This window comes from bacterium, assembly GCA_016716565.1.
GTDB lineage: Bacteria > Bacteroidota > Ignavibacteria > Ignavibacteriales > Ignavibacteriaceae > IGN2.
The window spans coordinates 115,343-173,013 of sequence record JADJWC010000003.1 but is presented as its reverse complement, the minus strand read 5'-3'; the positions used below and the strand labels follow the sequence as shown (position 1 = coordinate 173,013).

Here is a 57,671-nt window from a genome sequence, read left to right as displayed (position 1 = left end):
CATCAAAAAGTATCTCAACCTCTTTTCCATTTACATCATATATTTTTAAAGATTGCCGACTGCTTATTGTAGACTGCCAACTGATTCTTGTAGTTGGATTAAAAGGATTCGGATAATTCTGATGCAAAACAAATTCATTTGGTGAAGTAGTATTTTCATCAACATCTGTAACCGCTAAAATTTTTACGGGGAACTTCGCTCCAAAATTCCATCTGTCTCTGAAATCAGGAATTGAATCCCACACAAGACTTAATCCGCAGGAATAAATTGTATCCCATTCGATTGCGGATTCGAGTGCTTTATATCCGAACTCCCAGTAGATTGTATCCTGTGTTGTAGGAAAAGGAAGAGAGAATGCCTGTGTAAGCTCATTTAATGTCATTGGATGCTGAGTTGAGAAAGTATCAACTAAAACCATTTCGCCGAATCTTCCTGCAACATTGTAGCCGCCTGCTTGTGCCGGACCGCCAGCCATAAACATTTTATATAAACCGGTTTGACCAACAATTAAGGAATCCGGACCTTCCACCCAAACTTTTACAAGCGTATCACGTTCTGTTGTATGACAAACGCATCCGCTGCCGTTAAGCTCCGTGCAGCCGATCAGAGTTGTTTCATCTTTGTTTGCAATTACAACTACTGAAACGAATGCAAGAAAAAATATTGCTAAAAAGTAGTTTATTTTCATCCTGAATGAATTTTAATTGGTGGCAAAGATATGAAAAAAAGATAATAAAAAGCGACTCAGTTAATACTGAGCCGCAATAATTTTACTTCAATAGTATCATCTTTTTTGTTTCAGTATAACCGCCGGATTTTAACTGATAGAAGTAGATTCCTGATACCAGATTCCGGACGAAACCGGAATGACTGTCAAACTCAACTTCAAAACTCCCTGCAGGCTTTTCTTCGTTAATAAGTGTTGCTATCTCGTTGCCGAGAACGTCATAGACTTTTATTGTAACAAAACTTTGCTCAGGAATTTCATACAGGATAGTCGTTGAGGGATTGAAGGGGTTGGGATAGTTTTGGTGAAGTAAATACATCTGCGGTTGAATAGGATCATTATCAGTATCAATAAATGTTGCTCCACCAGTTGTTGTTTTTAGAATAGCTCCTTCGGAACCGACCACGTATCCTGTTTGATTATCTAAAAAACTAATTTCAGTTAGATGGTTATCCGTTCTGCTAATTTGCACTGCCCAATTATCCCCACTGTCTGTAGTTAAAAGTACTTTCCCATAATTGCCACAAATGTATCCCTTTGTATTGTTTACAAAGTGAACTGAGGTTAACCATAAATCCAAGTATGGTGATTGGTTAGTCCAGGTTTCTCCGCCATCATCAGTTTTTAGAATGACGGAATTGAAATTATCAAAATTATATCCGACAATCCAACCGAAATTAGAATCAATAAAATGAACTGAATTTAGCTCATGACCATCACTCGTCCTTCGACTAACCCAATTTATACCGCCATCTGTAGTTTTCAGTATAACACCATATTTCTCAGAACCATTTATGAAAGTCCCAACTATCCAACCAAGGGTTTGATCAATGAAAAATATTTTATTTAGCAAAACAAATGGAACAGTTTGTTGTATAAACCAGTTTTCACCAGAATCAGTTGTCCTTAATATAACTCCGGAAGCAAGTAGATAATCGAAACCTGCAATTATTCCATTCGTATTATTGTGAAAATAAACTGAGCCTAAAGGAGTATAATCACCTAAATTACTAATATTCCAATTTGCTCCTCCATCACTTGTCTTGATAATTATTCCGGAGTCACCAACAGCATATCCAGTAAGATCATCAATAAAAAAAACTGAACTAAGATATTTTTTAGAACCACTTGATAGTGTGTCCCAGGTAATACCAGCATCTGAAGTTTTCAGAATTCTTTCCTTATTCGGTTCATTTGATGAACCGTAACCACCAACCACATAACCAACATTTGTACTGGGAAAATGAAAGCTCGAAAGATTATCTATTACTCCACGTTTTAGATTATTCCAATTTACTCCTTCAGTTGTTGTTTTTAATATATTTCCGTCTTCACAGACAATGTAGCCAATATTGAGACCATAAAAACGAACTGAATAAAATATTTTATTTAAAGCAATAGAATTAATGACCCAAGTAGTTCCTGCATTAGTCGTTTTTAGTACTATTCCCCGACCTGTTGCATATCCGACTATACTATTTACAAAAAAAATTGAATGAAGACTAGCATTTGTGTTGGTATTTAATTCAGTCCAGTCCTGCCCGGCGTTTGTTGTTTTTAATAATGTTCCTCCACCTCCACTGGCATAACCAGTATCTTCATCAGTAAAAAATATTGAGTATAAAGTGCTATTTGTGCCGCTAGTTAAAGCAGTCCAGTTTAATCCGCCATTCGATGTCTTCAGTATAACCCCACCAAATCGAACTGTATAACCCGTACTATCATTTGTAAAGAAAACAGAATAAAGAGAGTAATTTGAGCCGCTAACCTGATTTGTCCATGTTTCACCTGCATCTGTTGTTTTAATAATAGTGCCCCAATCACCCACTGCAAACCCAATTTGACTAGAAGGAAAATAAATTGACCGTAAGAAACGATTGCTATTACTGGTCAGCGGTAACCATGACTCACATTGATTAATAGTTTTTAAAACCAACCCTGAATCTCCAACAGCATAACCAGTAGAACTATCTGTAAAATAAATTGATGCTAAATGGTTAGTTGTAGTACTTTCTTTATAAATCCATTTAATCCCTGCATCGGTAGTTTTTAAAATTGTTCCCCAATCGCCTACCGTAATAGCAGTATTCGAATCAAGTAGATAAATGTCGTGGAGATCATTTCCTGTAGGAACAGGATTCAACCAAAGCCATCCAATTTGGGCTACGGCCGGCAAATTTAATATCAAAAGAGAAATAACTAGTACTTTCATTATTAACCTCTCTTTTCTATTTCATTAATACCATTTTTTTGGTCTGCACAAAATTACCTGCTTGCAATTTGTAGAAATAAATTCCACTTGGCAAGGACAAGTCACGACTTGTCCCTACAGCATTGAATTCAACCTCATAACTACCTGTTGGTTTTTCTTCATTAACGAGTGTTGCGATTTCGTTACCGAGAATGTCGTATACCTTTAGCGTGACAAGTTGAGATTGCTTCACTTCGTTCGCAATGACATTTGGGACAGTGTATTTTATTTTCGTTGATGGATTAAATGGATTTGGATAATTCTGCTCGAGTGAAAATACATTTGGTGCCGCTACATCGACTACTACAATATCTGAATAAGTAAATGAACCATCAAAATCGATTTGCTTGAGTCGGTATTGATAATACCCTGGCTCAACATTTTCGTCAAAGAAAGAATAACTTATCGGTTCGGTTGTTGTTCCATTACCTTCAACCCAGCCAACATTTATCCAATCTTGCAATTTTGTATTCCTGAAATTTTTCAATCGCTCGATTTCATAACCTTTGTTGTTTGTTTCTGTTACTGTTTGCCAATTTAATTGAACTTCCTGACCAACTACGTTAGCAGCGAACGAAATTAGTTCAACAGGAATTAGATTCGGAATAAGTTCAACATTTAAAATCGTCGTCTGAAAATTATTGACAGCGATATTATTTATTGTTTGAGGGAAATATCCTTCGGCAGTAAACCGAAATGAATAAAATCCCGGTGCGAGCATCCTGTGATAATTTCCATTAATCGAATCAGTTCGGATTTCTGAATGAATTGTATCGTGATTCAGAACAGTTATAATAGCATTCAGCGGATGATCTGCAGTATCAGTTACAATCCCTCTCACACCATAAAAAATACTTTCTATGTAATTGAGGAAAGATCGTTTGTTGTATTCCCAGTGAGCAGGTAGCTGAGATGGCGGAAGTAGTTTTGTATCAGAAATTTCAATCGTCACCTCCCTGCTTTTCATATACCAGTTCATATAATCCTGTCTTCCGTGATTGATCACGTACCAGGCACCGCCGTTTGTAATTCCATCGTCATAGCCATTCATATAATTTGAAGGACTGTATTCCTGACAGGTATCAGCATAAAGATGAGAGATAAATTGATACCAGTTGTCATCAGCGTGAGAAACATAGTCAGGATAACCACTCGTCCAGGTATCCCACGGATAATTAACGACTTCTGTCCCGCCATGGAAGTTTGCACAAAGCACAAAATTATTTTGTTCAGCAAGATTTCTAAAGACAGCAGTTTCCTGCTGTTGATTCGCGTTAACTCCATAAATAGGATCAGGAAAATTCCTGTTGAGATCATAACCGTTTGCATTATATCTTGTTGCACCGTTTACAGTGTTATTACCGCCGTGATAAGTTCCATCCGGATTTGCAAGAGGATTTATCCATATCTCAGCATTATTGATCATATTGGTTATTCTTACATTGCTGCCGTATGATGTGAGAAGCGAATCAATAAGACGAAGCATCAAAACATAACCAGTAGTTTCATCACCATGAATAGATGAAGTGTAAAGAAACTGTGGTTCAGCTTCACGGACATTCACATTATCTGATATTTTTACTAAAAGAATTTTTCTTCCTTGAACAGTGTTTCCTGCATCAATCAATTTACAAATTGATGGATGGTTAGCAGCAAATTGCATCATCATATTTACATAAGCATCATAGGTTGGATATACATTCCAGTCTGTAATTTCATCAATGTTGCCACTCATTTCAGGAATTATTAGCTCACCTGGCTTTAGTAGAATTTGATGAGGAATATTGTATGCAAGAAATTTATTGTATTCATTTTCGTTAGCGTACGCATAGACAGTATTACCTTTTACATTATCAATCGAAATAGTACTTGTTAATTGTCTTATCAAATCAACTGAAGGGACTTCGAAAGAAAAGTAAACTTCAATGTTGTTCTGAAAATAATCCTGCGGCAATTCCTGAGCTTTAAGATTAATTTGTGAAAACAGGATAAGCGAGAAGAGAATTGTTAGAGAGTGTTTCATAGATATTCCCCGGTGAATAATTAAATATCTTCACTTCAAAAATAGGGATTATTTTCAAAGTTCCACCAATAAAAAAGGGAACCGAAGTCCCCTTTATAATCAAATATCTTAATTAGTGATTTATTTTGTAAGCATCAGCTTCTTTGTTGAAGTTAAATCTCCGGTTGTCAGCTGATAATAATAAACTCCGCTGGCAAGGTTTGAACCATCGAATACTACATCAAACGTTCCTGCCTGCTGATATTCATTTACTAATGTACTCACTTCTTTTCCGAGTATGTCGTACATCTTCAATGTTACATTTCCATCTGCCGGAATTGAATACTTGATGTTCGTTGATGGATTGAAAGGATTTGGATAATTCTGACCAAGCACAAAAACATTTGGCTGATCGATCTCTACTTCAACTTCATCTGAATAAGCGAATGATCCATCAAAGTCCATCTGCTTTAACCTGTAAGTATAAGTTCCTGAAAGAAGATTTTTATCTCTGAAGAAATAGTTTTGAACTTCAGTTGTTGTTCCTTTTCCTTCAACGAATCCAACCCGCTCAAATTCTCCGGAGGTCTTTCTCTGGATTTCGAATCCCTGATTGTTCACTTCAGTTGCCGTGTTCCAGGTGAGTATAACATCGTTCTTATCAGTATTTGCAGTAAACGATGTTAGTTCAACGGGTACAATTACATCAAGAGAAATTGTCCTGCGATGCACTGGTGGTGCGCCACCTGGACCGGTACCTTGAACAGTAATTGTATAACTCCCTAAAGTTACATTACCACTTGTTTGTATACTAAGTGGAATATCACCCGGGAACGAGCTGATCGTGTTGCCGCTTGGAAATAGCAAATCAATAGTTCCACTTGCAGGAGTTGAGCTTACAGATGCAGTAAATACAGCATCTTCTTCATATAATTTCACACCGGGAACGCTTACAGTTACAGTTTCCTGTCCTCCGGAATTTGGAATAATTACTGAATTTGTTGATAAAGTCATTGCAAAATCAGGGAAGTATCCGACAAAGCTGCCAAAGTTTCCGCTGCGGAAATCTGTCCACATCGCTAATGCCTGATTGTTGTGAGAAATAATAGCATCATAGTCACCTTGATAGCGTGGAGTTCCGCCACCCGGGCAAGTTGTGCAATTAATTCTCATTTTCTGATTTGATACTCTTTGATTAGTAGCCCATGTAACTCCACCATCATCAGAATAGCTCGCATAGATGTAAGCGCTATCGCTTGTCGGAGTGTCACGTGTATCCATCCACTTAACAAATAATCTTCCAGTTCCAACGTCACTCCAAATTGATGGATGCCACTGATTATGATTTGTTGTATTTGCATCATCGTTAACTTTTACCGCAGAAGACCAAGTTGTTCCCTGATCTGTTGAATATCTGCAATAAATATCGGGTTTAAAGCCATTGCCTACCGGGTCATTAGAAGCATATACTAAATATAATCTGCCTCTGTAAGTGCCGTTACTTTGATCTGCAGTTATAAATGGATAAGGCCGGGTTCTCATATTCTGAACAGAATTTCTTCCACCAACGTTGGTTCCAACATAATTAGAAAAATTCTGTGCTGATTTCAAAGTAAAAGTTTGTCCGCCATTAGTCGAAGCGTAAAATGTATATGTTGAAGCGAACGCACTGCCCGAATTTGTTACTACAAAAACATTACCGCCATCAGTTGTTCCGTTAGGACCAATACAAATCATAAAACCTGGCAGTGATTGTGTTCCAAAAGTGTTTGTGGTAGTCCAACTAGCACCAAGATTTGTTGAACGTGCAAAATTTCCGGGAGTCATACCAGTATATATATTTCCAGAGTATGGACCAGTAGTTTGATCTGCAACCATCCAGTTTTTATCATTTCCTGCAACTGCAATGACTCCTGCTGTCCAGGTAGCTCCGTTATCTGTTGAACGGATTACTCTGCAACCAGTAACACTTCCATACATGGTTTCATAGTACAAATTTCCTTGACCATCATAGGTTGTTATGGGATCTCCGTTGGGAGATGCGCCAAAATTGGGGGCTGAAGAAGTCCAGTTTTGACCATCGTAAGTTCTCCATGCTCCGTTAATGTTATACGCACCAAAATACTGTAATGGATTTAACGGATTTTGAGAAACGTGCGGCTCAGCAAAATCAATACCCAAGTTGAAATCGTCATAACCGTTTATGGTTATTACATCTTCTTCAGAATCTGTATAATAATTTGCTGGTATCCACTCTTGCGGAACTGCATCAACAAGCGGATTATCTCCCTGGGCAAAAACACTAGCCGAATAAATCAGGACCGTGCTAATTACAACCAGAGGTAAAAAAAGAATTGGTTTTAGTAGTTTGTTTTCCACTAAACCTCCTGAATTAATTGATGGATGAATGTGAGTTGAGTTAAAAATTGTGAGTGGCTTTTCTGTTAAATGATGATTGTAATTTCTGATATTTAGAACTGGATAAAGGAAGACGCGGATAACGATGGTATTCTAACTTTTTTTCATTCAAAAAATTTACCAGTAAAATTAAGTTTATTTTATTTATAATCAAAAAAATCATTTGTCTGATGTAGCAATCCCAAAAAGTTTTTTGAACTCCTCAACATCCGTATCCGCACCTGATTTAATTCTCTCCTCAATGTCTGTATTCGATTGTTTAATATGTTTAACAAACTCTTCACTTTTAATTACTTTCGAGCTGCATACCCTGCCAAACTCCATCAAATTAGTATCGGAAGTAATGAGAATAATATTACGGGGATTTTTACTTTTTTCAATTTCACGCTTAATATTGTCATCGGCTGAATAATTACCCGAATAAATTATTTTGATGTTTGAAACTTTTATAGCTTCTCTTTCATGACCATCAAAATGCAAGCTTACGGCTGCTTTTTTCTTAGCAAAAAATCTTGAGAGGATGAAGGCTAGCTTCTCCCTGCTTTGCTGTTTATTTTTTTTCTGCAGTTGACTTAATGATCTTTCTTTCCCCAGCAGATTATTTCCATCAATTATATAATGCTTCACTTATTCCAATTTAATAATTTTCAATTTGAAATTTTTAATTCAGACGTTACTACCGGGTATTGAAAAATTGATCCTGCTTCGTAAGTTTCAAATCCTGCAACTGCGGTGCTTTAACCCTGATTTCAAATCTGAATCCTGTGTAAGTGCCGATAGGATTCCAGACGAAATTCATCAGCCAGCAATGCAGATCTCTCGAAATCCTGACCTGCGGAGCTGCAAATTCTTTGCTCTGAAAATCATAGCTGCCCGTTAAATCGATTTTCCAGAGTGGAGTAAGGCTGAAACTGAAGCTGCCGCTAAGGTTTGAATAAACAGTGGACCGCTCAGGAGTTGGACGGTCGAGATTATAATTGTAACTGAGTGAAATACTCCATGGAATTGTAAAATCCGGATCATCATTATTATAAATTCCCCGGTAGACACTTTTACTTTCCTGATCAACAAGACCAAATTCATCTTCATCTTCTCTATCTTCGTCCTTGGAAGAAGCGAATTTCTCTCCAGAAATACTTGATGAAATGGAAAAATTAAGCCCGGTTAATCTCAATAATCCTTTTCCGGCATCAACAAGGTAACGATTTATTTTGGATATGTTTCCACTGTAATCGTACGGTGTAAAACGTGAAGAACCTGAAAGATCAAAAAGTTCTCCTACTTGTGTTCGATAAGTTAGACTCACGTCAGCAAAGTTCAGAGAATCTGCGGCGAAATTGTAACCTGAACCAGCCGTAAGATTTAAAAGCTGAATCTTGCTTTCTTTTGATGTTGTATCAGTAGGATCCACGATGGTTTTCATTTCAAAATTGTTTCCAATAGAAAAATTAATATTCTGCTGTTCACCAGAACCGGAGCCACCATATACTTCATTCCGATATCTATCATACCTTTCGGTACTTCCATCTAATTTTGTATACTGACCGTAATATCCCCATCCTGAAGAAGAGAAGTCTGGACGATAATTGTAAGATATATTTGGTGTAACCGTATGACGGATGGCATTAATACCAATAGAATTAATATTGAACATTCCATAAAATTTCGTTGAAGCATTAATTCCTACGTCGAATGTATTTACAGCACTGAGCTTTTTAATTTCATTTGTAACGATTGAATCCTGCCCGGTTGATGAAGCTACAGAGAATTGTTCAATCTGTTCATTATACCATTTTGAATCGAACCTGATCCTAGGAGAAATGGAGAAGTATCCGATTTTGGGTGACATATCAGAAGTAATGCTGTGCTGCAAACCTAATCGCTCATCAAGAACACCACCGGTTTTATTTCTTTGATTTTGAAACTGACCACTGTAAGAATAACCAAGCAGTTCATACCATTGCCTGTCTGCTTCGCTCGAAGATGATCTGAAAGGATAGCTTTGCGCTAATTTAAATAATGCACTCGGGAGAATCTCGAAAATATCGTTCGTCTCAAGAACCTGTCTTCTGTTGTAATTTATTGAAGCACTGTTCCCTGATTCATCCCAGGTTTTTGATAAGGTAGCATTAGAAATAATTTCGTTTCTCAACAGATCATTCAGATCGCCTGTACCATTCTGTAGAAAATCTTTGGAGGCAAATTCAAGATTTGCATCAAGCCGCAGAGTTGGTGTGAAAGTCTGAGCGTGGAATAATCTCATACGCCAGTCAATCTGCTTGTTATAATTCGGATCGGTTGGTTCTCCTTCAGAAAAGTCTCTGTAAGAACCTTCAACATAGCCGTTATAGTTGTAACGGTTGGCGTATCTGAAGCGTGAACCAAAACCAAAACTTCCACGAGTGTAGTAATCCATTGTTGCATTGATATCCATGTAATCACTTATAGCCCAGAAATATCCAAATCTACTTATGTACGTTCCATATCGTGCATCACTACCAAAAACCGGAGGAATAATTCCAGACCTTCTGCCTGACTGTAATGGAACAACAATAAAAGGAAGAGGTATCGGGAATGGCACTCCACCAAAGTTTAGCCAGATCCATTCGGCAGCAAGTTCTTCGCCCTGAATCATTTTCATTTTTGGTGATGAAAAATAAAAATGCGGCTCTTCAGCATCGCAGGTTGTATAAACTCCATCTTCAATAAAGTAAGTGTCTTGCGTTACTTTTTTAATTTTCGCTCCGTGATAGAATGCACCTTCCAACTCAGTGTCGGCTGCGGAAAGAGAACCTTGCCCCGTTTTAAAATTATACTTCATCCGTTTCCCTTCATATACTTCACCTGCTTCTTTTAAAATCGGCGTACCGATTAATTCATTTTCGGAAGTATCTGAAGGAACTCCAATTGCTTCAATTTCAAACTTGTTGAAATCGAGAAAAATATTGGCACTTTTAATTTCGGATTGTCTGTAATTGATTTGGCCTTCACCGTAAATCGACATTTTCTTTTCTTTTACAAAGAAGAATAACGAATCAGTTCCGCTGGCGTACACAACTGTGTCTATATCTGATTTTTTTTGTCTGGAAGCTAAAGTATCTGTAATTGGTACGAGAAGACTATCAGTTGCAATTTCGGTTTGAAGAGAGTCAGTGTTACTATTTTGAAGTAAATCATCCTGCTGTGCAAAAGCACTAAAATGAAAGACAGAGGCGAAGGCCAAGGCACAAACTAAAGACAAGATGATTTTCATACCTGAAAGATAAAAATATGGAATGATTATGGGTAATCCATAATCATAAGACGAAACGAATTGTAGAAATGATTATGAAATACAATTTTATTTATGATGAAAAACCAAGGCTGATGCGCCTTTGATACCAGCATCATTTTTAAGCTTTGCTGGAAGAACTCTGACTCTTGGTCTTATCGGTGCCATAACTCTGACTGCAATCGTTTTTTTAATTGAATCGAATAGCGGTTTTCCGAAGCCTGCAATTCCTCCACCGATAATAAAAACACTCACATCAAGCACATTAACCAAAGAAGCGAAGGCAGAGCCCAGGTAAACTCCAAGCTCGTCAATTACCGATTTAGAAAACTTATCCCCTTGTTCAGCAGCATCCTGTATATTACGCGGCGAAACTTTGCTCAAGTCATTGCCAATTATTTTCCAGAGTTTTGATTCAGGATGTTTCTTAAGCTGCTGGCGAACTCTGTTTCTTAAGTATTGATTCCCTGCATAAGCTTCGATGCAGCCGTACGATCCGCAATTACATTTTGGTCCCTTATAATCAATGGAGATATGTCCTATTTCTCCGGCAGCTCCGAAATCACCGTGATAGATTTTTTTGTCAATCACTATTCCCCCGCCAACTCCGGTACCGAGAGTAATCATTATAAAAGATTTGTATTTCCTCCCGCTTCCGAATGTCAGCTCACCGATTGCTGCTGCGTTTGCATCGTTATCAACGAATACACGTTTATTAAATTTTTGTGAGATAACTTTAGCGATGTCTACTTTTTTCCATCCGGGAAAATTTGGTGGATTTTCGACAATACCTTTGCCGGGAGTTACAACTCCGGGACATCCAATCCCTATTCCTGAAATTTTGTAATTTGAGGAAGCAGTAAGTTCATTTATTCCTGCACTGATATTATCAATTACTTTTTTAGGACCTTTTTCCGCTTCCGTTCGAATTGATATTTTTTTTAAAATTTTCCCGGTATTGGTTACGATACCAAGCTTTATGCTTGTACCACCGAGATCAATACCTATTGCGTATTTGGATTTAATATTCATAAGTTATTTTCAGACAATGTCATCACGAACGTAGTGAAGTGATCTCAAAGATTGCTTCTCCCGACTAAAGTCGGCATCGCAATGACATTCATTTTGTTAATTTGTAAAACTTTGATCTACAATTTTCAATTCACCCTGATATTTTATGTCTCCAATTGGTGATGATACAGTTGGTGTTGCAAACAAAGATAATTTTGCAGATGAACCTTGTTGACCGCCTAAAGCCAAAGCAAGGTTTAATAAATTATCGAAGCCTTTGTTTCCAAAGAATTCTATCAGATCGATATTCATTGTCAAAGGAATATTTGTTACCTCACCTGTACCGGGCACGGTAACCGGAGTTCCTATACTTCCAGAAATTGTCTCTACATCATCTATTTCCAGCCGCCATGGAAATGCTTTTAATGTTGCATCAGTTTTGGGATAACCGCCAGTTCCGTCATTAGGATTTTTTGCCTCAACATTTAGTGTGAATGATGCCGGCAGCTTGCCCGACGCTATAGCCGTGGTAAGGTTTACAACTTCCAACGGATTAAAATCCTGCAAAGAACTTTTATTGGAGATATTGACACCTCCAACAATAAAATTATTCACTGCTCCAAGTTTAAACTTTAATCTCGATAAGTTTACCATTGACTGATAAACACTGCAGCTTGAGGTTGTAAGTAATAATGCCACTGATAGTAAAAGTAATTTTTTCATCGTTGTTCTATTGATTAATTGTTGAATTGTTCTATCGTTATTTTCTTAATTTATTTTAGATAAATTATCAAGCAATCCTCTGACCCTCTATCTTCTGTATAATTATCTGCGCAACTTTTAAAGCTCTCAATCCATCAACTCCGGAAACTACCGGTCTGGTTTTATTTAAAACTGAATTGACGAATAACTGCAGTTCATACTGAAGCGCATTTAATTCTTTCTGTTCTGGCTGTTCATAGACTAATTTCTTTCTTTTATCTCCAACACCAATTTCTCCGAAGGAAATTAAATTTGCATCAACCGGTGCATCAGGTGCGAGCAAGCGATAAGCTTCCGCAACTCCGGTTACGAAATCAAGCGCAACATAACTGTCACGCTGAAATATTCTCATCTTCCTTAATTTCTTTTGAGAAATACGACTTGCAGTTACATTTGCTACAGCACCGTTTTCAAACTGAAGTCGTGCATTTGCAATATCGAGATGATCCGAAACGACTGCTACTCCGTTTGCCTGAACATCAACAACATCACTTTTGACCAAACTTAAAATAATATCAATGTCGTGAATCATTAAATCGAGAACAACCGCAACATCAGTTCCTCTTGGATTGAATTGAGCCAACCTGTCAGTTTGAATAAACTTTGGTTCGGAAATATATTTTTCCATTGCTACCAAAGCCGGATTGAATCTTTCAATATGTCCAACCTGCAGGTTGAGATTCTTTCTTTCAGATATTTCTACAAGCTCTTCTGCTTCTTTTATTGTCGCAGTAATTGGTTTTTCGATGAAGACGTGAACACCAGATTCGAAACATTTTTTTGCGAGTTCGTGATGTGCAGTAGTTGTTGCTGCAATAGAAACTGCGTCAACTTTTTTCAATAAATCTTCAACTGATGATGTGCTTTGAATATTGAGTTCTGAGCTTACTGCTTTTGCTTGTTCCGGATTTGAATCATAGACACCAACAAGTTCACAATTTTCAATTGAATTGAACATTTTAATGTGAAGCTTGCCGAGATGTCCTGTTCCGATTACACCGATTTTTAGTCTACTCATTTCTTGTTTTCTTTTTAAGTTCTTAGTTTGTAGTTGATAGTTATAGTTTTTCAGTTGATTGTTTTAGTTAGTTAGTTCACTTCAACAAATTAACTAAAACCAAATACTAATTAACCAAAACTATTAACCAACCAACTAATGACTAAATCTTTATTTCATATTTCAGATGATTACTGCGTACTGACTCTTTTATACCCGATAATTCTTTCATACCCCCCTTTGTCCTGTTCGTTGTAATAAAGGAAAACATCAAATTCCTTTGAGTTCAGCCAAGTATTACCTTCAAGGATAAGCCAGTCTGCATTTAAGATTTCACCTGCATCAACATCCGCGGCAACGTACTGGTAATCGTAAATTCCACGCTTGAGAGGAATTGTGATAGAATAAACTCCACCACTCTCTTTCATCATGTAATCCGTTGAAAGCCTCCAGTCATTGAATGCACCGACTAAAAATATGTTTTTGAAATTTTCTTCCGGCGGACGAATTGAGAAAGTTACTTTCAGGTAGGTTGAAAATTCATCCCGGTACTCAGAAAAAATTTCCCCTCCATTCAAATCTTTGTTAACAGGGTTAAGAAAGAATCTTGAATATTCTAATCCATCAAGCTGTGCGCGAACATCCTTCGTACTAAAAAGATTATGATCTCTTATGTCCACCTGCCTGAACTCATTACCTGCCGGGATATCTCTTGCTGTAAAAGTAAAACTACGGTTCGCATCCCATTTATAAAATCTAAAAAGTGTATTCGTCTTCCTGTCAATTATTACAGGATCATAGATTCGCTGGTTGTCGATAATCTCAATCCTGTCGACGAATGCAGGATGAAAATCATCTGGTAGATAAAAATCTGTTGTTACATTAATTGCTTTTGCAAGTTCGACCGGCCAGTATGACTGATCTTCAAGCTCATCTCTTTTGAGTCGCACACCAAGCTCTACATTATTCTTCACTACAAAAAATTTCCCCGAAGCATATACAATTGACGTATCCTGGGTATCGGTCAAATAAAATCTCCACTTACCTGAAAACGGGAACTCTACCTGATTTCTGTCATCGGGGTAAGTACTTTTGTGATGATAGCGTGCATCATCAATTACAGTAAGCGGCAGTTCTTCAAAATCAAGAAAATAATATGTACTGTATTGCGAGTTGAGTAGAAATACGTTTTTGGTAGGTGTCCATCCTTTATCACAAAATCTGAATACAATATTCATATTCGGATAATAATCTCCCTGGAAATCGAATTCAATAATCAGCTTGTTGCTGCCATCAAGAACCGGTAATGAAGTAGCACTGTTGGTTGTATACACATTAAGGCTTTTTATCTTAAAATCCTGTGAAAGTAAATTACCAATCGAGAAAAAAAATAAGACAAGAATCACTGCAACAGATTTCATTATTCCCCCGGAATTAAAAATCAAAAATTTCAACACACTTGATTGAAGTGTAAGGTACGAATATCCCAATGCTTTCGCCTTCCCTTTCTGTTTGAAGCAGCAAGCCATCGTCGTACGCGTTCATAAGTCTGCCTGTTTTGAAAACTATTTCGTAAAGAGGCTGGTCAAGTTTGGGATCTTTTATTGCACCGTAGTTTTCGTGCAAAGTGATATTCAAAGTGTGATTGATGTATTCTGACCAGTCGAAGTTCATATTATTTCCTTAGGATGTTTAATTTGATAATGCAATTTAGGTTTTTAAGAAATAAGAGTCATGTGTTATTTATATGCAATAAAAAACCCCTGAGTATTTCCAATCAGGGGTTAATTATTCATTCAACTATCTCTTTTTATAATGCTTTTAATTCATGCACCAGCTTACTCATTGCTTCTTTTGAATCACCAAAATACATCAATGCATTCGGATAAAAGAAGAGCTCATTATCAATACCTGCGTAGCCGACGTTTAGTGAGCGTTTATTTATCACAACTGTTTTTGCATAATCAATATTTAGTATCGGCATTCCGTAAATAGGACTGCTCTGATCGTGTCTTGCAGCAGGATTGACTACGTCGTTAGCTCCAATAACAATTACAACATCTGTATTCGGGAAGTCATCATTTATGTCTTCCATAGCTAGAAGCTTGTCGTACGGAACTTGAGCCTCTGCGAGAAGCACGTTCATATGTCCGGGCATTCTTCCTGCAACAGGATGAATTGCAAATCTTACTTTTACACCTTTCTTTTCAAGAACATTCATTAAGTCGCGAACCGCGTGCTGTGCTTGTCCAACCGCCATTCCATAACCTGGAACGATAATTAAGCTGCTAATACTGTCAAGCAGCATTGCAAGTTCTTCTGCATCAACAGATTTGGCTGTGCCCTTATGCGCTTTACTATCTGCAGCAGGTCCTTCTGTTCCTGCAGAAGCCCAGCCACCCATAACTACATTCAGCAATGAACGGTTCATTGCTTTACACATAATGTTGGTAAGAATAATACCTGATGCACCTACAAGAGCACCAGCAATAATTAATTCATTATTTCCAAGAACAAATCCGGTCATCGATCCTGCTATTCCAGAATAAGAATTCAACAAAGAAATAGCAACCGGCATATCAGCTCCGCCTATCGGTAGAACCAGCAGAACACCAAGTACTAAAGACACTACAGTGATTAATAAAATCACTCCGATTAACGATGGATTTAGTAGAAGATAAACACCGGCCGCAAGTACGAATATTATCATCAAAAGATTCAGAGGATGCTGCAAAGGATATTTTACAACTTTTCCTGTTACAATTCCCTGCAATTTTCCAAAAGCGATCATAGAACCGGTGAAGGTAACACCGCCAATTAATAAGCTGAGCACCATTGCAATACCCGTGTCAATGGGAAGATTAAAAATCATTCCCTGATCAACAGGATAATTGGGGTTAAGCTTAAAATATTCTGAGAGTGCTACTAAAGTTGAGGCACCGCCGCCAAATCCATTTAGCATTCCAACCATTTGCGGCATACCGGTCATAGGAGTTTTTACAGCAAGCAAAACTCCAACCAGTGAACCAGCCAATGCCCCTATGATAATCCACTCAAAGGTAAGCACTTCCTGATCGAGCAATGTTGCAGCAATTGCCATGAACATTCCTATCGACGCAAAAAGATTACCTTTGCGGGCAGTTTTCGGTGAGCCAAGAAACTTAATTCCGAATATGAAAAAGATGGAAGAAACCAGATAAGTTATTTCGATAGCTATTCTCATATTTCCCCCTTACTTTCCGTCAGAGCCGGACCGAGACGGCTTCTTAAACATTTTTAACATTCGATCTGTTACCAGAAATCCACCGACAACGTTTATCATCGCAAAAATTACAGCTACCATTCCAAGTATGGTACTGATAGTAAATTGTTCCATACCTGCACTTAAAATAGCACCAACTATTGTTATACCGGAGATGGCATTTGATCCTGACATAAGCGGAGTGTGAAGTGTTGGCGGCACTTTGGTAATTAACTCAAAGCCTACAAAAATTGCAAGCACAAAAACATATACATGCATCAGAAATAAAAAACTTTCCATATTTATTTCCCTTTAGTTATAAGTTTAAAAATCATTTTATTAATCCCTTAATCCTTTCGTGGACAACTTCACCAGTATGTGTGATAAGAGATCCTTTTACGATTTCATCCTCAAGTTTCAGTTCGATTTTACCTTCTTTGCCTATATGCTGAATTAAAGCAAGGATATTTTTCGAATACATTTCACTCGAGTGTGTAGGTACCAGACTCGGAAGATTTGGTTCACCAATAATAGAAACGCCGTGTTTTTTTACAGTTTTTCCTTTTTCACTCACTTCGCAGTTACCTCCGAACTCAACAGCCATATCAAGAACAACACTTCCGGGACGCATATGTTTAACCATTTCTTCTGTGACAAGTACAGGAGCTTTTTTACCTGGAACCAACGCTGTAGTAATAACAATATCTGCCTCAGTTACATGTTTGAAAATAAGTTCTTTCTGCTTCTTGAGAAATTCTTCTGATGCTTCCTTTGCATAACCACCGGCATCCTGCATATCTTCAGCACCATCAACTTCAATGAACTTTCCGCCAAGACTGAGAACTTCCTCTTTAACCGCAGCCCTGATATCAGAAACTTCTACAACAGCACCAAGTCTTTTGGCTGTTCCAAGTGCTTGTAAACCGGCAACACCTGCACCCATAATCACAACTTTGGCAGGAGAAATTGTTCCTGCCGCTGTCATCATTAATGGAAATATTTTGCCAAGTGTATCAGCACACATAACAACGCTTTTGTAACCCGCAATGTTAGCCTGTGAACTTAGAGCATCCATTTTTTGAGCAAGTGTCGTTCTCGGAATCATATCCATCGAAATTACATTTATCTTTTTTGAAGCACATTTTTGTGCAAGATCCGGATAGTTTAATGGATAAAGAAAAGTAATCAGTAAAGTTCCTTCTTTAATTAAATCTATTTCGTTTTTTCCTGCTGCGAGATGATCGAGAGGACGTTGAACTTTAACAACTACATCTGCTGCTGAATAAAGTTCATTAAGGTTTACGATTTTAGCCCCTGCCTTTTCATACATTTCATTAGTGAAACCGGCATTAAGTCCAGCATCTTTTTCGACGTGAACCTGGAAACCGGATTTAATAAGTTTTGAAGCTACATCAGGGACACACGCTACTCGATTTTCGCCAGGCAGGATTTCCTTAGGAACTGCTATAACCATACCTGTTTCTCCTGTGTGAATTGATTAAAAATGATAAAAATTGATAAACCAAAATTAACTGCGACGTGATGGAATTCCAAAAAATATTGCGAAAATTTGCAATTTTTAGTGGTATTTCGACGATTATAATGCTGGCTGCTCTTTTGTTAAACAGTGAAGCGTCCCTAATCCCCAGACAAGGTCAACTGAATGAATGCCGATAACTTTTCTGTCCGAAAAGAATTCGGATAAAATTCCAAGCGCTATTCTGTCTTTCGGATCGTTGAAGGTTGGAACGAGCACAGCATAATTTGAAATGTAAAAATTTGCATAGCTGGCGGGAAGTCTTTGTCTTTTGAAAATTTGAGGCGAAGGCATAGGCAAATGCACAACATTTAATTTTGAGCCATTTTGAAGGGAGATATTCTGAAGTCGTTCTCTGTTTTCATTTAAGAGAATAAAGTTTTCATCTTTCGGATTTTCTTCCGAAACAAGCACAACTGTATCATCATTCACAAACCTGCAAAGGTCATCAACGTGACCGTGAGTGTCATCGCCAACTATTCCTTTCCCAAGCCAGATGACATTAGTAATACCAAAATATTTTTTGAATACTTCAAAATAATCCTGCTTTGTAAAACCAGGATTTCGTATTTGAATTTTTTCATCAAGCAAACATTCTTCGGTGGTGATCAGAGTTCCTTTACCATTTGTATCGATGGCACCGCCTTCGAGAACAACTTGCTTTCCATTATGTTCTGCAATAATTCTTCTTAAATTTAGTTTGCTTGAAATAAAGGAAGGTATTTTATCATCGAGTTTATAATCATCATACTTTGCCCAGGCATTGAATTTAAAATCGATCGCAATTGTTTCTTTTTCATCCTTAACGAACATTGGTCCTGAATCTCGTAACCAGCCACGATCAGTTTTTTTAATGAAGAATTCAACGTTCGATAAACTCACGTCACAATCTTTTAATACTTTTTCTGCTTTTAATTTGTGCTCATTCGACTGGACAAATATTCTAACCTTTTCTCCACGCGAAATGTATTTGACTATTTCTGCATAAACGTACGGAATCGGAGAGAACTTTCCTGGCCAATCGGATTTGTTATACGGCCAGCCGATCCAGGTCGCTTTGTGCTTTGTCCATTCGGGTGGAAGAGAAAACTTAGTAGGCATTTTTAAATATTTAAAAATTCTTCCGGAGTTATATCGGCTTGCTTGAGAATTGCTCTCAATGTCCCTTCGGGCATATCTCCAGGATGGTTTGGAATGGTAGTAAATCTTTTCTTGCTTTCAGAATACCATATTTCGTGACTGCCTGCTGCTTGTCGATAAAATTCAAAGCCAAATTTTTTCAGCTTTCTTACAATCTCTCTGTACTTAAAACCGGATAATCTTCCCAATGCAGTTAAGCCCAACTTAAATTCCGACTACTATCGGATAATCAAATTTTGATGAAGTATCCACAGAACTGGTCTTAAGTAGTAGGTTATTATCGTCTGATTCAAGCAGCTTCTTTGCTACATCTCTGGCGATTTCAATAGTTTCTGTAATCGTTCTTCCCTGAGCAACCAGTCCCTGAATATCGTCAGAAGTAGCCAGAAAATAACCTTCAGGAAGTTTCTCAATATGGATATTTATAATTCTTTCCATTAATTAACCATTAATTTTTAATTAAAATTACAATTCATAATCACAAACTTCAAGTTCTTCCTAACAGTCATGATAGATAACACGTCTTCACTCAATAAACCGTTTAGTTATATCCTGATAAGAATCAATCCGTCTATCACGTAGGAAAGGCCAGTTATGCCTGATGTACTCAATTCTTTCAGTATCAATTTCAGCAAGAAGGATTTCTTCTTTATCGATAGACGCTTGTGCAATTATCATTCCTTGCGGATCGCAGACAAACGATTGCCCCCAGAATTCAATTCCGGGAGAATCATCATTTACTTTTTCCAATCCAATTCTGTTAACAGCAGCTACATAAACTCCATTTGCAACTGCATGTCCCCGCTGAACTGTCAGCCACGATTCATATTGAGCTCTTCCGTGTTTTTCTTTTTCATATGGATGCCATCCAATTGCAGTCGGATAAAACAATACAGCAGCACCTTGAAGTGCAGTTAATCTTGCAGCTTCAGGATACCATTGATCCCAGCAAATGAGCGTTCCGATTTTACCAAAAAAAGTTTGGAAATTTTTATAACCAAGGTCACCCGGAGCGAAATAATATTTTTCATAGAAACCGGGATCATCAGGGATGTGCATTTTTCTGTATGTACCGAGTATTTTTCCATCATTATCAATTACTACAAGACTATTATGATAAACTCCGGAAGATCTTTTTTCAAATAGCGGAACAACGACACTTACATTATTTTTTTTCGCTGCTTCTGAAATTGCATCTGTTGATGGTCCGGGAATTGTTTCAGCGAGGCTGAAATTGTTAATGTCTTCAGTCTGACAAAAATACTGCGATCTGAAAAGTTCAGGAAGACAAACAACCTGTGCACCTGAATTTGCTGCTTTTTCAATCCAGCTAACAGCCTTCTTCAAATTATTTGATGTGTCTTTGCTGAAGCTTAACTGGATTAAACCTATGGTGAATTTATTGCTCATAAATATCCTGTTTCTTTAATTTAAAATTAAAGAATTATTAGCTGTTGTAAAATGAATATTAAGATTTATAAAAATATTCTGGGACTAATATTTTTTAATAGCCGGAAGAAGAGATGAGGTATCCCTGTTCGTTGAATTCTTTGCTACGAAGGAGTTTTCCGTCCTTATAATATTCTTCTTTTTGAATAAAACCATTCGGATAATAAGTGCGGGTGTATGAATCGAGTTTGCCTTCGTAATAATATTCTACTTTTTGGAAAGGGCCGTTGTCATAGTATGAGTTTTTCTTTCCGTCAATTTCACCGTTGACATAAGTGGCTTCCGATTTTAAAAGACCGTTTTTATGATATTCTTTGTAATCACCTTCGAGTATATCGTCAACATATGTTCCCATTGATTTGAGCGAACCATCTTCATAATAAGTTACAACCAGTCCGTTTTTCTTGCCATCTTTGATGACTGTTTCGAGCTTCAGGTGACCATCCGGATAATATTCTTTTATCATTCCCTTTTGCTCACCATCGATATAATCGACTTTTGATTTTACGATTCCGCTTTCATAATATGTAACGTAGACTCCATTAATAACACCATTAGTATATGGAATTTCTTCTTTGAGAAATCCTGAGTCATAATAAGTTTTAGCAACTTCTTCCTTGACACCATCCTTCACAAAAGTTTCATTCAGCATTGCGCCGGCAACAGAATAGTTTTTGAGCATCTCTTCCTTAGATTCAAACTTTCCCTGGTAATCATATCGTTCACGATTCAAAAGCTCATCGTTAACATATTCATCTTTCACTCTTAAACTTCCAGCCATATCATACAGTTTTACTGTTCCTTCAATTTTATCATCAATAAAATTTGCATCCACAGCTACTGTTTTATTTTCGTGATAGATATAAATTTTACCATTTTGTTTTCCATCGATAAAGGTGCGCTCGACTTCGACTTCACCAGTTTTGTAATAAGTTCTTGAAATTCCCTGAAGAAGTCCATCAACATATCGCCACTCGCCTTGCAGTTCTCCGGTTTTATAATAAGTGTAAGTTATTCCCTCAAGAACTCCGTTTGAGTAATGCTGTTCAGCCCAGAGCTCACCGCTTTCATAATACCATTTTGAAATTCCTTCCTTTATTCCATCAACGTAATTCCATTCAATACTTACTTTACCGTCCTCAAAATACCACGTTGATAATCCGTGCTCTTTTCCATAGCTGAATGTCCAATGCTTCCAGAGTTTTCCGTTCGGATAATATTCTTTATAAAAACCATCTAGTTTATCATACCAGTACTGACCTTCTGTTTTGAGTTCACCGTTTGGGTAGTAAGTTTTAATAACTTTTGTTCCGGGCAGTTCCTGTGACTGTGCAAAAGAGGATTCAGCAATAAAAAATCCAATAAGTATTAAAATCATTAAAATAGTTTTAGTCATTTCTGCAGAGTGTATTATTTATTTTTTGAAGAAAGAAAATAGGCTATTTATTGTTAAGGATAAATTCAAATTGAAGTACCAATTTGTGAGGGATAAGCAAACTTATCAGAAAAATATTAATGAAAATTTTTCTCTCCAGCTTCAATCTCCATATCAATGTAATCTTCCGGTCTGGGAATCGGACATGTGAACATTGCAGAGTAAGCACAATATGGATTGTACGCTCTATTGAAGTCAATAGTATAGATAAAATCAGGCTTTTCATTCAACTCAAAATCAAGATACCTGCCAACACCGTAGGTTTCATCGCCGGTTGTCTTGTCAGTAAACCAGATGCTGTAATATAGCTCTCCCGTTCTGCTGAAACTTTTGTAAACGTTAATCTTGTGAACTTTACTATCTTTTTTTAATTCCAGAAAACCGAGAAGAATTGCAGGTCTCGTTTCACCTTTGGTACCTAAAATTGCAACTGTATCCTGAACATCAAACTGAATCAATTTTGACTTAAAGATGAAATCCGGATTCGGTTCAAAGTACTTGAGCGGATTGAAAGTAATTGTGGTATCTCTGTTAAATGGTGAGTCAGTATCAAACTGAAAGCTATAATCTTTTTCCTTTCTTTCATTCATTAATTCGTCAACATACTTTTTCATTTCGGGACTATCCAGTCGACTTTCTTTGCAAGATGAAGTTATTAATGCTGTCACAAGAAGAATTAATATTAAGCTATAACTTTTTCCGGTTAACATAGAATTACTGACCATCCTTTTTTGCTTTTTTCTTTAGTTCGTTCAATTTATTCAAAGCATCAATTGGAGTTAACTTATCGATTTCCAGATCGTTTAGTTCGCCACGTAGTTTATCATCCTGAAATTCGAATATGCTCATCTGGTTTTCGGGAATTTGAAGCTTTCTCAATTTTTCTTTTTTTAATTCATATGGAGTTAACTCTTTGCTTTCAAGATTGCGAAGAATTTCTTTTGCTCGGTTAGTCACAAATGCTGGAAGTCCCGCCATCTGCGCGACCTGTATTCCGTAACTGTGATCAGCCCTTCCTGGATTTACTTTATGAAGGAAAATTACTTTATCATCATACTCACGGACTTCAACTTTGTAGTTTTTTATTTTAGGAAAAAGATCGGCCATTTCATTTAACTCGTGATAGTGGGTTGCAAATAAAGTTTTAGCAGCAACTTCGTTATTATCGTGAAGATATTCTGTGATTGCCCATGCAATCGAAATTCCATCAAACGTGCTTGTTCCTCTTCCTATTTCATCGAGTAGGATTAAACTTTTTGATGAAGCATTGTTTAAAATGTTCGCCGCTTCCTGCATCTCAACAAGGAAAATGCATTTCACCCGAAGTAATATTATCGCTTGCACCAACACGAGTGAAAATTCTATCGACCAAACCAATTTTTGCAGACTTTGCTGAGACAAATGAACCTATCTGTGCCATTAAAACAATCAATCCAATCTGGCGAAGGTAAACAGATTTGCCAGCCATATTCGGACCGGTCAGCAAAATTATCTGGTCGTTCTTATTATCAATCACACAATCATTCGGTTTGAACTTTTCCCCCGGCGGAAGAATCTGTTCAACAACCGGATGTCTTCCATCAATAATTTCAAGCTCAGCTCCATCGTGAACAATAGGTTTGGAATATTTGTATGCTTCTGCACATTCTGCAAATGAAATCAGGCAATCAATTAGCGCAATCATTCTTGCATTATTCTGAATTGCAACAGCTTCGGCTGCGACATATTTCCTCACTTCATCAAACAATTCGGCTTCGAGTTCGTAAATCTTTTCTTCTGCATTCAGGATTTTATCTTCGTATTCTTTCAGCTCAGGAGTGATATATCTTTCAGAGTTCACAAGTGTTTGCTTCCTGATATAATTTTCGGGTACTTTATCTTTGTGAGCATTGCTGATATCAATGTAGTAGCCAAAAACATTGTTGAAGCTTACTTTCAATGATGAAATCCCTGTCCGTTCTCTCTCTGTTTTCTGCAGTTTGGCAATCCAGTCTTTTCCGTGAAATGCAATGTTTCGCAACTCATCAAGTTCAGGACTGAAACCATTTCTGATAACTCCGCCATCAACCAAAGTTGCAGGTGGTGAATCGATAATCGCACTTTGAACTCGCTCAACTAATTTTTCAAGTGGATTTAATTCTCTTGATGTTTTTGATAACGCATCAGTTTTAAAACCTGAAAGATGTTCTTTGATCGCTGGTATTTTTTTGAGTGAAGTTTTTATCGCAACCACTTCTCTCGGATTTGCCCTGCCTGTACAGATCCTAGAAATTATTCTTTCAATATCACCGACTTCCTTCAGCTCAGTTTCAATTTTCTTTCGTTGAGATTTATTCTTCAACAATTCTTCAGTACTATCAAGTCTGCTTTGTATCTTTTTCAAATCTCTCAATGGTGCGGAAATCCATTTCTTCAATAATCTTCCGCCCATTGCTGTCGTAGTTTTGTCGAGAATTGAAATCAGCGAACCTTCTCTTCCATCTCCGTGCATCGAATAACTGATCTCAAGATTTCTCCTCGTCGAAGAATCAAGAATCATATACTCTGAAGGATTGTAAAGTGAAATTCTATTGAGATGTGTGAGATTAACTTTCTGTGTTTCCTGCAGATAATTTAACGCTGCACCGCTTGCAACAATTCCGTTTTGAAGATGCTCAATTCCAAATCCTTTTAACGTCACAGTCCCGAAATGATTGAGAAGCAATTCATTCGCATAATCATAATTGAAAATCCAGTCATCCATTCTTGTAATACGGATTGAAGGATTTATTTTGCTGATAACCGGAGTAAGATAATCTTTTTCTTTTTTCTGAATGAGAATTTCTGCGGGAGCGATTGATTCAATCTGCTGCTGAAGATCTGATTCAGGTACTTCGAAAGTGAAGAACTCACCTGTTGAAACATCTGCAAATGAAATGCCTGCAACTTCTTCACGAATAAAAACTGAAAGCAGATAATTATTTTTTTTGTGATCGAGAAGCTTATCGGAAAGAGTTGCACCGGGAGTTACGACTTCAATCACTTCCCTTTTCACAATTCCTTTAGCAAATTTTGGATTTTCCATCTGCTCACAGACAGCAACACGATAACCAGCACGAACCAGCTTTGGCAGATAAGAATCAATTGCGTGATGAGGAAATCCTGCAAGCGGAACATCTTCTGCTGCACCGTTTGCTCTTTTGGTTAAAGTAATTCCAAGAACTTTGGCAGCAATTTTCGCATCGTTTTCAAATGTTTCGAAGAAATCACCGACTCTGAAAAGCAGTATTGTATCCGGATTGGCTTCTTTAACTCTGTAATATTGAGCCATTAATGGAGTTTGTCCGTCTCGTCCGGCTTGATTTTCTTTGGGTAACTTGTTGGTTTGTGAATCCTGTTTACTCATCGGGCTAAAAATAGCTCAATCGTAAAAGAATATCAATTTGAAAGCCGTATCTGTTCCATTAATTTATCAAGTCTATCGTAGAAGTCAACTTGAAAATCCTTCTCTTTTTAATATATTTGCCCGTAAGTTATAAGAGAAAAACTACTCTCTTAATTACGTCATATCATCAGAATTAAAAATAATTAAAGTCAGGAAGACCAGGAGCTAAATGAAAAAAATAGGAATATTATTCGGGCAGGAAACAACTTTTCCACCCGCATTTGTTGAAAAAGTAAACTCAAAGAATGAGTCCGCCAAAGGCGGAGGTATTACAGCGGAGTTTGTTAAAATTGATAAAGTCGTCCAGGGCGAACCAAGCGGTTACGATGTTATCATCGACAGAATTTCTCAGGATGTTCCTTTCTACAGAGCTTTCTTAAAAAATGCTGCATTGAATGGAACAGCAGTAATCAACAATCCTTTCTGGTGGAGTGCTGATGAAAAGTTTTTCAACAATGCTTTGATGACAAAACTGGATGTTCCGGTTCCTAAAACTGTTCTGCTTCCATCAAACCAGCATCCTGATGACACAAATGCAAACTCATTCAGAAATCTTGATTATCCTTTGAACTGGGATGCAATGTTCAGCTACGTTGGTTTCCCTGCTTACTTTAAACCATTTGCAGGCGGCGGCTGGAAAAATGTTTATCGACTCGAATCACCTGATGATTTCTTCAAAGCTTACAATGAAACCGGTCAGCTTGTGATGATGCTTCAGGAAGAAATTAATTTTACAGAATATTTCAGATGCTACTGTCTCGATAGAAAAGATGTTCACATAATGAGATACGATCCAAAGCAGCCGCATCATTTACGTTACGTGCGAAATCCAAAACCAATTGAAAAACCATTGATGGATAAACTTCTTCACGCGGTTCTAACTATCAACAATTCACTTGGCTATGATTTTAATACAGTCGAGCTGGCAGTAAGAGATGGAATTCCTTACGCAATTGATTTCTGTAATCCAGCACCGGATGCAGATAAAAATTCTATCGGCGAAGAAAACTTCAACTGGATAGTTGAAGCTGCAGCAAATATGGCGATCAGAAGAGCAAAAGCACACAAGTCAGGACAAAATAATTTAACGTGGGGAACATTTATTAAATCATTTGCAAACAACATCCCGTTAAGTGAAAGTTAAGGTGAAATAATTTTATGGCAGAACCCGGATTGTTCACGCTTGGAGTCGAAGAGGAATTTCAGATTGTTGATCCGAATACAAGAGAACTGAAATCGCACATCCAGCAGATAATTGAAGACGGCAAAATGGTAATGGCTGAAAAAGTAAAAGCTGAGATGCATCAATCTGTTGTTGAGATAGGAACTGATATTTGCAAGGACATTCATGATGCAAGAAGCCAGGTAACAAAACTTCGTCAGGATCTCGCCAAGCTTGCCGCAAAAAATAATTTGAGGATTGCTGCTGCAGGAACCCATCCTTTCTCTCACTGGAAAGATCAGCAGATAACAGAACATCCTCGTTACCAAGAAATTATAACTGATTATCAACAGGTTGCGCGAGCAAATTTAATATTTGGTCTACACGTTCACGTTGGTGTTGATGACAGAGAAACTGCTCTTCACGTTATGAATGCTGCAAGATATTTTCTGCCCCACATTTTTGCACTTTCAACGAACTCACCTTTCTGGCTCGGGAGAAATACAGGATTTAAATCTTATCGAAGCAAAGTATTCGATCGTTTTCCGAGAACGGGAATACCCGATTACTTCGGAAGCATTGCCGAGTATGATAATTTCGTTAAGCTTTTAGTGAAGACAAAATGCATCGACGATGCTAAGAAAATCTGGTGGGACATTCGAGCTCATCCATACTTCAATACACTTGAATTTCGTATCTGCGATATTCCGATGAGGGTTGATGAAACAATTTGTCTTGCTGCAATTATGCAGGCAGTTGTAGCAAAACTTCACAAACTAATCAAACAAAATCTCGGTTTCAGACTTTATCGGAGAGCGCTGATTGCAGAAAACAAATGGCGAGCTGCACGTTACGGAATTCACAGCAAGCTTATAGATTTTGGAAAACAGGAAGAAGTCGAATTCAAAAAACTTGTTGGAGAACTTTTAGAGTTCATCGATGATGTTGTTGATGGTTTGGGCTCAAGAGAAGAGATTCAATACGTTTACAAAATTTTAGAAATGGGAACCGGTGCAGATCGTCAATTAAAAGTTTACGAGCAATCAGGTGATACAAAATCGGTAGTTGATTTTATAATCCAGGAAACGCACGTTGGGTTATAGATGCCCACTCCTAAAAGTTAAATTCAACATTCGTTATTCCTTGTTCAGTATTCGATATTATTTTGAATAATGAATATCGAACAAGGAAGTCAGAAGTTATTTATTAAAAAAAGTAAATTTAGTTTAATGATAAGAATAGCCACAATAGATCTCTACAACAACGAACGCAACGAAGGAATGCGCTGTATCAAAGAAATTTTTTCCGAGGCTCAGACACGAAACAATGAAACAGAAATTACTTATGAAGTCTTTGATACAAGATTCAAAGGTGACATTCCGGGAATCGAGAATGATATTTTCATTTCCTCAGGTGGACCTGGAAGTCCTTTCGAAGGTGAAGGGACTCAATGGGAAAAAGATTACTTCAATCTCATCCAAAAAATCTGGGATCATAATCAAACAAACTCTGAAAGAAAAAAATATTTATTCTTCATTTGTCATTCATTCCAGATGATGGGAAGATTTTTCAAATTCGGAACGGTAAACCAGCGTCATTCAAAATCTTTCGGAGTGATGCCTTTTAACCTAACGGAAGAAGGAAAATCTGATTCTATATTCAATGGATTATCAAATCCATTTTATGCTGCAGATATCAGGCAGTTTCAGGTAATTGATCCGGATAAAAAAATTATTGATGAGCTTGGTGCAAAAATTCTTTCTTTTGAAATAGTTGATGATAATGATGAAGCCAGACCTGCAATTGCTGCTGTCAGAATTTCTGATGAGATTGTCGGCACGCAATTCCATCCGGAAGCTGATCCGGAAAGTATGTTGTATCACTTCAAACAGGATGAAAGAAAAAAACAAGTTGTTGAGAAATATGGAGAAGAAAGATATTTCGAGATGATAAAAATTCTTGAACGACCTGACACAATAAAAAAAACACGAGCAACAGTAATACCATCCTTTCTGAATAATGCAATTGAGGAATTGACAGCGGTGATTAGTAATAAATGATTCCAGAGCTTCGTAAAAAATTCAACGCAGAATTCACTCAGGAAAAGTATGAAGCTTTCCTGAAAGACATTAATACTTCGCTGAAGTATCCGGCTGACTTCCGTATTTCCGAATCTCCACTGTTTTTAAGTGATGAGCTTAAAAGCAAATTACTAAAAGCCTGCGATGATCTCAGTAAGCAAGTAACAAGTAATGATTTCAGACTTAAAATGAATGATGCTGTGCCTCCACATTTGCATATTCCCGGAGAGACTGATCATCCGGAATTTTTTGTTTTTGATTTTGGTATATGTCAGGATAAAAATTCAGACCAGTTTATTCCTAAGCTGATTGAACTGCAGGGTTTCCCAACACTTTACGGATATCAATATTTCTTTGAACAAAAGCTGCGAAAACATTTTGACATTCCTGAAAACTTCACGACTTACTTCAATGGAATTACTCCAGATAAGTACGTGGAAATGCTTCGTGATGTAATTGTCGGCGAAGCCGATCCTGCAAATGTTATTCTTCTAGAAATCGAACCAGAAAAACAAAAAACCCGGATCGATTTTGCAGCGACTGAAAAACTAATTGGAGTAACTGAAGTATGTATTTCAGATGTAATCAAGCACGGTAAAGTTCTTTTTTATAAAAAGAACGGAATTGAAATCCCGATTGAAAGAATTTACAACCGGGTAATTTTTGATGAACTTAGCAGAACCGAAAAGAATTTCAATTTTAATTTGCAGGAAGAACTGAATGTAAAATGGATTCCCCACCCAAACTGGTTTTATAAGATTAGTAAATACTCATTACCAGTGCTTAAAGGTGAATTTGTTCCAAAATGTTTTTATCTTAGATACCTCACTTCATACCCAAATGATCTTGAGAATTATGTTCTAAAACCTCTTTTCTCTTTTGCCGGACTCGGAGTGAAGATTGACGTAACCAAACAGATGCTCGATGAAATAAAAGATCCTGAAAACTATATCCTGCAGGAAAAAGTTGATTATGCACCATTGATTGAAACTCCAGATGAATTTGCCAAAGTTGAAATTAGAATAATGTACTTCTACGACAAAGAACCGATATTAGTGAATAACCTTGTAAGGCAAAGCAAAGGAAAGATGATGGGAGTTGACTTCAATAAAAATAAGACGTGGGTTGGTGGGAGTGCAGCGTTGCATAAAATATAAATAGCACAAACCCAATTCCTCAGAGTGCTTTTCTACAACAAAGGAATTGGGTTTGTTTCTAACCTTCATCTTCCTAACCAATTTAGTATATTTGCACACAAATCTCATACTATTCTGAATTTATTCACAAGATTTTCCAGTTATTTAAAATGATAAAATTCGATTTTCACGTATCAAGACAAGCAAGAGAAAAATATAATATAGAGCAATCTCTTTTCTCAATGACCGGCAAAATAATTAATGCTGATTACCAGCAGTCACGCATTCTTTCTGAAAAAATAAATTCAAAAAGAAAAGAAGAAGGGAATGATCAATTTGTTACTGCCGGACAGATAAACGCACTCGGTTTGCTGCACGAAATTTTTCATCTGCTCATCCGAAAATATGAAGAGAGTGATAATCCCGGTGTTTTCGGTAAAGCAATAAATCATCTTAAAAATGAAATAAGTGATGAAGGACTTGACAAAACTCTTTTTGCATTCGTAGAAGAATTCCCTCCTCTTTCTGTTTACAAAAATGATGTTACTTCAGAAGAATATTTGAAAAAAAATACTTCGGGAAAACCGAATAAAGAAATTATTCTGGAAGAAATAATTCTACTTCATATGGAAAACAGCAATCCGGCGGCGTCAAACCTCCGTGAACTTTATGCTGATGATATTCTTACAATCAAATCCAATTACAAACAACTAATAGAGAAGACTGAAATATTTTTTGAAAATGAAGTCCCAACTCGTTTGGGCGGTCTTCCTTTATTCAAACTATTACGAAAACCAATTTCGTCGAATCCTTATGATTTAGAAAAACAACTTGAGTTTATAAGAAATGAATACGGTGCTTATCTCGGTGATGACATTTTGAATAGACTTCTTCGCGGAGTAGATCTTATTCGAGAAGATTACAAATTATTTGTTCCGCACGGAGGTGGCGAAAAAGGAACACCACCTGTTCCATCCTACGATGAAGATCTCGAAAGATTAAGATTAATTAGAGAAAAGATGGCAGCAGAGAAAAAGCTCTCCGAGGATGAAAGGCGATTTTACCTTGAGTACGAAAAATTTACGGAGGACGTGAGTTGGATTCCCGAAGTCGTGATGATTGCAAAGAACGTATATGTGTGGCTTCATCAACTATCGGTGAAATATCAAAAAGAAATTAAAAGACTTGACCAGATACCTGATGAAGAACTTGATCAACTTGCTCGATGGAATTTCAATGCGCTCTGGCTTATTGGAATTTGGGAAAGAAGCACCGCATCTCAAAAGATTAAACATCTCACGGGTAATATTTCTGCAGTATCATCCGCGTACTCACTTTATGATTATGTGATTGCCAATGAACTTGGTGGTGAACAAGCTTTTCAGAATTTGAAAGATCGTGCCTGGGCTCGGGGAATTAGAATGGCAAGTGATATGGTTCCCAATCATACAGGAATTTATTCACGCTGGGTGATTGACGAACCAGATTATTTCCTGCAAAGGAATGAACCTCCTTATCCAAACTATTCATTCAACGGTCCAAATCTTTCAGAAGACGATAGAGTTGAAATAAGAATTGAAGATCAATACTATACTAGAAAAGATGCTGCGGTAGTTTTCCAGAGAAAAGACAGGTACACCGGTTCCGTAAAATATATTTATCATGGCAATGATGGGACAAATATGCCGTGGAATGATACTGCGCAATTAAATCTTCTGAATCCGGAAGTACGCGAATCTCTTATCCAAACTATAATGCACGTCGCACGAAAAACTCCAATCATCCGTTTTGATGCTGCGATGACATTAGCCAAAAAACATTATCAGAGATTGTGGTTCCCAAATCCCGGTTCAGGTGGAGCAATTCCTTCAAGAACAGATTACTCGATGAGTCTTGAGCAGTTTAATCAGGTAATGCCGAATGAATTCTGGCGTGAAGTTGTTGACAGAATAAATGCTGAAATGCCGAATGTTCTTCTGCTTGCAGAGGCTTTCTGGCTGATGGAAGGATATTTTGTACGTACACTTGGAATGCACAGAGTTTATAACAGCGCTTTTATGCATATGATGATGAAGGAAGAAAATGAAAAGTATCGTCAGCTAGTTACTAATACTCTTGAATTCAATCCGGAAATATTGAAACGCTACGTTAACTTTATGAGCAATCCTGATGAAGAAACTGCTATCAACCAATTTGGCAAAGGCGATAAATATTTTGGTGTTGCCGTAATGATGCTTACAATGCCCGGCTTACCAATGTTCGGACACGGACAAATTGAAGGCTTCTCAGAAAAGTACGGAATGGAATATAAACAAGCCTATTATAATGAAACTGCTGATGAGCATCTTGTATGGCGACACAACAAAGAACTATTTCCTCTGATGAAAATGCGTTATCTCTTCAGCCAGGTTGAGAATTTTGAGTTCTTTGATTTCATAGATAAGAATGGAGAAGTGAATCATAACGTTTATGCATTCAGTAATCGTTCTGGTAGCCAATCGGCTTTGGTTTTATACAACAATTCATATTATGAAACTGAAGGAAGCATTGCATTCTCTCATCCAAAAATGGTATCAGGTAATGGAGGAATGAAAAGACCACATCAGATCACTGAACTTTTAAATATTAAACCTTACCGAGAATACTACTACATCTATACAGACCACAGAACGCAGTTGCAATACTTGATTTCCGGAAAAGAGATTGCTGAAAATGGTTTTAGAATTCATTTGTTTGGCTACCAGTATCGCGTTTGTCTTCAATTCAGAGAAGTTTACGATTATGAAGGCAAGTTTGAAAAATTATATCAGGTGTTAAACGGTAGAGGTGTTTCATCAATTGAAGAAGCGTTGAAAGAAATGGAAATGCTTCCACTGCACAGCAAGTATGAAAATTTCTTTTCATATGATAACCTGGAGAAAATCAGAACTTATCTCACCTATAAACCAGATAAGAAAAAGAAAGAGGCAATTTCTTTACCGGGCAAGCTGGATACTGAACTAAACTCTCTTATAAGTGAATTCACTAATTATATCAATGGAAAGAAATCAGTTGAAAAAACTGATAAGAAATTTCATAGTGATCTGAATTCAGCAAGAGAATTTTACCAGGTTTGGGCGGCTTACAATACCAGAAAGAATGTAACAAAGTGGATGAGAGAATGTGATAATCTTCTTCCTGTAAAGAGTAAAGTTGAAACTAACAGGGAATATCTCACATTTATTAATCTTGTATTGCTAAAACAATTGTTCAGCAAAAAGTCTGACTATGAAAAAATCCATATAATATTCGATGAACTGCTGCTTCAAAGACCTATTACGAATATTCTACAGAAGCAGGTAAATGGTTCGAGCATCCACCAGCGGATAGAGTTGATAAAAGTTCTGCTTTCGATATTTATTATGAAAAAACAAAAATCCAGTGTGAAAGTAAGTTATAAAAAATCGGCAGCAAAGGTTATAAAAAAATCAGATGAACAGCAGTTTATGACTTCAATTAAATCCTTGCTTGCTGATGATATTATTAATAACTTTATCCGTGTAAATGAGTTTGAAGGGAGAACGTACTTCAATAAGGAGCGTTTTGAAGAACTGACAAAGTGGATTTTACAGTTCAACTTCATTCTTCTTCCTTCAAAGTTTACTGATAAAAATGATTTTAAAACGAAATTAAAAAAATCTGATTTCGAAAAACAATTACTCAAATCTGTAAAAGAAAATTTCAATTTATATTCTGAGCTTATAACTAAAGCTGAAGCAAGTGGCTACGACTTTAATAAATTCAAGCAAGAATTGGATAAGCCCGTAGCAGTGAAGGCGAAAACAAAGTTATTAACAAAAACAAGGAAAAAAACATGACAAAAAAGCTCTGGAATATTTTAATCGTATTATTGATTGCAGGCACAAGTATCAATGCACAGTATACTTTGCAGAATGCTTTTCCTAATTTATCATTTTCAAACCCGGTATTCTTAACACATGCAGATGACAGCACAGATAGGATTTTTGTAATTGAGCAGGTTGGAAGAATAAGAGTCTTTCCAAATAATTCAAATATATTGTCCACGAAAGTGTTTTTAGATATTTCAGATCGTGTTTTATCAGGTGGTGAAAGAGGTTTACTTGGATTAGCGTTTCATCCCGATTTTGAAAACAATGGATATTTCTATGTCAACTATACTTCCTCAATAGGTGGAGATGATTCTACAAGAATTTCAAGATTCCAGGTGACCAGTAATCCTGACTCGGCTGATAAAAACAGCGAGTTCAGAATTTTAACATTTGACCAACCTTATTCAAATCATAATGGAGGCTGGATTGGTTTTGGACCAACCGATGGTTACCTCTACATTGCCACCGGTGACGGCGGTTCAGGTAATGATCCTCAGAATTATGGACAGAGAATAAATACATTGCTTGGTAAGATTCTTTGCATTGATATTAATAATGGATCACCTTATGCAATTCCTGTAACCAATCCATTTGTAGATAGCACAAACACTCAGGTTAAAAAAGAAATATTTGCGTGGGGAATGAGAAATCCATGGCGCTGCAGTTTTGATCCTGTAACCGGATGGCTACTTGCCGGAGATGTTGGACAAGGCAGCTGGGAAGAAATTGATTTGATTGAAAACGGAAAAAATTATGGCTGGCGATGTTACGAAGGAAACCATGAATTTAATATGTCAGGCTGTAATTATCCCGAGTACATATTCCCTATTTGGGAATATAGTTCAAACTCCGGTTCTGAATGTTCAATAACTGGAGGTTATATTTACAGAGGACCTGGTGTACCGCAGTTAGAAGGAAAATATATTTACGGTGATTACTGCTCTAATAAAATTTGGGCACTGACTTATGATGGAATAACTCCCCCATCAACCCAATTGTTGTTTACTTCATCAGGTGGACTAACATCATTCGGTGTTGATCAAAATCAGGAATTGTACTGGACTTCTTTTAACGGAAATATATATCGTTTCACTCCAACCGTTACTCAAGTTGAAAAAGACGTTAATCCAAATGAATACTCACTCGACCAGAATTACCCGAATCCGTTTAATCCTTCAACTATTATTCGATATAACGTTCCTGAAGATAGTGATGTAAGTATATTGATTTATGACGCACTTGGTAACCAAATTGATTCCATAATTTCAGGCACAGTTCAAAAAGGGTTTTACCAGAAAAGCTGGAATGCAGAAAAATTCTCATCAGGAGTTTATTATGCAAAGATGACTGCGAAATCGGTTTCATCCGGCAAATCATATTTAAACGTAATTAAGATGTTGTACTTAAAATAATTATTCTTATCAAGCGTTAAGCCGGACTTTCAAAGTTTCAAAAGAAAGTCCTGGTTTAACGATTGTTTCTTTTCGAACTCAAACGGACTAATTGTATTACTGCACAAGTAAATATAGAGGCAGTATGAATAATACGACAAATCATATTTACGATTCAGGATTATTTCACAGAACTGCACTTATTTTATTCCTGATTTCTAATTTATCTATAAAAGCTCAGCAAAATGATTTAAACAATCAATTTGTAATTGGTGCTAAGCTTGGGAATACTCCATTCAATGTTGAACAGACTTTTAACTCTTACATTGAATGTGGTTTTAATTCGATCTGGTGGGGTGCATATCCTGATACGAAACCATACCTTGATAAACTGAAAGGTAATTTGATTGCTGAGAATGGACGCAGCCGTAAAGATCTTATTCATCATTATGCTACCGCATATTATTCCAAATGGGAAGCAGAGCAGCAGCAATTCCCAAATCGCGTTGGTATAAAACATAAACACGGTAAACCAGTCGAATGGAAAGGTGTAAAATGCTGGTCAAGTAGCGGAATTAAGTCGCCAAAGGATTCATTAATATATGGTCCTCATTACCGACAGGAAAAGCGTTATAAACGATGGCTTTATACTGATCCTGGATGGAGCCGTTTTGATGTCGATTATAATGTTCGATTTAGGATGGCTCTCGATTACAATCCACAACAGGTTTCACCAAATGAAAATGTTTGTGAAATCAAAGTTATATATAGGGCAATAAAGCAATATTCGGGTAAATGGGATCCGCCTGAAGATTATGTTCTTCTCAGGAAAACTTTAAAAGTGAAAGATTTTGCTAAAGGCGGAGCTTTTGATTTTATTGGATTTGATAAAACCTATGAATACACTGATAAATTTATGATACCTGAATTTGATAATCCAGCAAAAACAAATTACACTTATAACGATACTGAAGCAGGATTAGGTATTCAATTCAGGGTTGATTGGTTGAGAAAAGATGATCTCTGCAATTTGTATGTCGACCACATAGAAGTTTATGATAACGATGGCTGGAATGATATGATTAAAGATCCCAAAGGTGTTGCTTCTCAAATAAAAAAATATGCAAAAAGTTTTTCAGACTGGCCATATCTTAAATATTGGTTCGTGCATGATGAGCCATGGTCAATAGATGGTTTTTTAGCTTATCATATAGTAGACTCAATTGTGAGTTCAGCCACCAATACCCCTTTGATAACGGAGTTCAATCCTTACTGGACACATGATAATAAAATTAACGGAGAAGATTTTTTGCAGGTTTGGAGCGATATTGCAAAGCCACAAAAATTGTTCATAGATTTTTACCCATTTTCTCCTGAATATCAGTTCAGGCTCGACGATATCGAAGCTTTAAGAATTCGATTTCAGAAATGTCATACTTTACAACCTGACTTTTGGTACTCACCTCAAGCTGCCGGAGTATTTATCAATACCGAATGGAAGGTTTGGAGAATTCCAGAAAACTTTGAGTTCAACGCTTCGGTTATGCTTGCATTGGCGCACGGAGTCAAAGGCTTAATGTTATTCAGCTATGATTCATTTAGTGATATCAAAGGACTGGTTGCAAATAATGAACCTGTTTTTCAAAAACGGAAACTCTGGTATTTCCTTAAAGATAAACTTATACCCAGATTAAAGGGTAATTTGGGCCAAAGATTAATGCAGATTGAGTACACAGGCGAATACTTACAGTATTACAAACTTGCAGGTAAGAAAAACAATTTCACAAATAGAAAGCAAAATGATGAATCCTTCAGATTAAATCTGACAGCTGCTAATACAAATGATATGTTATGGCATCTCGGTTACTTTAAAAACAAGAATTATCCTGATGATAATTACTTCTTCATTACAAACCTTTATATGAATACGGAAAAAAGATCTGTTAACCTTGATATTATGCTTAATGAACCGGAGTATAAAAACTATAGATTTAAAAACATCGAGGGAAATTTTGATACAACAATTACAAATCGGTTTTCTCATCAATTAACTTTAAATAGGGGTGAAGGAATTCTGTTTCAGATAGCACCGGTAATAAAATATGGCGGTAAACTTATTTTCTCTGAGCAGACAAATGATGGAATGGTACTAACAGAAGATATGGTCATTGATAATGGCGCTGTGTTGACCGTGAGAGGTAATTTCTATTCAAAAGCGAATATCATTTTAAAGAATGGCAGAATTGAGTACAAAAACAATGGTAAAATTCATTTCGATATTAACAAAAGCCTGATCACAAATTATAAACCAAACAAATCCAGGATAAATCAGCAATGACAAAATTTTTTGCAAATAGAATATTACTCACAAACTTACTTGTGTCGATACTTTCACTTAACATTTATTCGCAAATTAGCGAAACTAGAGAAGATTTAAAGAAATTTTATGATGATTATAACGTGGAGGGATTGTTTGTTCTTTATGATCAGAATAACGACAAATTCATGTTTTATAATGAACCTCAATTCAAAGTGCAATTGACACCGGCTTCAACTTTTAAGATTTGCAATTCATTAATCGGACTTGAAACGGGAGTCATAAAAGATGAAAATTATGTTTTACAGTGGGATAGTGTAGTCCGGCGAATCCCGGAATGGAATAAGGATCAGGAATTAAAAACAGCATTTAAAAATTCCACCGTCTGGTACTACCAGGAACTCGCAAGACGCGTCGGCGGTGAACAAATGAAATACTGGCTTGATAAAGCTAATTATGGAAATGCAGATACATCTGGTGGTGTTGACAAGTTCTGGTTATCAGGTGGATTGCGTATCTCACCGGAGCAGCAGATTAATTTTTTACGGCAGCTTCACGATGACAAACTCCCCTTTTCTCATAGATCAATGGACATCGTTAAGAAAATTATGATTGCAAAAGAATCCAGCGAATATGTTGTTCGTGCGAAAACCGGTTGGGGTTTTCAGGATAATACGAACATAGGCTGGTACGTTGGCTATGTTGAAACGAATAACAATGTCTTCTACTTTGCAAACTGCATTCGTACTAAAGATGACATCCCGGATTTTGGCAAAGCAAGAATCGATATTGTTTATCAGATACTTGAAGAACTAAAAGTGATTAATAAGTAAATTCAGTTGTTTATGTACGAATACAGAAGCAAAGGATTTTTTGCACAGGTTACCGGGAAAATGGAAAATCTCTGTGCTGAAGAATTAATTGAACTTGGTGCTAAAGGAACTGAGATTACTTATAAAGGAGTTTATTTTAAGGCTGATGTACCAACCATTTATAAAATTAATTATACATCGCGACTTATTTCGCGTGTACTTGCCCCGTTAGTTTCCTTTCCCTGCCGCAGCACAGATTACCTTTATCAAAGAGCAATGAAAATTCATTGGGAAGATTTTTGTTCTTTGGAAAAAACATTCTCAATTAGTGCTTCTGTCGCTAACAGCAGAATCACAAATTCACTTTACGCTTCTCAATGTTTGAAAGACGGAATAGCAGATTACTTCAGAAAAAAATATGGGAAACGTCCTGATGTTCAGGTAGTAAATCCGGATGTGCGATTTAATCTTCATATCGAAAAAGATATGGCTGTAATCAGTCTTGATATATCCGGCGAATCTCTTCATAAAAGAGGTTACAGGCTTCTTGCCGGCGAAGCTCCGATGCAGGAGACTCTTGCAGCAGCAATTATCAAAATCAGTGAATGGAATGGTCAAAACAACTTTTACGATCCGATGTGTGGATCCGGTACAATTCTTTGTGAAGCATTGATGCATTACTGCAGAATTCCTTCACAAATGCTTCGTAAAAAATTTGGATTTTTCAACCTGCCTGAATTCAATCGGAAAGAATGGAACAAAGTAAAAGAAGAGTGTGATAAAAAGATACGTCCTCTTCCTAAAAATATTATTTCCGGAAGTGATAAATCCTCTGAAGCAATAAAAGTAACGAAGAAAAATCTCGCACATCTTCCTTATTCAGATTCAGTTGAACTTTCAATCAAGCCATTTCAGCAAATAAATAATTTTGAAAATGGAACACTGATAACAAATCCACCTTATGGAATGAGACTTGGTCAATCCAGTGAAGTACAGGTTTTGTATAAAGAACTTGGTGATTTTCTAAAGACTAAATGTCCTGGCACCTCTGCATTCATATATACGGGGAATCCAGAACTACGGAAATTTATCGGACTGAAAACAAATAAAAGGATTCCATTAGATAACGGAAAACTGGAGGGAATACTTTTACAGATCGATAGTTACAAAGGAAGCAAAAAGAAAAAGTATCAACTGAGTAATTGACGATGTTTGACCTTCTCCGTGAACATATCGAAAAAAGAACTCATTTAACTGATGATGAGTTTGATATTGTAAAAAAATTCTTCATCCCTAAGAAAGTAAGAAAGAAACAATTTCTTCTCAACGAAGGTGAGGTATGCAGATATATTGGATTTGTGAATTCCGGCTGCTTACGCGAATACACAATAGATGATAAAGGAACTGAGCACATCGTTCAATTTGCAATCGAAGATTGGTGGGTCTCTGATCTAAACAGCTTTCTCTCAGGTAAACCAGCGGTGTATAATATTGACGCTCTGCAGAGTTCCGAAATCCTGTTGTTAGAAAAATCAGCCAGAGAGAAATTGCTGGATGAATGTCCTAAAATGGAAAGATTTTTCCGAATACTTATTGAGTCGAACCATATTGCAACTCATCAGAGAATAGTTGATTCACTCAGCGCTTCAGCAGAAGAAAAGTACCTGAAATTTATTGCAACATATCCCAAACTCTTCGAATTAGTGCCGCAAAACCAGATAGCGTCGTATCTCGGTATCACTCCCCAATCCTTAAGTAGAATCCGAAAAGAACTCTCACAGCCGTAAACTTTACTGAAATTAACATAGGTTAACCTCCTTTTTTAACATATGTGAATGCGGTGGAACTTTACTCCTGATATTTTTGTTATAGTTATTAATTCAAATAGTAATCAATAAATAAAGGAGTAATAAAATGAATACATGGAAAATCGATCCGGCTCATTCGGAAATAAACTTTAAGGTTAAACACCTCGTTGTTTCAACAGTTACAGGTCATTTCAAAACATTTGATGCAACAATTGAAACCAATAAAGACGATTTCAGCGATGCGAAAATCAACTTTGAAGCTGATATTAACAGTATAAGCACTAAAAATGATCAGAGAGATACTCACTTAAAATCTGCTGATTTCTTTGATGGTGAAAATCATCCAAAAATGACTTTCGTGTCAAAATCAATAAAGAAAATTTCAGATCACGAAATGCAAGTAAAAGGAGACCTTACTATTCGTGGTAAATCAAAAGAAATTACACTGGATGTAATTTACAATGGAACTGTTGCTGGATTCGGAAATATACAGGTAGCAGGATTTGAAGTCCGCGGCAAATTAAATCGATTTGATTTCGGCTTGCAGTGGAATGCTTTGACTGAAGCAGGCGGAGTTGTTGTAAGTAACGAAGTAAAAATTGAAATACTTGCAGAGTTCAATAAAGTTAATGAAGCTGTAAAAGCTGCATAATAAATATAGTTTTTCAGCAAGTCTGATTTTAGCCTCCTTTCAGACAGCTGATCAGCCCGGTAGCACTAACTATCGGGCTTTTTTATTTTAATTTTCATAAAACAAGATCAACTCAAAAACTTGCTTACAGCATTGGCACAGTTCTCGCCATCGATCGCAGAAGAAACGATTCCTCCGGCATAACCGGCACCTTCACCACAAGGAAATAAACCGTTCAGTTCGACGTGCATAAAAGTCTCTCTGTCTCTTGGAACTCTTATAGGAGAACTTGTTCTGCTTTCAACACCAACCAGTACAGCTTCATTGGTCAAATATCCATTCATTCTTCTGTTAAAATCTTTTAATGCAAGCCTGAGTCTTTTAACTATGAAAAGTGGAAGCTCTTCATCGAGTCTGACAGACGTCAGTCCGGGAATGTATGAAGATTTTGGTAATGATTGAGAAATTTTTTTATCAATAAAATCAGTGGCTCTTTGAGCAGGTGCAGATAATGAACTACCGGCAAGTTTGAACGCATGACGCTCTAAATTCTGTTGAAGAATCAATGCACCGAACGGTGAGGCATCTTCCTCAGAACTCTTCCATTCATTTTCTTTTATTTCAACAACAAGCCCGGAATTTGCAAACGGAGAATCTCTCCTGGCCATTGACATACCATTAACGACAATTTCACCTGGAGCAGTTACCGCTGGAATCACAATTCCTCCGGGGCACATGCAAAATGAATACACTCCGGATCCATCAACGTTTGTCGAAAGACTGTAGTTTGCTGATGGAAGGTTTTCAGGTTTAACTTTTACGTGATATTGAATTTCATTAATCAATGGCTGGGGATGCTCAATCCTCACTCCCATTGCAAATGGTTTTGCTTCGATTTTAATTTTTTTCTTATCGAGAATACTAAAAATATCCCGGGCGGAATGACCTGCTGCAAGAATAACAGCATCTCCAAAATATTCCTGTTTAGAATTGACAACAACTCCTTTAAGTTTCTTGATCTTAATAATGAAATCGGTTACACGCGAAGAATAGTGGATTTCACCACCCGCATCAAGAATGGTTTGTCTGACATTTGCTATGATTATTGGTAATTTATTTGAGCCAATATGAGGATGAGTATCTATCATTATATCCGGGTGTGCGCCGTGCTGAACTAAGATTTCTAATACTTTTGAAACATTTCCTCTCTTTACAGCTCTTGTATAAAGTTTACCATCACTGTAAGTTCCTGCTCCGCCTTCACCAAAGCAATAATTCGAATCCGGATTAACAACTTGTTCTCTTTGAAGTGATTTCAGATCGCGTCTTCTTGTCTGAATATCTTTCCCTCGTTCAATAATAACCGGTTTTATTCCAAGCTCAATTAATCGCAGTGCCGCATAAATTCCAGATGGCCCAAAACCAATTATAATTACTTTCTTTTTATCGTCAACGTGATTATAAATATACCGTGGTTTTTCCAACGAAGGATGTTCACCAACGTAAACATCTACAAACATATGAAAGACCGGACTTTTACGGGCATCGATTGATCTGCGGATTGGGACAATCGAGGTAATTGAATCTGGTCTGACACCTAATTTTCGTGATGCAATGTATCTGAAAAAACCTTCTTCATTTATCTTATCCGGTGGGATAATTATTTCAATTTGATATTTCATTCTTAGTTTTTTTGCCTCCTATTAAAAAACACTTTTAATATAACCACCATCAACGTGGATAGTGACACCATTAACATAACTTGCTTGCTTTGATCCAAGAAATACAACAACCGAGGCAATCTCCTCTGGTTTTGCAAGTCTGTTCAGCGGAACACGTTTTGCCATTTCAACCAGAATTTCCTCGTGTGATTTTCCTTTTTCTTTTCCTTCAACAACAGCGAGTTCATACAATCTGTTTGTCAATGTCATCCCGGGAGCCACACTATTTACAGTTATATTGAATTTTGCAACTTCATTGCTGAGTGATTTTGTAAATCCTGTCACAGCGGCACGCATAGAATTTGAAAGTATTAAATTATCAACAGGCTGCTTTACAGAGATTGAGGTTATGTTAATTATCCTCCCCCAGTAATTTGCCATCATCCCCGGCAGAACGAGCTTGGAAAATCTTACTACACTGAGGAGAACCTGATCATATGCTAAGTTCCAGTCTTCTTCTTCAAGTTCCTGAAATAATCCAGGAATTGGTCCACCGCAATTATTTACTAGAATATCAATATTACCGAAATGCGAATTGACAGCATTGAATGTACTCTCAATATCCTTCTGTTTGTTCAAATCGCATACTGACCAAAAAGCATCCGTATTGTATTTTTCTTTCAACTCTTTTGATGTAGATAAAAGATTTTCTTTTGATCGGGAAGAAATCGCAACCCGACATCCTTCCTCTGCAAATAGCTCAGCTGTTGCTTTTCCGATTCCCATACTGGATGCAGTAATTAAAACAGTTTTTCCTTTGAGTCCTGTTTCCACAGTATGCCTTTTATATTTATTAAAGATAAAGTGATTGGCAGGAATTAAAATAAGATAATTATTTTAATTATTGAACTGGATTACCAACAATTTTTGAAGTATCCATTGCTATTACCAATTCTTCATTTGTAGGTATCCTGTATACTTTAACTCTTGAAGAATTATCAGAAATAACATTTTCACGGTTTTCATTTTTTAGCTTATCGAGCTTTATACCAAGAAATTCCATATTCTTACAAACTTCTTCTCTAACTTCAGGTGAATTTTCACCAATGCCACCGGTGAATACCAATGCATCCAGACCTCCCATAGCGGCTGAGTATGCACCGACATACTTCTTAATTCTGTAGCAAAAGATTTCAAAAGCATATATAGCTCGTTTTTGTTCATCTTTTACAGATGCGAGAATCTCACGCATATCACTGCTTTCTCCACTTATTCCAATCAGCCCGGAATGTTTGTTTAGAAGTGTTCCTGCTTCGCTCAACGATAAGCCTTCTTTGCCCATAATGTATAAAATTAGTGAAGGATCCAGATCACCACTTCGAGTGCCCATTAATAGACCTTCCAATGGTGTGAATCCCATAGTAGTATCTACTGAGATGCCGTTATCAACGGCAGCCATACTGCAGCCATTACCAAGATGTGCTGTTACTATTTTCAATTGAGAAATATCTTTACCCATCATCTGTGCGGCTATCTTTGAAACGTAAAGATGAGATGTTCCATGGAAACCGTATCGTCTGATTTTATATTTCTTGTACAACTCATATGGAATGCCGTACAGATATGAACGAGGCGGCATTTTCGAGTGGAATGCTGTATCGAAAACACCAACCTGAGGTGTGTTTGGAAGTAGTCTAATTGTTGCCTGAATACCTTTTATATTTGGTGGATTATGCAGTGGAGCCAGTTCAATATTCTCCTGAAGTACTTTAATCACTTCATCAGTAATTAAAACTGAACCTGTAAAAGATTCACCACCGTGTACAACCCGATGTCCGACAGCATCAATTTCTTTTACATCTTTTATAACACCGTGGTTTGGACTTAGCAATATTGCGATTACATATTCGATGGCTATTTGATGATCAAGAATTTCACCTGCTATCTTTATACTATTGCCATCATGTCTTGAATGGGATAAAACCGCTCCTGTCATTCCAATTCTTTCAACCAGACCTTTTGCAAGTGCAGTTTCGGTTTCTGTATTGATAAGTTGATATTTTATCGATGAGCTGCCGCAGTTTAATACTAATACTTTCATTTTATTTCTTTGATATAAATTAAAAAATGTTATCCTATAATGTTTCCGTGCTCGTCATATTTGTAAAATCCCTCGCCGGTTTTCTTTCCAAGTTTCATTTCACGGACGAGCTTTCGTAAAATCGGACAGGCGCGGTATCTTGGTTCGCCAAGAGTTTTCCAAAGTGTTTCCATCCAGGCAAGAACTTCGTCAAGTCCCATACTATCAGCCATTTCAAGCGGTCCCATCTGGAAATTATAACCAAGTTTCATCGCAGTGTCGATATCTTTTGCTGTTGCAACACCTTCCAGTAAAATGTGCATTGCCTCGTTTAGCAGAGGAACAATTGCACGTGTAGTTACAAACCCGGGATACTCATAAACTTCAACAGGAGTTTTACCAATATTTGAAATAAAAGTTTTTACCCGGGCAATTGTTTCGGTTGAAGTATGAAGACACTTCACAACTTCCACTACAGGAATTTTTGGAACCGGGTTCAGAAAGTGCAGTCCGATCATTTTATCAGGTCTACTTGTCTTTTCGGAAATCTTTGTGAGACTAAGAGTTGAGGAATTTGAAACAAAAATACAGTCCTTCCTGGCCTTTTGATCTAATTGAGTAAAAATTTCAACTTTAAGATTGTAATCTTCATCAACTGCCTCAATAATCAGATCACGATCTGATATTTTATCTAAGGTTGTATCCCAAATTATCCTGCTGAGAATTGCTTTCTTCTCAGATTTGGTCATTGCCCAGCGTTTAATTTCACGATCCATTGTCTCGGAGAGCATTGCTTTTGATTGTTTAAGCTGTTTCTCTCCTTTTTCAATTAATAAAACATCTAAACCAGCAGCTGAAATAGTCTGTGCTATTCCCTGCCCCATTACACCAGCACCGATTATTGCTATTTCTTTTATTGAGTCCTGATCAACTGCTTTGGGAGATGATTTTAATAAGTCTTCTAACTTTAATTCTTTTTCTGGCATTGGTGTACCTGTTTCTTTCTGAAGATTAATCTGTGTGCTTGTCTTGCGGGATAGTCATTGCTTAGCGGCGTCGCTATCTTAAATAAATTTTTAATAAATACACTTCAAAGTTAAAGATAATAAAGATGTTTTAATAGCACAGAAATTATAGTTTCGTGAGATATGATTGTAATTATTAAGAGAAATGATTTCCATCACAAATTAAAAAAGGGATGCATTTTAATGCATCCCTTCAAAAAAAAACTTTAATTGTTTTTATTTCAAATAAACTATCTTTTTCATTTCCCGGTGAGATTGTAAACCATCAGTGCTAATTACTTCAAATGAGTAATAATAAATTCCCGAAGAATAATTCTGTGCACTCCATATCACTTCATAGTTGCCTGAATCCTGTACTTTAGAAACCAAATCTTCAATCACTTCACCAAGTGAATTGTAGATATTTATTTTAACCTGGCTTTCAACAGGCAAAGAATATTTTATTGTCGTAGATGGATTGAAAGGATTCGGATAGTTTTGTGACACATAATATTCTGAAGGAACAAATGTTAAGTTAACCGCAAGTTGTTCAGAATACTCAAATGTTCCGTCGTAATCAATTTGTTTTAACCTGTAAAGTACGGTTCCTTCATAAGGAAGCGAAGAATAATCATCCGAATAACTGTAGTTCTGAATTTCAGTTGTTGTTCCTTTACCCGGAATAAATGCAATCTTATCCCACTCCTGGTTTTTTAGTTTTCTCTCAACTTCAAAGCCGGAGTTATTTATTTCGGTTGCAGTACTCCAATTCAGTGTAACAATATTTTTTTCGGCTTCAGCGGTGAATGAAGTAAGTTCAACCGGTATCTGAAAATCTATGAATGCTTCATAGACACCTCTGCCATGAGTACCTGCTCGTAACATTTGATTTGAGTGTGAATAATCAAGATGCATTATAACTGTATTCGGCAAATTGTTCGGAAGTTCAACCCATGTAGTTCCATCATTTTGAGTTAGAAAAACACCAATGTCAGTAGCAACAAAATAAGTGTTTGGATTCTGTATCGTGCGTATAGATAAATCCATCATTAACTGGTGAATCGGGTAAGTTACCATGAACACTTACCCATGAAGTCCCCATATTAGTTGTTTTGTAAACTTTATTTGTGCTGAATCCTGAGAAAGTAATCAGAGCAATATTTTCATCGGTTGGATGAATATTAACTGAAGTTATTGTTCGTGCAGGAAGACCAGAAGTTTTATTCGTGAATGTTGCGCCGCCATCTGTGGAAAGTAATATACTCGCTCCAGACGTTGCGTACATAATAAGTGGATTTGATTTACTAATTGCCATTTCCCTGACTGCACTTGTTCCATAAACATTTGCTGAAATTGCCGTCCACGATCCACCATTATTTGTTGAACGATAGACTCTTTGCCTTGCGACATAAAAGGTACCATCAATGGTAGGATGTGCAATTATCGGTGCAACCCATGCCACATTTTCGCTGGTACTAATTCCGCTTGTAGCACTGCTCCATGAAGTTCCGCCGTTAATTGTTCTGAAAATTCCGCCGTTCTGAGTTTCACCGAGTATAAAGTTTGCATTGAAAGGATTAAAGCAAACTTCACCTCCATCACCACCATACGCAGCAGCCCAGTTGAGAGCAGAATAGGTTTGCTGAGTCCCATTATCCTGCGTTCCTCCCAGTATCCTGCTTGGAGAAAAAGGACTAGCAGCTATCCTGTAAAATTGCGTGAGCGTTAAAGTCTGGTTCAGATTGGTAAAGCTATTTCCGCTGTTAGTAGATAGCCATATTCCACCATCATTGCAAGACATTATTGTATTCGGATCATTAGGATGGAAAAAGAGAAAATGTTGATCAACATGAACATAACCGCCTTGGTATCCGTTTGTGATATTTGTAAATGTTGTTCCATCAGTTGAACGCCAGATATCTATTGTACCGATAAACACAATATTTGGATTGACAGGATTTACTCTGCAATATAAATCATACCAAGCCTGTCCTCCCTGACTTTGGAATGATGATGACGTTGAAAGCTGTGACCAATTAGCACCTGAATTTGTTGATTTGTAAACCGTTACTGTGTTGCTCCCATGAACAGCAGCATACATAAAAGCCGGCTGAGCAAGACATAAATCAAAATGAGTTCTGGTTCCGGTTCCTAAGCCTGTTCCAAAAGTTGAAAATGATTGCCCGCCATCAAGTGATCTTCTGAAACCAATTCCTGAACCTACTGCAAATGCAGTGTCACCTGTAAAAGTGAAAACAACATCATCACATCTTCCACTTAATAAAACAGACCAGCTTTGTCCTGAGTTTGTACTTCTGTACAATCCTGAATTTCCAAGCGCAGCTAGTATTTCAGTTGGATGATTCGGTCTGATTTTAATTCTTGAAAAATAAGATGAGGAAGGTAATCCGGTTGTGATATGCTGCCAGTTTGCACCAGCATCAGTTGATTTTAATAATCCCCTGCCATAATAAGATGCACCGCTGTATGTAGCTTCACCGGTCCCGGCATAAATAATATTCGGATTGGTTGGATCAATAGCTATCGCACCCATTGACATAGATGGCTGGTTATCTGTTAATGGGACCCAGTTAGTTCCGTTGTCTGTTGATTTCCAGACACCGCCATTTGCGGGTCCAATGTAAATCGTACTCGGATTTGCAGGATTGTATGCACCTGTAACAACTCTTGAGGAAATATTACCATAACTAAAATAATAGCCGGGAGTAGGACCAAGACTGACCCAATTAATAGCGGGCATTTTATCAGAATATTGAATTCTTAATTCATTACGCTGGTTCATTGCATTCGCATATGCATTTTCAGGAATGAAATTATTCGGGTAAGCTCTCTGCTCAAAAAACCATCTCTGTCTTATAAAAGGTTTTGTTTGCTGAATGTATTCTGGTGCTTCAGAGTATACTGAATTCTCGATCAGTATATCCGTATAAGTTGTTTGTGCGAAGCCAATGCTAACTGAGGAAAATAATAGCAGCGAATAAAAAAGTAATTTCATCAATGTCTCCCTATGATTTTTATATAATTAGTGTTTTTCGTTGAATGTTTAGAATAAATTTTTGAATATATTTTTAATTGTGAATTTGGTTCTTTTATTTTGAATAAATTCATTCAAAAATAAACTTCAAGAAGTCAGATAACAAGCAAAAAAGGTACCGGACTGAGCACGCCAGATAAAATACTTAAGGAATTTTTTGGTTATGAAAGCTTTCGAAATGGTCAGCTTGAAATAATTGAAGCAGCATTAAAGTATAATTATGTTCTTGCTGTCCTGCCAACAGGTGCCGGTAAGTCCATTTGTTACCAGATTCCGGCACTTATTTCAGAAAATTTTTCTATAGTAATTTCACCGCTTATCGCATTAATGAAAGATCAGGTTGATGCATTAAATAAAAAGAAAGCGGTAGCTGCATTCATCAACAGCACAATGAGTTACTCCGAAACTGAGGAAGTTCTGAACAAAATAGCTCTCGGAAGTATAAAGCTTCTCTACCTTGCACCTGAAAGAATTGATAGTCTTAAATTCGCTGAAAGGATAAAGGGATTAAAACCAAAATTTTTATTTGTTGATGAAGCTCATTGTATAAGTGAGTGGGGACATAATTTCAGACCAAGTTATTTGAAGATTAAGGAATTCATTGATCATATTGGAATTAAAAAAGTTTCCGCATTTACTGCAACTGCAACTCCTGAAGTACGAGATGATATTGTTTCTCAGCTTGGATTTAAAGATGAGAAAATATTTGTTCGTGGATTTGAGCGAGAAAATCTGAATATCAAAGTAATTCACACAAAGAAGAAAAAAGAAAAATGTCTTGAAATATTAAATGACATTAAAGGCTCAGCAATAATTTATACCGCCTCCCGTAAAAAATCAGAAGAGATTGCTGAATATTTAAATGTTAAAGGAATTAAGTGTAATTATTATCACGCCGGTTTGACAGCTCCCGAGAGAAGAAGAGTTCAGGAAGAATTCATTAGCGGAAATACGGAGATCATTTCAGCGACTAATGCATTTGGAATGGGTATTGATAAGCCGGATATCAGAGTTGTAATTCATTACAACACTCCCGGCTCGGTTGAAAGTTATTACCAGGAAATTGGCAGAACAGGTCGTGATGGTAAAGAATCATTCTGCTACTTATTACATCATGATTCGGATCTTACGATCCAGAATTTTTTTATACTCAATTCGCATCCCGGCAAAGAGATCATTCAAAAAATTTATAAGGCAATTTGCGATTATAGCAGCATCGCTGTAGGAAGTCTTCCTGAAAAAGAACTGATTGTTGATAGAGAATACATCTCTAAATATACCGCCAGTGAAATAACATCCGGGCTTCTTCATACCGCATTACGATATCTTGAAAATTCCGGGTATATCTGCAGTGTCTCGGAGTATGATAAAAAAGATTCCATTGAATTGCTGGTAAGCAAAGATAGACTTAAGGAATTCATTCAAAAAACTCATTATAAGGAACTCGCTGAAGTTTTAGTTTCTTTAGTCCGTGAGTATGGAAGCAATCTGTTTACATCATCAATAAAATTTTCATCGTCAGTTCTTGCACAAAAGATTATGTTGCCCGAACAAAATTTAATTGAATCATTGAGCATACTTGATAACATGGGTATAATTTCTTTCAACAAAGCAATAAAAGAGAACACGGTAATTCTCACCAGTCCGCGGGTTGATGCTGATAATTTAAAACTTAACTTCAAATTAATTAATGAAAGCTATCTAAACTCTCAGAAGAAGCTTGATAAAATGGTTGAGTTTGTTTTTGCAAATGAATGCAGGTTTAAAAATATCCTTAATTACTTTGGCGAAAGTGTGTCGGATTACCGGTGCGGGAAATGTGATAACTGCACATCATCTGGTAATCTGCAGGAATCTTCAAAATCTTATCTCGCTGAAATAATACTTGAAACACTCGAAGAAGCCAGCGAACCAATTCCTGAAAATTTTTTAATTAATCTACTGCGTGGTGAAAAGATTAAAGAAAGTGCTGCTCTGTCTAAACACTTCGGCTCCTGCAAAAACTTTTCCATTGCAGAAATGAAGGGTGTAATTGCCTACCAGGTTTCAAAAGAAAATATAACTAAGACTTTGGGCGGTAAAAATTATTTGAGTTTACCGAAACTTGAGACTAAATCGAATAAAAAATCTACAGAAAAGGAAAAATCTGCTGAAGAGGACATGGATTTATATCTGTTCAATCTTCTTCGGGAAGTTAGAAAAAAAGCATCTGACAGATTTATGCAATCCGGTTACTTAATTTGTCCAGATAAAATCTTACGAGAAGTTGCCCGTTTAAAACCGAGAAGCAAAGCTGAAATGTTAAGCATTAACGGTTTTAACAGCAGAATGTTCAATAAGCTTGGCAATGAATTCCTTGAAGCGATTAATTCTTATAAACCAAATGCTATACTTAAATCTGAAACCAAGTTTTCAAAAGAACTACCGAAGAATATTATCGAAACTAAAAAGCTTCTTCAGAAAAAATATACTTTAAAGGAAATTGCGGAAACGATCAAACTATCTGAAGCAGTCATCTCTATGCAAATTGAGTCAATAATAGAATATGAGCCGGATACGGATATCTCATCGCTGATTAAAAAAGATGTTCTGCAAAGAATAATTGAGGAAGTTTCAAAAGGGTTTGAAAACCTGAAAGATCTTAAAGAGCGGTTGCCTTCAAAAATATCTTATCCTGAAATAAGAATTGCAGTAGCAAAATTCAGGGCTGATTCTCAGTCTCCTGTCTCAATCTCTCAACATAAGCAGTAGCACTGTCAAAAAACACAGTCCATTTTTCGGGTTGGGAATTATAATAATCTATCATCTCATCATATTTTTCAGATGAAATGTTATATCGTTGCAGGACTAACGATTTAACCGAATCGGGCGAGAAATTTTCCGTTGTTGTAGTATCCTGAATTATCAATAAATCCACATAAGCTTTAATGAATACCTCCTGCGAAATGGGTGGTTCTTTTTCACAAGATAATATTAAAAACGGAAGGATGAGAATGAGAATGAAAAATTTCTGACTTTGAATTATTGACATTGAAATTTATCGATTCATCTTCTTACTGGCTTCGAAGAGGATTCTTTTTTCACGTTCAGTCAAATTCTGATATCCTGATTGACTTATCTTATCGAGTATTGCATCTATTTCAGCCTGAGAAATTTCATTGCTATCTTTTTTCTGATTGATATCATAATAATCAGCTTCTTCAATATCTTCTCGTCTCCGTTTGAATTTGTCAGCCAGACCGTCAAAAGGATTTTTGAATTGACTGCGTGAGCCGTACCCGGAAGAAATATTTAACATCCTTTTGAGTGGAACATCAATGTTTTTATCAAACATAATAAATAAGAATCCTGCTAAAGCACCTCCAAGATGTGCAAGATGAGCAACTGTGCTATGAGCGCTGTTAACGGATAAAAATTCAACTACTAATAAAAAACCTATCATATATTTTGCTTTCACCGGTATTGGCGGAAAGATTAAAAGAATATAACGGTCGGGAAACATCAAACCAAAAGCGATGAGGATACCATATACTGCGCCGGACGCTCCAATGGTAGGAGCAGGACTTGAGAACAAAGGTGCAATAAAAAGTTGAGCCAAGCCAGCAGCAACTCCACACATTAGATAATAAATCAGAAATTTTTTTGATCCCAGAAGATTTTCAATTTCCATTCCGAACATCCAGAGCATGAGCATATTAAAGAATATATGCCAAAAGTCGCCATGCATAAATTGGTAGGTTAGAAGCTGCCATACCTGAAAGTTGAAACCTTCCTGAACTGGATTTAGTGCAAACCACATGTTGAGTAAAAGGCCAACTCTTACACCGCCAAGTAAAAGATTTTGAGCGAGTATTTGTATAAAAAACACAGCAACATTGATGATTAAAAGATTTTTAATCACAGGGGGAAAAACACTAAATCTTCCAAAAGGTCTATAAGAATTGTTCAAAAAGTCTCCTTGATTAATTTCATTATCTACGCATCAGTCAAAGCTGCAACACCGGGAAGAACTTTTCCTTCAAGGAATTCGAGAGATGCACCACCGCCTGTTGAGACGTGAGAAACTTTTTTCTCTAATCCTGCATCTGCAATCGCTGCGGCTGAATCACCACCGCCGATCACTGTTATGGCACCGCTTTCAGTTGCGTTTGCAAGAGTCTCAGCTACAGCAAAGGTACCCTTTGCAAAATTCGGCATCTCGAAAACTCCCATAGGTCCATTCCAAACTATCGTCTTCGATTTCAGTAATTCATCCGAAAACAATTTAACTGACTTCGGGCCTATATCCAATCCCATTTTGTCAGCAGGAATTTTATCAACATCTACAACTGATGAAGGCGATTCATTTTTGAATTCTTCTGCAACTACAACATCGACTGGCAGCAGAAATTTAATTTTGGATGATTTAACTTTCTCAAGAAGTTCTTTTGCAAGATCCAGCTTTTCTTCTTCAAGTAATGACTTGCCAATTTCTTTTCCCTGAGCTTTGAAGAAAGTAAATGCCATTCCGCCGCCAACAATTAAAGTATCTACTTTATCAAGCAGATTATTTATTACATCAATCTTACCGGATATTTTTGCACCACCGAGAATTGCACAGTACGGTCTTTTAGGACTTGCAAGTGCACTTCCTAAATAATCCAATTCCTTTTGCATTAGATAACCGGCTGCACAAGTTTTGATATACTTTGTAACACCTTCAGTTGAAGCATGTGCTCTGTGGGCGCTGCCGAATGCATCGTTAATGTAAACATCGCCGAGATTGGCCAAGTGCTTTGCAAACTCGGAATCATTTTTTTCTTCCTGTTTATGGAAACGAAGATTTTCAAGCAGAACAACATCACCGGATTTCATCTCGTTTACGAGCATTTCAGTCTCTGCACCAATACAATCAGGAGCGAGTTTTACTTCCTTACCAAGCAATTTGCCAAGTCTCTCCGCAGCAGGTTTCAAACTGAATTCAGGTTTACGTTCACCTTTTGGTCTTCCAAGATGACTCATCAAAATAGTTTTGCCACCAGCTGATATTATCTTTTTAATTGTTGGAAGTGATTCAACAATCCTGATGTCATTAGTAACATTCAATTTATCATCCAGTGGAACGTTGAAGTCAACGCGGACGAGGATTCTTTTATTTTTTAAATCTACTTTATCTATTGAAAGTTTGTTCATTTTTTTGCCACTTATTTTTCAGAATTTATTTTTAATAAATTATTAAAATCAAATTACATATTGGTCATCTTCATCAGCAAGTCAACGCATCTGTTAGAATAACCCCATTCGTTATCATACCATGTAACAATTTTAAAGAATCTTTTTTCATCCTTGAAGTTATTCTGCATTGTAGCAAGTGAATCATAAATTGAAGAACGTTCATCGTGATTGAAATCAGTAGATACAAGCTCTTCTTCTGTATAACCAAGAATTCCATTCATATAAGTTTTTGAAGCTTTCTTCAATAGCTCATCAATTTCTTTGATTGACGTTTCTTTTACTGAGCGGAAAGTTAAATCGACAACAGAAACATTTGCAGTCGGAACTCGGAAAGACATTCCGGTTAGCTTACCTTTTGTTGATGGCAGCACTTCACCAACAGCTTTTGCAGCACCGGTTGTTGATGGAATAATATTTATTGCAGCAGCACGACCACCTCTCCAATCCTTCTTTGAAGGTCCGTCAACTGTTTTTTGAGTTGCTGTGTAAGCGTGGATGGTTGTCATAATTCCAACTTCAACTCCAATTCCCTCTTTCAATAAAACGTGAACGACAGGAGCTAGACAGTTGGTTGTACATGATGCGTTTGAAATAATTTTATGTTCTGATTTCAGCTCATTATCATTAACCCCCATTACAACGGTTTTTACATCACCTTTACCCGGAGCTGAAATTAAAACTTTTTTTGCACCTGCTGTTAAATGTCCTTTTGCTTTCTCTGAATCAGTGAAAAGACCGGTTGATTCGATTACAATATCAACACCTAACTCTTTCCATGGAAGCTGTGAAGGATCTTTTGTTGCAAGTACACATTTTGTTTCATCGCCATTAACAACGAGAATGTCGTCGTGTTCTAAATCTGGTTTACTTTTCTTCGAACTAAATTCACCTTTAAAGGTTCCATGGACAGAATCATATTTCAACTGATAAGCAAAATATTTTGCATCGTTAACGACATCAACAAGAGCTACAACATCTATTTCTTTTCCGAGTACACCCTTTTCAGCCATTGAACGAAGGATTAATCTTCCAATTCTTCCGAATCCATTTATTGCTACTTTTACAGCCATTTTTATATCTCCTTAATTATAAGATTTGATTTGAAAAAACTTAACAAAGTTAGGTAAAGCATTAGGCATTTTCAATTTATAATGATGGTAGAATGTAATACATCACAGGATTTTTTGATTTTATTGAACTGATGAGATAAAGAAATTGTTAATGTTAATTGTTTATATCAGATTCATTATATTTGCAGAAAATTATTGTAAAATATCAATTAAGAAAGAGGTTAAAATGTTAACAAAAAAGATGCAGGATGCACTTAACAAACATCTGAATGAGGAATTCTTTTCTTCATACATGTACCTATCGATGTCCGCTTATTTCGAAGAAAAAAATTTTAAGGGATTTGCCAACTGGTTCAGGATACAGTCACAGGAAGAATATATGCACGCAATGAAATTTTATTCTTTCATAATTCAGGCGGGTGGAGATGTTTCACTGAAGGAAATTGGTGCACCAAAAACAAATTGGAAATCTGTTACAGATGCATTTAAAGACACTCTGGCACACGAGAAAAAAATCACAGGATTAATTCACAAGCTTGTTGAACAAGCGATGCTGGCAAAAGATTACGCAACAAATAACTTCCTGCAGTGGTTTGTCACCGAACAAGTTGAAGAAGAAGCAACGGTAGAAGAAATTCTTCATAAGCTTGAAATGATTGGCGATAATAAAGGTGGATTGTATATGCTGGATAGAGAGTTGGGTGCGAGAGCAGCTGGTGGGTGACTATAATCTAAAAATAAATTATTAAATGATTATCATTCTAAAAGACTAAGGAGGAATGAATGAAAAATAATTTATACATATCGATATACTTATTAATTGTTGCAATGATCTCCGGTGCCTGCATTGAGCAAATGGAGGAAAAGGAAAAATTAAATCCTTCAGCAGGTATTGATACGTCTCTGATCACTGAAGTTATGACTGCGGAGAAACAAGCTAAACTAACTCCAGACCTGGTTATTCAAGCTCTTATTGATGGGAACAACCGTTTTGTAACCGGAAAAATGAGGAACAGAGACTACCGCGAACAAGTCCGCCAGAAAGCCGCGGGACAATATCCAAAAGCAGTTGTACTAAGTTGCCTCGACAGCCGGGTTCCCGTTGAATATGTTTTTGATCAGGGTGTTGGAGATATATTCGTTGGAAGGATTGCCGGAAATATTGTGAATGAGGATATATTAGGCAGCATGGAGTTTGCCTGCAAAGTTTCCGGTGCTAAATTAATTGTTCTTGTTGGTCATCAGAATTGCGGAGCTGTAAAATCAGCAATCGATGATGTTAAATTGGATAACATTACGATTTTGCTGTCTAAGATCAAACCAGCTGTAGAGATGAGTCAGGATTTCGAAGGTGAAAAAACTTCTAAACATGATGAGTTTGTTCGATATGTTTCTGAAAACAATATCAGGTATAACATTGAACAAATCCGGATGAAAAGTCCTATACTGAATGAGATGGAAGTGAAGGGGGAAATAAAAATTGTCGGGATGTATTACAATTTAACTGACGGAAAGATAGAAGTCGTAAATTGAACTGGTTTGAACAGATCGATGAAATTAAAGGTGAATAGTTTATGCCTGAAAGAGAATTGGGAGCCAAAACAACTGGACATTAAATAATTGTAGAAATAGAAAAATGTCAATCACATTTAAAATATTAAATTACTTTCTGCTGATACTAACTGTTTCATCGTGTATGGAAGCACAACAGAATCGACCTGAGGTTCAGGCATTAAAAAATGATGACTGCGATGACCCGGATGCTGATATCGAATGTTATTTTATTAATATGCCGGAAAATCTTATTAGCACAATGATCATACCTGCTGAAGGTGAAACTGCTGACGAGCTGATTATTTCCGGAACAATTTTTAAAGTCGATGGAAAAACTCCTTATCCTAATGTAATTCTTTATGCTTACCACACAGACAGCAAAGGATACTATTCAAAGAGCGGAAATGAAACCGGCGTTCAAAAATGGCACGGCAAATTGCATGGTTGGTGTAAAACAGACAGTGCAGGACGTTATACGATTAAAACTATCAGACCTGCACCTTACCCCGGTAATTTATTCCCTGCTCATATTCATGCATCTATAAAAACACCCGATGGTTCTTACTTCCACATCAATGATTATGTATTTAAGGACGATCCACTGGTTAATAAAAAATATGAATCCGCTTTACCATATGAAATCGGTGGGACAGGAATAATTGAGTTGAAGAAAATGGATAATACCTGGATTGGGCAACGTGATATTATTTTGGAAGATTGAGTCGTCTTTAAAATACGATTGGATTTTTAATGTTTAAATAAAAAATCCTCTTAACTTAAGAGGATTTTTTTATTTCTAATTCTTCACATCCGCAAGCGGGAAAGCAGTTTCTCTCATTGAGTGGACTTTGTTTGCAACAGGCAGACTTATCTCTTTGCTAACTCTCGCTTCAAAATAATCACGGAATCTTTCAACCATAAATTTAACCGGCCAGGCAGCAGCTTCACCAAGTGCGCAGATCGTGTTTCCTTCAATCTGGTTTGCAACTGTGATAAGTAAATCGAGATCATTTGTAGAACCATTACCGGCAATAATTCTTTTCAGAATTTTTTCAAGCCATCCGGTTCCCTCACGGCAGGGAGTGCATTGTCCACAACTTTCGTGGTGATAGAAGTGAGCTATTCTTGCTAAAACTTTTA

General features: G+C 36.8%; 46 protein-coding genes and 1 pseudogene (2 of these 47 running past the window's edge). 15 read left to right on the top strand and 32 right to left on the bottom strand.

Translation table 11 applies throughout. The features are described 5' to 3' along the window. The 21 genes and pseudogenes from IPM14_12875 to mutS all read right to left on the bottom strand — a co-directional run. Positions 1 to 688 carry the 5' portion of a T9SS type A sorting domain-containing protein gene (locus tag IPM14_12875; protein MBK9098989.1) on the bottom strand. 125 nt of this gene lie to the left of the window's left edge, so the window shows 688 of its 813 coding nt (coding positions 1-688); it begins with the start codon at positions 686 to 688; its stop codon lies off the left edge, out of view. Between the two features lie 82 nt (positions 689 to 770). Then, entirely contained in the window at positions 771 to 2,939 is a 2,169-nt protein-coding gene (locus IPM14_12870; protein ID MBK9098988.1) for a T9SS type A sorting domain-containing protein, read from the bottom strand. A gap of 16 nt (positions 2,940 to 2,955) precedes the next feature. Next, positions 2,956 to 5,001: a T9SS type A sorting domain-containing protein gene (locus tag IPM14_12865; GenBank protein MBK9098987.1), complete on the bottom strand. Its 2,046-nt coding sequence runs from the start codon at positions 4,999 to 5,001 to the stop codon at positions 2,956 to 2,958. Positions 5,002 to 5,121: 120 nt separating this feature from the next. After that, positions 5,122 to 6,960 (bottom strand): T9SS type A sorting domain-containing protein, encoded by a 1,839-nt coding sequence (locus IPM14_12860; protein MBK9098986.1) that lies wholly within the window; start codon positions 6,958 to 6,960, stop codon positions 5,122 to 5,124. 597 nt (positions 6,961 to 7,557) lie between these two features. Continuing rightward, the gene (locus IPM14_12855) at positions 7,558 to 8,025 is read right to left on the bottom strand and encodes an NYN domain-containing protein (protein MBK9098985.1); all 468 of its coding nucleotides are present in this window, start codon (positions 8,023 to 8,025) and stop codon (positions 7,558 to 7,560) included. Between the two features lie 49 nt (positions 8,026 to 8,074). Then, positions 8,075 to 10,651 carry an LPS-assembly protein LptD gene (locus IPM14_12850; protein ID MBK9098984.1) on the bottom strand — a complete coding sequence of 859 codons (2,577 nt, stop codon included), beginning with the start codon at positions 10,649 to 10,651 and terminating at the stop codon, positions 8,075 to 8,077. A gap of 87 nt (positions 10,652 to 10,738) precedes the next feature. Then, positions 10,739 to 11,701: an ROK family protein gene (locus tag IPM14_12845; protein MBK9098983.1), complete on the bottom strand. Its 963-nt coding sequence runs from the start codon at positions 11,699 to 11,701 to the stop codon at positions 10,739 to 10,741. 96 nt (positions 11,702 to 11,797) lie between these two features. Continuing rightward, positions 11,798 to 12,403, bottom strand: a complete 606-nt coding sequence (locus tag IPM14_12840) for a hypothetical protein (protein MBK9098982.1) — start codon at positions 12,401 to 12,403, stop codon at positions 11,798 to 11,800. A gap of 67 nt (positions 12,404 to 12,470) precedes the next feature. Beyond that, on the bottom strand, positions 12,471 to 13,514 hold the full coding sequence (locus tag IPM14_12835; protein MBK9098981.1) for a Gfo/Idh/MocA family oxidoreductase: 1,044 nt from the start codon (positions 13,512 to 13,514) through the stop codon (positions 12,471 to 12,473). Between the two features lie 116 nt (positions 13,515 to 13,630). Continuing rightward, positions 13,631 to 14,860, bottom strand: coding sequence for a DUF5103 domain-containing protein (locus IPM14_12830; protein MBK9098980.1), 1,230 nt, complete (start codon positions 14,858 to 14,860; stop codon positions 13,631 to 13,633). Positions 14,861 to 14,873: 13 nt separating this feature from the next. Then, the gene (locus tag IPM14_12825; protein MBK9098979.1) at positions 14,874 to 15,113 is read right to left on the bottom strand and encodes a hypothetical protein; all 240 of its coding nucleotides are present in this window, start codon (positions 15,111 to 15,113) and stop codon (positions 14,874 to 14,876) included. Positions 15,114 to 15,249: 136 nt separating this feature from the next. Continuing rightward, complete coding sequence (locus IPM14_12820) at positions 15,250 to 16,662, bottom strand: NAD(P)(+) transhydrogenase (Re/Si-specific) subunit beta (protein ID MBK9098978.1); 1,413 nt, start codon at positions 16,660 to 16,662, stop codon at positions 15,250 to 15,252. A gap of 9 nt (positions 16,663 to 16,671) precedes the next feature. After that, positions 16,672 to 16,980, bottom strand: a complete 309-nt coding sequence (locus tag IPM14_12815; GenBank protein ID MBK9098977.1) for an NAD(P) transhydrogenase subunit alpha — start codon at positions 16,978 to 16,980, stop codon at positions 16,672 to 16,674. A gap of 31 nt (positions 16,981 to 17,011) precedes the next feature. Then, entirely contained in the window at positions 17,012 to 18,154 is a 1,143-nt protein-coding gene (locus tag IPM14_12810) for a Re/Si-specific NAD(P)(+) transhydrogenase subunit alpha (protein ID MBK9098976.1), read from the bottom strand. Between the two features lie 123 nt (positions 18,155 to 18,277). After that, the gene (locus IPM14_12805; protein ID MBK9098975.1) at positions 18,278 to 19,318 is read right to left on the bottom strand and encodes an agmatine deiminase family protein; all 1,041 of its coding nucleotides are present in this window, start codon (positions 19,316 to 19,318) and stop codon (positions 18,278 to 18,280) included. 2 nt (positions 19,319 to 19,320) lie between these two features. After that, the gene (locus IPM14_12800) at positions 19,321 to 19,545 is read right to left on the bottom strand and encodes a type II toxin-antitoxin system HicA family toxin (protein ID MBK9098974.1); all 225 of its coding nucleotides are present in this window, start codon (positions 19,543 to 19,545) and stop codon (positions 19,321 to 19,323) included. A 16-nt stretch (positions 19,546 to 19,561) separates the two neighbouring features. Further along, on the bottom strand, positions 19,562 to 19,795 hold the full coding sequence (locus IPM14_12795; protein MBK9098973.1) for a DUF1902 domain-containing protein: 234 nt from the start codon (positions 19,793 to 19,795) through the stop codon (positions 19,562 to 19,564). A gap of 87 nt (positions 19,796 to 19,882) precedes the next feature. Continuing rightward, entirely contained in the window at positions 19,883 to 20,767 is an 885-nt protein-coding gene (locus IPM14_12790) for a carbon-nitrogen hydrolase (protein ID MBK9098972.1), read from the bottom strand. A 94-nt stretch (positions 20,768 to 20,861) separates the two neighbouring features. Beyond that, complete coding sequence (locus IPM14_12785; protein ID MBK9098971.1) at positions 20,862 to 22,202, bottom strand: hypothetical protein; 1,341 nt, start codon at positions 22,200 to 22,202, stop codon at positions 20,862 to 20,864. A gap of 116 nt (positions 22,203 to 22,318) precedes the next feature. Continuing rightward, positions 22,319 to 22,951, bottom strand: a complete 633-nt coding sequence (locus tag IPM14_12780) for a DUF1684 domain-containing protein (protein ID MBK9098970.1) — start codon at positions 22,949 to 22,951, stop codon at positions 22,319 to 22,321. Between the two features lie 4 nt (positions 22,952 to 22,955). Continuing rightward, positions 22,956 to 25,551: pseudogene (mutS, locus tag IPM14_12775) on the bottom strand (DNA mismatch repair protein MutS). A 283-nt stretch (positions 25,552 to 25,834) separates the two neighbouring features. Between mutS and IPM14_12770 the strand changes: the two are divergent. The 11 genes from IPM14_12770 to IPM14_12720 all read left to right on the top strand — a co-directional run bounded on the left by IPM14_12770 (position 25,835) and on the right by IPM14_12720 (position 40,914). Further along, positions 25,835 to 26,809, top strand: a complete 975-nt coding sequence (locus tag IPM14_12770) for a hypothetical protein (GenBank protein MBK9098969.1) — start codon at positions 25,835 to 25,837, stop codon at positions 26,807 to 26,809. A 14-nt stretch (positions 26,810 to 26,823) separates the two neighbouring features. Continuing rightward, on the top strand, positions 26,824 to 27,930 hold the full coding sequence (locus tag IPM14_12765; protein MBK9098968.1) for a carboxylate-amine ligase: 1,107 nt from the start codon (positions 26,824 to 26,826) through the stop codon (positions 27,928 to 27,930). A 69-nt stretch (positions 27,931 to 27,999) separates the two neighbouring features. Beyond that, positions 28,000 to 28,887 (top strand): GMP synthase, encoded by an 888-nt coding sequence (locus IPM14_12760; protein MBK9098967.1) that lies wholly within the window; start codon positions 28,000 to 28,002, stop codon positions 28,885 to 28,887. Beyond that, positions 28,884 to 30,065 carry a hypothetical protein gene (locus IPM14_12755; GenBank protein MBK9098966.1) on the top strand — a complete coding sequence of 394 codons (1,182 nt, stop codon included), beginning with the start codon at positions 28,884 to 28,886 and terminating at the stop codon, positions 30,063 to 30,065. The genes IPM14_12760 and IPM14_12755 overlap by 4 nt, the downstream gene beginning before the upstream one ends. A gap of 149 nt (positions 30,066 to 30,214) precedes the next feature. Continuing rightward, entirely contained in the window at positions 30,215 to 33,901 is a 3,687-nt protein-coding gene (locus IPM14_12750; GenBank protein MBK9098965.1) for an alpha-amylase, read from the top strand. Then, positions 33,898 to 35,346, top strand: a complete 1,449-nt coding sequence (locus IPM14_12745; GenBank protein ID MBK9098964.1) for a PQQ-dependent sugar dehydrogenase — start codon at positions 33,898 to 33,900, stop codon at positions 35,344 to 35,346. The genes IPM14_12750 and IPM14_12745 overlap by 4 nt, the downstream gene beginning before the upstream one ends. 124 nt (positions 35,347 to 35,470) lie before the next feature. Then, complete coding sequence (locus IPM14_12740) at positions 35,471 to 37,663, top strand: hypothetical protein (GenBank protein MBK9098963.1); 2,193 nt, start codon at positions 35,471 to 35,473, stop codon at positions 37,661 to 37,663. Beyond that, a complete protein-coding gene (blaOXA, locus tag IPM14_12735) occupies positions 37,660 to 38,475 on the top strand; it encodes a class D beta-lactamase (protein ID MBK9098962.1) in 816 nt (271 codons plus the stop codon). The genes IPM14_12740 and blaOXA overlap by 4 nt, the downstream gene beginning before the upstream one ends. 12 nt (positions 38,476 to 38,487) lie before the next feature. Further along, positions 38,488 to 39,660 carry a class I SAM-dependent RNA methyltransferase gene (locus tag IPM14_12730; GenBank protein MBK9098961.1) on the top strand — a complete coding sequence of 391 codons (1,173 nt, stop codon included), beginning with the start codon at positions 38,488 to 38,490 and terminating at the stop codon, positions 39,658 to 39,660. 2 nt (positions 39,661 to 39,662) lie between these two features. After that, positions 39,663 to 40,241: a Crp/Fnr family transcriptional regulator gene (locus tag IPM14_12725; GenBank protein MBK9098960.1), complete on the top strand. Its 579-nt coding sequence runs from the start codon at positions 39,663 to 39,665 to the stop codon at positions 40,239 to 40,241. A 127-nt stretch (positions 40,242 to 40,368) separates the two neighbouring features. Beyond that, on the top strand, positions 40,369 to 40,914 hold the full coding sequence (locus tag IPM14_12720) for a YceI family protein (protein MBK9098959.1): 546 nt from the start codon (positions 40,369 to 40,371) through the stop codon (positions 40,912 to 40,914). 107 nt (positions 40,915 to 41,021) lie between these two features. Here IPM14_12720 and IPM14_12715 read toward each other — a convergent pair whose 3' ends face one another. The 6 genes from IPM14_12715 to IPM14_12690 all read right to left on the bottom strand — a co-directional run bounded on the left by IPM14_12715 (position 41,022) and on the right by IPM14_12690 (position 48,654). Next, the gene (locus tag IPM14_12715) at positions 41,022 to 42,575 is read right to left on the bottom strand and encodes an FAD-binding protein (GenBank protein ID MBK9098958.1); all 1,554 of its coding nucleotides are present in this window, start codon (positions 42,573 to 42,575) and stop codon (positions 41,022 to 41,024) included. Positions 42,576 to 42,596: 21 nt separating this feature from the next. Continuing rightward, the gene (locus tag IPM14_12710; protein MBK9098957.1) at positions 42,597 to 43,388 is read right to left on the bottom strand and encodes an SDR family oxidoreductase; all 792 of its coding nucleotides are present in this window, start codon (positions 43,386 to 43,388) and stop codon (positions 42,597 to 42,599) included. Positions 43,389 to 43,455: 67 nt separating this feature from the next. Then, on the bottom strand, positions 43,456 to 44,655 hold the full coding sequence (locus tag IPM14_12705; protein ID MBK9098956.1) for an acetate kinase: 1,200 nt from the start codon (positions 44,653 to 44,655) through the stop codon (positions 43,456 to 43,458). Positions 44,656 to 44,684: 29 nt separating this feature from the next. After that, entirely contained in the window at positions 44,685 to 45,620 is a 936-nt protein-coding gene (locus IPM14_12700) for a 3-hydroxybutyryl-CoA dehydrogenase (GenBank protein MBK9098955.1), read from the bottom strand. 255 nt (positions 45,621 to 45,875) lie between these two features. Continuing rightward, positions 45,876 to 46,685, bottom strand: coding sequence for a T9SS type A sorting domain-containing protein (locus IPM14_12695; protein MBK9098954.1), 810 nt, complete (start codon positions 46,683 to 46,685; stop codon positions 45,876 to 45,878). Further along, positions 46,630 to 48,654, bottom strand: a complete 2,025-nt coding sequence (locus tag IPM14_12690; protein ID MBK9098953.1) for a hypothetical protein — start codon at positions 48,652 to 48,654, stop codon at positions 46,630 to 46,632. Before IPM14_12690 ends, IPM14_12695 begins: the two co-directional genes overlap by 56 nt. A gap of 366 nt (positions 48,655 to 49,020) precedes the next feature. On the opposite strand from IPM14_12690, the gene IPM14_12685 reads away from it, so the two are divergent. After that, positions 49,021 to 51,444 (top strand): RecQ family ATP-dependent DNA helicase, encoded by a 2,424-nt coding sequence (locus tag IPM14_12685; protein MBK9098952.1) that lies wholly within the window; start codon positions 49,021 to 49,023, stop codon positions 51,442 to 51,444. On the opposite strand, the gene IPM14_12680 is transcribed toward IPM14_12685, so the two are convergent. The 4 genes from IPM14_12680 to gap all read right to left on the bottom strand — a co-directional run bounded on the left by IPM14_12680 (position 51,395) and on the right by gap (position 54,977). Then, positions 51,395 to 51,724: a DUF4296 domain-containing protein gene (locus tag IPM14_12680; protein MBK9098951.1), complete on the bottom strand. Its 330-nt coding sequence runs from the start codon at positions 51,722 to 51,724 to the stop codon at positions 51,395 to 51,397. The genes IPM14_12685 and IPM14_12680 overlap by 50 nt on opposite strands. Before the next feature lie 6 nt (positions 51,725 to 51,730). Next, entirely contained in the window at positions 51,731 to 52,492 is a 762-nt protein-coding gene (locus IPM14_12675) for a rhomboid family intramembrane serine protease (protein ID MBK9098950.1), read from the bottom strand. A 176-nt stretch (positions 52,493 to 52,668) separates the two neighbouring features. Then, positions 52,669 to 53,865 carry a phosphoglycerate kinase gene (locus IPM14_12670; protein MBK9098949.1) on the bottom strand — a complete coding sequence of 399 codons (1,197 nt, stop codon included), beginning with the start codon at positions 53,863 to 53,865 and terminating at the stop codon, positions 52,669 to 52,671. Between the two features lie 53 nt (positions 53,866 to 53,918). Next, positions 53,919 to 54,977 (bottom strand): type I glyceraldehyde-3-phosphate dehydrogenase, encoded by a 1,059-nt coding sequence (gene gap / locus IPM14_12665; protein MBK9098948.1) that lies wholly within the window; start codon positions 54,975 to 54,977, stop codon positions 53,919 to 53,921. 226 nt (positions 54,978 to 55,203) lie between these two features. Here gap and IPM14_12660 point away from each other — a divergent pair, with 226 nt between their 5' ends. From IPM14_12660 to IPM14_12650, 3 genes are all read left to right on the top strand, one after another. Next, on the top strand, positions 55,204 to 55,701 hold the full coding sequence (locus IPM14_12660; protein ID MBK9098947.1) for a ferritin: 498 nt from the start codon (positions 55,204 to 55,206) through the stop codon (positions 55,699 to 55,701). A 59-nt stretch (positions 55,702 to 55,760) separates the two neighbouring features. Then, entirely contained in the window at positions 55,761 to 56,510 is a 750-nt protein-coding gene (locus IPM14_12655; GenBank protein ID MBK9098946.1) for a carbonic anhydrase, read from the top strand. Positions 56,511 to 56,613: 103 nt separating this feature from the next. Continuing rightward, positions 56,614 to 57,252: an intradiol ring-cleavage dioxygenase gene (locus IPM14_12650; GenBank protein ID MBK9098945.1), complete on the top strand. Its 639-nt coding sequence runs from the start codon at positions 56,614 to 56,616 to the stop codon at positions 57,250 to 57,252. A gap of 75 nt (positions 57,253 to 57,327) precedes the next feature. Here the strand turns inward: IPM14_12650 and nuoF are convergent, their stop codons facing one another. Next, positions 57,328 to 57,671 carry the end of an NADH-quinone oxidoreductase subunit NuoF gene (nuoF, locus tag IPM14_12645; protein MBK9098944.1) on the bottom strand. Its footprint extends 979 nt past the window's final position, so only the last 344 of its 1,323 coding nucleotides appear in the window; its start codon lies beyond the right edge, outside the window — the gene reads right to left on this strand; the stop codon is at positions 57,328 to 57,330.

Bases quoted from the DNA above. Each gene is read 5' to 3' on its own strand.
- IPM14_12860 (MBK9098986.1), bottom strand. From the start codon at position 6,960: ATGTATGGAAGTGTTACTGGTTGCAGAGTAATCCGTTCAACAGATAAC.
- IPM14_12760 (MBK9098967.1), top strand. From the start codon at position 28,000: ATGAATATCGAACAAGGAAGTCAGAAGTTATTTATTAAAAAAAGTAAA.
- IPM14_12785 (MBK9098971.1), bottom strand. From the start codon at position 22,202: ATGACTAAAACTATTTTAATGATTTTAATACTTATTGGATTTTTTATT.
- blaOXA (MBK9098962.1), top strand. From the start codon at position 37,660: ATGACAAAATTTTTTGCAAATAGAATATTACTCACAAACTTACTTGTG.
- IPM14_12770 (MBK9098969.1), top strand. From the start codon at position 25,835: ATGAAAAAAATAGGAATATTATTCGGGCAGGAAACAACTTTTCCACCC.
- IPM14_12755 (MBK9098966.1), top strand. From the start codon at position 28,884: ATGATTCCAGAGCTTCGTAAAAAATTCAACGCAGAATTCACTCAGGAA.
- IPM14_12850 (MBK9098984.1), bottom strand. From the start codon at position 10,651: ATGAAAATCATCTTGTCTTTAGTTTGTGCCTTGGCCTTCGCCTCTGTC.
- IPM14_12810 (MBK9098976.1), bottom strand. From the start codon at position 18,154: ATGGTTATAGCAGTTCCTAAGGAAATCCTGCCTGGCGAAAATCGAGTA.
- IPM14_12870 (MBK9098988.1), bottom strand. From the start codon at position 2,939: ATGAAAGTACTAGTTATTTCTCTTTTGATATTAAATTTGCCGGCCGTA.
- IPM14_12700 (MBK9098955.1), bottom strand. From the start codon at position 45,620: ATGCCAGAAAAAGAATTAAAGTTAGAAGACTTATTAAAATCATCTCCC.
- IPM14_12695 (MBK9098954.1), bottom strand. From the start codon at position 46,685: ATGGATTTATCTATACGCACGATACAGAATCCAAACACTTATTTTGTT.
- IPM14_12845 (MBK9098983.1), bottom strand. From the start codon at position 11,701: ATGAATATTAAATCCAAATACGCAATAGGTATTGATCTCGGTGGTACA.
- IPM14_12765 (MBK9098968.1), top strand. From the start codon at position 26,824: ATGGCAGAACCCGGATTGTTCACGCTTGGAGTCGAAGAGGAATTTCAG.
- IPM14_12655 (MBK9098946.1), top strand. From the start codon at position 55,761: ATGAAAAATAATTTATACATATCGATATACTTATTAATTGTTGCAATG.
- IPM14_12705 (MBK9098956.1), bottom strand. From the start codon at position 44,655: ATGAAAGTATTAGTATTAAACTGCGGCAGCTCATCGATAAAATATCAA.
- IPM14_12725 (MBK9098960.1), top strand. From the start codon at position 39,663: ATGTTTGACCTTCTCCGTGAACATATCGAAAAAAGAACTCATTTAACT.
- IPM14_12685 (MBK9098952.1), top strand. From the start codon at position 49,021: ATGAAAGATCAGGTTGATGCATTAAATAAAAAGAAAGCGGTAGCTGCA.
- IPM14_12715 (MBK9098958.1), bottom strand. From the start codon at position 42,575: ATGAAATATCAAATTGAAATAATTATCCCACCGGATAAGATAAATGAA.
- IPM14_12795 (MBK9098973.1), bottom strand. From the start codon at position 19,795: ATGGAAAGAATTATAAATATCCATATTGAGAAACTTCCTGAAGGTTAT.
- IPM14_12820 (MBK9098978.1), bottom strand. From the start codon at position 16,662: ATGAGAATAGCTATCGAAATAACTTATCTGGTTTCTTCCATCTTTTTC.
- IPM14_12780 (MBK9098970.1), bottom strand. From the start codon at position 22,951: ATGTTAACCGGAAAAAGTTATAGCTTAATATTAATTCTTCTTGTGACA.
- IPM14_12815 (MBK9098977.1), bottom strand. From the start codon at position 16,980: ATGGAAAGTTTTTTATTTCTGATGCATGTATATGTTTTTGTGCTTGCA.
- IPM14_12730 (MBK9098961.1), top strand. From the start codon at position 38,488: ATGTACGAATACAGAAGCAAAGGATTTTTTGCACAGGTTACCGGGAAA.
- IPM14_12660 (MBK9098947.1), top strand. From the start codon at position 55,204: ATGTTAACAAAAAAGATGCAGGATGCACTTAACAAACATCTGAATGAG.
- IPM14_12865 (MBK9098987.1), bottom strand. From the start codon at position 5,001: ATGAAACACTCTCTAACAATTCTCTTCTCGCTTATCCTGTTTTCACAA.
- IPM14_12830 (MBK9098980.1), bottom strand. From the start codon at position 14,860: ATGAAATCTGTTGCAGTGATTCTTGTCTTATTTTTTTTCTCGATTGGT.
- IPM14_12675 (MBK9098950.1), bottom strand. From the start codon at position 52,492: ATGTGGTTTGCACTAAATCCAGTTCAGGAAGGTTTCAACTTTCAGGTA.
- IPM14_12680 (MBK9098951.1), bottom strand. From the start codon at position 51,724: ATGTCAATAATTCAAAGTCAGAAATTTTTCATTCTCATTCTCATCCTT.
- IPM14_12745 (MBK9098964.1), top strand. From the start codon at position 33,898: ATGACAAAAAAGCTCTGGAATATTTTAATCGTATTATTGATTGCAGGC.
- IPM14_12805 (MBK9098975.1), bottom strand. From the start codon at position 19,318: ATGCCTACTAAGTTTTCTCTTCCACCCGAATGGACAAAGCACAAAGCG.
- IPM14_12750 (MBK9098965.1), top strand. From the start codon at position 30,215: ATGATAAAATTCGATTTTCACGTATCAAGACAAGCAAGAGAAAAATAT.
- IPM14_12840 (MBK9098982.1), bottom strand. From the start codon at position 12,403: ATGAAAAAATTACTTTTACTATCAGTGGCATTATTACTTACAACCTCA.
- IPM14_12790 (MBK9098972.1), bottom strand. From the start codon at position 20,767: ATGAGCAATAAATTCACCATAGGTTTAATCCAGTTAAGCTTCAGCAAA.
- IPM14_12690 (MBK9098953.1), bottom strand. From the start codon at position 48,654: ATGAAATTACTTTTTTATTCGCTGCTATTATTTTCCTCAGTTAGCATT.
- IPM14_12825 (MBK9098979.1), bottom strand. From the start codon at position 15,113: ATGAACTTCGACTGGTCAGAATACATCAATCACACTTTGAATATCACT.
- IPM14_12720 (MBK9098959.1), top strand. From the start codon at position 40,369: ATGAATACATGGAAAATCGATCCGGCTCATTCGGAAATAAACTTTAAG.
- IPM14_12740 (MBK9098963.1), top strand. From the start codon at position 35,471: ATGAATAATACGACAAATCATATTTACGATTCAGGATTATTTCACAGA.
- IPM14_12670 (MBK9098949.1), bottom strand. From the start codon at position 53,865: ATGAACAAACTTTCAATAGATAAAGTAGATTTAAAAAATAAAAGAATC.
- gap (MBK9098948.1), bottom strand. From the start codon at position 54,977: ATGGCTGTAAAAGTAGCAATAAATGGATTCGGAAGAATTGGAAGATTA.
- IPM14_12650 (MBK9098945.1), top strand. From the start codon at position 56,614: ATGTCAATCACATTTAAAATATTAAATTACTTTCTGCTGATACTAACT.